Source organism: Streptomyces sp. NPDC056580 (assembly GCF_042793175.1).
Classification (GTDB): Bacteria; Actinomycetota; Actinomycetes; order Streptomycetales; family Streptomycetaceae; genus Streptomyces.
This window is the reverse complement of record NZ_JBHTVE010000021.1, coordinates 1-53,716: the sequence shown is the minus strand read 5'-3', so window position 1 is coordinate 53,716 and position 53,716 is coordinate 1. Positions and strand designations below refer to the sequence as shown.

The following is a 53,716-nucleotide window of genomic DNA, read 5'->3' as shown; positions in this document are numbered from 1 at the left end:
AGACCGCCGACGTCAGTCGGCGTCGGCCGGACGGCGGGTTGTCCGTGCGCTTTTCCTCTGTCTGTGCGCTTTACCCCTGTCCGTCGTGCGCCTTGCGTGAGGCCGACCTGGTTGTCGATGTCGCCCGGGACAGCGCCGGACGGTGGCGACACCCTGTCCGTTCACACCGCGTGCGCACAGACGTCGACGTGGCGCAGGTACACCTGTTCGGCGAGTGACCCGAACCGACCGACGCCGGGGTCAGAGGCCAGGTCGTGCTCAGCAACCGCCTGGGCGGGTTGCCCGTGGCCGGCTCGCGGCCGAACGCTGTCGCCGTCGCCCTATCGAGCCGAGGTCGCGCGGTCGGAGGGGGTGGCGCGGATGCGGTCGATGAGTGCTTCCATGCCGGTCAGCCCGGCGTCCAGGCCGAGTTGCCGCATCCAGTTGTCGACCTGTTCGCGGCGCTCGGATTCCACCCGCAGGTTCAGGGCGGGGTTCGCCATGAAGATCCCGCCGTGTGATCCGCTCGAGTCTTCCGGCACTGGGGCCAGCCCGTCGGGATGCAGGAGAGCGGCTACGGCGTCGCCAGTGACGAGGTGCAGCTGCTGGGGCTGGGCAACGAGGACCTCTTCGACGTCGGCGAGGTCGGCAAGGGCAGCGACGACGGAGGGGGCGACGACCGTGCCGAGGATGCCTTCCAGGAGGCCACACAGGTCCGGCACAGGGTAGAAGTAGTCAAACTTGTGAGCACCAAGGGCTGCGGCGAACCTGTGCAGGCGGGAGATGACGTCGATCTGTACCTGGGCGACGCCTTGGTTGGCGGCGTAACCGTCGGGCAGTGCGACCGTCACCACGGCCTCAACCGGGAATCCCGCCGGTTCCTTGCTGCCGGCATGCCAGGCGAGTCGGGCCCTGCGGGACCGGTTGTGCCCGGCTCGGCGGAAGTGATGGAAGCCGTCGACTGCGCCGTGGCAGATGCCCAGCAGGGCGCGCGGCAGCGGCGAGTCGTTCAGTGCCTTCGCAAGCGTCGCGACGGTGCGTTCTGACAGGGGGCGCCATGCCGCTGCCTCGCCGATCGGCACGTTGATGCCTGTGCGGAAGATGAAGTCAGCAGTCGGGGACCCGTCGTTGTCCTGCGGAATCTGCGGGGACATGACGTGCTGCCCCATGGGGACGGCTTCAGCCAGGCGGTCCTCGCGTGCGAGGGCCAGGAGGCGGTCGCGGTCGGCTGAGGCGTTGCGGCCGCTCAGCCGGATCGGCGCCTTCATGTCCATCAGGAGCGGGCGAGGGGCAGTATTGGGATCGATCTTGATGACGATCACGCTCCGGCCGGAGCCGTCGTCGAGCGGCACCGTGAGGAACTTGGGCTCCCATGGCGGGTCGAACTTCTCGTAGCAGCCACTGACGATCTGGTCGAGCGCGCTCTGTGCGTCGACGCCTACGACCCGGTCTTCGCCGTCGGCGACGCGGTCGTTGACGCCGACCAAAATCATGCCGCCGTAGGTGTTGGCCATGGCGGCGATCGACTTCAACAGGCTGGAGGAGTACTCGCGCTTGAACTCCAGCGTCTGGCTCTCAACCTGATCCGGGCGCGCGGCCAGCGCCCGGATGCGTTCAATCGTCAAATCCGCCATCGAAGCAGCGAACAGTGGGGTAACCATCACAACATCATCCCTATCTTCCTCTCTCCCTGCTGCGAGTTATGCGGTGCGGACGTGACACATTTGCAGATGACCGCAGGACGTCTCATCCGGATCCGGGTCGGAGACGCGAGAGCCAGGTGCCGCCGGTCTTCTGCCCAGGCACGGCCTGGTGGTGGCCGTGGTGCTCTCGCACGACTGGCTCAACTTGCTCGGCTTGGCGTTCGGCGGTGATGGCGCGCTGCTTGCAGTCGTCGCACAGGTACGGGTGAGTTTCGCGTGGGGCGCCCCACCCGGCGGGCTCGATGGCCTTCCACCGTTCGTCGGTGAACCGGGTGCCGCAATCGGCGCGCACCGGACGGCGGGCCTCCCGCTCGCCCTTGTGCTGGACGGCGATGCGGCGCAGTTCCTCTTGGTGCTCCCGTTGGCGGGCGGCGTACTCGGCCGGCTTGCGGGCGTTGTGGGCTTCGCGGCGCGGATTGCCGATCGCCTCGAGGAGCGTCTGGTTGGGCAGCTGGCCGAAGCGCCGGAAGACCGCTTCGGCCGGGCCGCGCTCCTTCATGTACTTCATGCTGGTGACCAGGATGGGTAGCTTGCCGTCGTACATGTGGAAGCCGCCCCCATACCAGGTGCCCTTCCAGTGCCGCTCGGTGAGCTCGGCCAGCTCATCCTTCCAGACCTTGGGCGGGGGCTCACGGGACGCCCCAGGCGACAAGCTGGTCCGCTTCCAATCGCCGGCGGGTGTACAGGCGGCCGGGACCTCTTCAGGCGAGGGAGGGTGGACCTGCTCAGCGACCGCTCATGAGGAACAGGGCCGACGCCGGGTTGGCGAGGCTCGGGAACAGCTGCGCGCTATCGGCCGTCACTGTTCCCAGGGGGCTTTGTGCCCCTCGGGATCCAGTGCTGCGGCTGCACGAAGATCCCGTTCATTTCCCTTGGCTCGCTCGCGATCCCAGTAGGCGGTCCGCGCGGGGTCAGCATCAAGTGGCCGTCCCAGCATCTGATACATCTCAGTCCGTGCGCGAGCATGCTCATCGCTGGCCCGCGCCTCGACGGCGGCTCGGAGCTGGCGAGCAGCTTCAGCCTCCCCAATATGGTGCATATGGGCAAATGCCTGCGCGACGAAGGCCGCGCAGTCGTTCCAGCCCTTGCGTTCTGTCATCTGATAGGTGGCAATCACCGCAAAGAGCAGTAGTTCCTGAATTCCACCCTGATCGCCCCATACTTTTGGAGCGATTGCCTGCATGACGTAGGCGGCGCCGTAGTCCGCCCTCTCTCTCGGGTTGGGATCACGGCGGGCTTCGACCAGCAGGCCGTAAGCGTGTCCCTCTGGGTCCTCGAGACCAGCGAGCCACTCCTCTACATAGGCGCGGAGGTCTCGGCCAGCAACAACGTATTCGTGGTCGTCTGTCACGGGCACTTCCTGTTCGTCTAGTCCCTGTCTCCCTGTGCACACCGCACCGCCATTGTGGCGCTCACCACCGACAACACGGTCGTCCAAGATGTGTGGTCTCAGCGGCGGGTCGTGTACATGTGCAGGATGTCGCCCATGGACTCTTCCGTGCCGTCCGGGTTCTTCCGGATGCCGGGGGCCGTGTTGAAGCGCAGCGTGGGCCCGCGCTTGGTGAGCTGAACCCTGTCGAGTGCTGTGGGCCGGTCCGGGTGTCCGACGACGACCTGTTCGCAGCTGTCCGCGAGGTCCTGGTTGCAGCTGATCACTCGGCTGAGCTTGACCTCTTCGACGGATGTCCCTTGGCCGGGGATGAGTACGAGCTGGGCAGTGGGGCTGACCGGGAGCCTGATCTCGTGAGCACCCTCGAGGCCGAACCCTTCGTAAGCGTCACTCGGGGTTTCCGGGCGCCAGAGGACGAGGGGAGCGTCGGAGGTGAGGAAGATCGGCTTGCGGCTGGTCTCAAGTCGCCAGTGCCGAGCACGGAGATGCGGGATGCACACCTGGGCGGAGCTGAGCGTCAGGGTGACCGCGTCGTCGTGGGTGGGGTCGTTGCCGCCGTTCATCGCTCGCGTGCCGTGGTAGAAGTCCAAGGCACCCTGGGCTTCGGCTGCCCGTGGCGGGTGGCCGAGATGCACGCGGGTGAGGTACTCGGTTATCAGCTCCAGGTCGACCTCCCTGCCGTTCGCGTACGCGGTGATGTTGCGCCCAAAGAGCGCGACAGTGCGCTGCCTGGGCGTCCTGGTCATCTGCACAGTCAGGTAGAGGGAGAGCAGCTCGCGGTCGTCGGTACCGACGACCGGAGGCATTCCTGTCTCGTCTATTCGGCGCAGGGCGGCAAGCCCCTGTCCTTCCAGGCCGCTGAGCTCGTGCTCGATAGCCGTCGAGGGCATGCCGTTGTCGTCCGTGATCGTGTAGAAGCCAGTTTCGGCGGCGACGTTCTTGACGTTGGCAAGGTGCGTTTTTGGTGGGCACCGGCGCCTCACCCTGACCATGTCGCCTCGCCCGAACCGTGCCAGGTAGCTCTGAGGCACGTAGTGGTGAAGCTTCGGGTCTGACATCTCAGCCCCCGTCCGACTCATGACGGCGGGCTTTGTAAGCGTGGACTTCAGCAAGTAGGCCTTGAGTGGCTTGGAGTGCCTCATGTGGGCTGTGACGGGCCTGTGCCAGGTGATCCACTCGTTCGCGCACCGCGTCGTCGGTCATCGTGGACAGCCAATCGCTGATCGTCTCGCTCATGCCGCTTCCTAGCAGTGGGACAAGCATTTCAGCAAGGCCAGCGCGGGCGACCGCAGCCTGGAGCCGCTGTCCGCCTCGTTCTGCAGCGGACGCGGTCCCTGCATTTGGCAGTTCACTGCGAAGATCGTCGTGCCCAGCGGAGATGTCCAACTGTGGCGGTAACGGTGCAACATCGCGAGTCCCAGTAATGATGATCGGGATAGCCGTGGTGCGGACCCAGTCCTCCAGAAACTCCAGCTCCTTAACCGCGATGTTCCAGACGTCGGTGTGCGGACGCTGCAGCGACACCGTCGTCATGATGGAGAAGGGAATGTATCTATCACGCGGACCCGTCGCGATGATGTCGTTGATATGCAGTGGTCGTCCGCTGCCCGGCTGCGGTCGCCGCTCAAGGGGTTGGGGTACGGCAAGCTCGGCGTTCGGCGTATCGGGATACACCGCTCCAAGGCGGGCTGCCGCTACGGCCGGTCGCCGGTGTTTCGCCAGGTTGGTGTACTCGACCAGGATCTTGAGCGGGTGTTGGTCGGGAGTCTGACGTTGGAAAGGCTGCAAGGCCCGGATGCGTTGGGCAAGGGGAGCGTTGGGCTGCAGCGGTGTAAGTCCCCGCCTGTGTTTGTGGGTGAGCCACGATTCGAAGTCGGAGGGGCTGGTACTGGCAGGCATTTCCAAGCTTCGTGATTCCTGAGCCGTCAGGGGCCGTGGGAGGAGGTGCTCTACCTCGGCGTACACGGCGTGCTCGAGCGCAGCACGCAGCTGAGTGAGCGCGTCCGCGACCAAGCGGGGGATCGCTTCAGGCAACGGCGCAATCGCAACCACGACCGCGTGCATGTGATCGCCGTCAACGACGTTTCTGAGAGTGAGGGGCTCTTGGGCGGTGTAGTCGTGCACCATCCGTATGACGCGGTCGAGCGTTTGATCGACATGAGCCAAGGTCGCCGCAACGTGCAGCTGGTGGTCTGGCAACCAAGCGTAGTCCGCAGGAGTGCGGCTCATAGCTGAATACCTAACTAATCGTGCGTGGAGCGGGGCTGCGTCGACGCTGGCAGGCAGCGCTAGACAAGGTCTTCCAGCCGGGCGAGAAGACCGGCGGCGGCGACGGCCGCGACGGCGTCGGCCCGGGTCCAGGTGAAATTCTCGGTCGTACCGGCGTCGTCGTGCGGGGCTCCGCTGAAGAGGGCGTAGGCGGTCTGGGTGAGCACCGCCCAGCGTTCGTCCTGGTCCCGGTCGCCAGCCCTCTTCTTCATCGCCTGGTCGTGGAGCTTCCTGCTGTTGCAGGCATCGCGTACGGGATCGAGGGCTGCTCGTGCGAGGGCTACGGCGTGCTCGTAGCGCTGGTCGCGGATCGCGGCCTTGGCCTCGCGGATGCGACGAGCGGCGGTGGCCCGGGTCTCCACGGTGGTGAGGGGGAGGAGGACGTCGACGAAGGCGCCAGCGTCGAGCTGGATGAGGGCATTGCTCCACGTCGCGTGCGGGATGCGGATGATCTCTTGGCTTCGGGCGACGGGCCAGTGCTTCGCTTCGGCCAGGGCGGTCAGGGTGAGGTCGGCGCGCAGGGGCAGGTCGGCACCCGCGCGCGTCTTCTCCAGGCCGCGCAGCTGCCGGTCCGTCACGGTCGTTTCCAGCGTGAGGTGATTCTTGTACGGCTTCAGCGCGACGGGTCCCGTGGGGGCGTGGAGGGGGCCGATGTAGCTGGCGGGGTTGGGCATGTCGTGTACCGAGAGGCTGCCGGAGACGAGGAAGAGAGCGTCCACGGTGTAGTTGCCGCGGGCGGTCACCTCGAAGGTCAGGGCGAGACGGTGGACGTCCCAGCCGGGGGTGAAGGTCACGTCGTGCTGCGCCTGGACGTCGACGCTGTAGTCATTCACACCGAAGGGAAAGTCGGTCATCATTCCTCGCCTGGTTGAGCCCTTGCCCGATGTTCGCAGGCCAGTCGGCGGTAGGGCATCGGTTTTCGCGGGGTCATGGCGGCGTGAGCCGACGTTGGCGCCGGGACGGGTCTCAGTCGACGGTCAGCCCGCCACGGAGGCAGGCGGTGGCTGAACGGTCGGCTGAGTCCCGCCTGTTGAGAGCCGACCCGCACGCGGACCGCGGCCGGGCCCAGCCGGCGTCACCTGGTTGGGGCGGGAGAAGGCCCCTCGCGCGCTCTGCGCCTCACGTCGTATCCGCTCGGCGTCGCACGATGGCTTAGGCCCAAACGCCCTCATAGGCGGGTGAAACGCGGATAGAGTCCCCCTGCATTTGCTCGACTTCAAGGGGGTCCCTTTTGCGTGCTCGTCTTGCCGCCTCAGCCATGGCTATCGCCGTCGCGGGCGTCTTCTTCAGCGCACCGGCCGCGTCCGCGGCGACGCTGCCGTCCACCAACACCGCGCACCACTGTGTCCACCACACCACCGGGGCGTGCGGCTGGACGCATAACAAGAAGCCCGCGAACAAGTACGAGACCGCGAAGTGCAAGGACGACTCGCTGTCCTACTCGCGGCACTCCCAGGGCACCTGCTCCCGCCACCACGGCGTCCGCTACTGGTTCAAGTAACCCGCCACAGCACCCCAGGGGCCTGCTCCAGATGCCGGAGCAGGCCCCTGGGGTGCGTGACCCGGTCACAGGAGCGCCGGGCAGGGTTGCGCACGCCCGCTCGGACGAAAGGGGGCTCCCGTCCCGGCTCGGGGGTAACACGGAACGGGAGCCCTACGTCCATCTTCCTCGCCGTGCGGCCGACCGCACGGCCAGCACGCGGGCCGGCAGACTGCAGCGGTACCCCTACCGATCGTCCCCGCGCACTGGGCGCTTTCCGGTGGCCCAGCGGGTCCACGGCGGCGCGAGCCCGGCCCACGCCGGGCCCTGAGCACCCACTCCCGTACCCCAAGCGCACATCTCGCGCACCAACCGCGTCCCCGACAGGTACCGGCGCCGTGCATGAGCGGGGGCTACCACGCGCTCCGTTTCTCTACCACCAGTAGAGGAGAGCGGTAGAGTAAGAAACATGGCAGCAGACGAGACGAGCATCAAGGTGAGCACGGCCGCGCGGGACCGGCTCGCCCAGCTGGCGGCCGAGCACGGCACCACCATCCGCAGCCTGGTCGAGGACCTCGCGCAGAGCACGCCCACACAGGCCGAGTACGCCGAGCGAGCCGAGATGGCCCGCGCCGAGCTCGCCTCCGCTCTTGGTAGCGCGCCGAGCCCGGAGGCCGAGGCCAAGGCCCGGGCGCTGCTGGAGCGCCTGGGCGGCGCCGCGCACGGTCCGCGGGCGGCCGCGTAGTGGCGCCGATCGCGGTCGTCCTGGACCACACGACCGCGGGGGCGCTGTTCGACCCGAAGGATCCGTTCAACGAGGCGGTCGCCGCGTTCTACGTGCAGGCTTCCGGCGGTCTCGGGCATCTGTACGCGCCGGTGCTGTCGCTGACGGCTGGGGACGCCGAGCGGCCCGGGCTGCTCGGCTACATCAAGGGGCTGCGGTTCATCCGGATCGAGGCCTTCGACACCGACGCCGCGGTCACCGCCACCGAACTCCTGCGCTTCGGGCACTCCTGGGCCGCCGTCCACGCCATCCACGCCGCCCGCCCCTCCCCCACCCACCCCACCGGCCGGTACCTCCTCACCCTCACCCCCAAGGCCTACGCCGACACCGGCGTCCAAGCCGTCCACCCCGACCAGTAACCCGCCAGCAGCCCGGCCACAGAAGACGGCCATGTGCGCTGCACCGGTCCTCCCCTGGGGAGACGGGATCAGCCACCCTGGTCGGGAGCGTGTGCCGGGGGTCATGTCCGTGGGCTGCCAGCGGCCGGGAGGGGGGTAGGTGCGGCGGCCATCGGGCTCCCGGGCCGATCTGGTGGGTGACGGCGTCGGCTGCTCTGTGCGGGCCGGGGAGCTGGAGGAGCGGCCCAAGACGAGGCTGGACGCGCCGGAGGCCGGGACGGTCTGGGAGCCGGGCGAGGAAGCGTGGGAGGCGAAGCTCGCCGCCCTCTGTGGCCAACCTCAAACGGCCCTGGGCAAGGACCAGGAGCGGGCCCCGGTCGCGCGACGCAGCTGACGGAGATCGATCCGGACTGGGACTGTCCGTGGCCGCTGGACTGGCAACTCCCGTCCCCGTCCCCGTCGCCGGCGAGACGGGCGGCGTGCTGTCCGGCATCGCCCCCGGCGTTCTCATGGACGGCGATGACATCGGACGATGGCTTCAACGACAGGAACAGCCAGCCACCTGGAGCCAGCTGTCCACCGAGCAGCAGGAGCGGTTGACCGTGTTGAGCGTCAAGCCGCTTGAGGCGCCGTCTGCCGCCACGGCGGCCGAGCGTGTGGCGGTGGGTGGAACGGGAAGGGACGGGCCGGTCGGTGCCGCGCGGTCGGCGGCGAGGCGGAACCGGTGACGGTGAAGCTGGGTGTGTGGTGGTGCTCACGGATTCTGCGGACCACGGCGCCCGACGCGGCTGTTCGCCGGTGGGCCGCGATGGTGCTCCGGCCCGGCCGACCGTGACCGGCCGAGCCGGGCTTATGTCAGCGGCGCCGCTGGTCGGCCCGCAGTTCGAAGTCGCCGTAGCTGTTGTCGACCGGGTTGACCGTGACGCCCGGGGCGACGATCTCGTCGATGGCGTCGAGGACGTCCGAGGACAAGGTGATGTCGGCGGCGGGCAGGAACGTCTCCAGTTGCTCCATAGTGCGCGGTCCGATGATCGCCGAGGTGACACCGGGGTGGTTGATGACGAAGGCGACGGCGAGTTCGATCAGGGAGAGGCCGGCCTTCTCCGCCAGGACGGTGAGCTGTTCGACGGCGTCGAGCTTGCGCTGGTTGGCGGGGGTGCTGATGTCGAAGCGGGCCTGGGGGCGGGCGGCCGAGGCCGGTCCCTCGGAGGCGTTCTTGCGGTAGCGGCCCGAGAGCCAGCCGCCGGCGAGTGGGCTGTAGGTGAGGGTGCCCATGCCGTGGCGGCGCACAGTCGGCAGCACGTCTTCCTCGATGCCGCGGACCAGAATCGAGTAGGGCGGCTGCTCGGTGACGAAGCGCTCCAGGTTCCGCTCGCGAGAGGTCCACTGGGCTTCGACGATCTGCGAGCCGGAGTAGGAAGAGGAGCCGATGTAGTGGACCTTGCCCTGGCGGACGAGGTCGGTGAGGGCGCCGAGGGTCTCGGAGACGTCTGTGTCGGGGCTGGGCCGGTGGACCTGGTAGAGGTCGATGTGGTCGGTGCCGAGCCGCCGCAGGGAGTTCTCGACCGCGCGGATGATCCAGCGGCGCGAACCGCCCCGGTGGTTGGGGTCGTTGGGGTCCATGGGCATGAAGAACTTGGTGGCCAGGAAGACGTCCTCGCGACGGCCCTTCAGCGCCTTACCGACGATCTCCTCCGAGACGCCGGCAGAGTAGACGTCCGCGGTGTCGACGAAGTTGATACCGGCGTCGAGGGCGCGGTGGATGATCCGGATGGAGTCGGTCTCGTCCTCGTTGCCCCAGGGGCCGAACATCATCGCACCCAGGCACAGCGGGCTGACCTGGACGCCGGTACGGCCCAGCGGTCGGTACTGCATGGAGTGGTTCTCCTCTTTCGTGTGTGGGGTCAGTCGTTGCCGAAGGGCACGACCGTGCCGGTGGTCGTCCAGCTCGCGAGCAGGTTCAGGGCCTGCTGTTCTGGTGAGTCCGGCTCGGGTGTGTAGAAGTTGAGGCGCAGGCCGGGGTCGGAGGGCAGCTCCATCGCCTCGTAGGGCAAGGCGAGATCGCCGACGAGCGGGTGGTGGAGGTTCTTCACGCCGGAGCGGTGGAACTTCACGTCGTGCCGTGCCCACCTGCGGGCGAAGTCGCTGCTGCGGGTGGTCAGTTCGCCGATCAGGTCGGTGAGGGCCTTGTCGTGTGGCGCGCGGCCCGTTTCGGTGCGCAGGAAGGCGACGGCATCGTCGGCGCCCTTGTCCCAGTCGACCCAGAAGTCCTGGCTGGCGGGGTCGAGGAAGAGGAAGCGGGCGCTGTTGACCGGACCGCGCTGCGCGAACAGCGGTGAGTCGAACAGCGGCGCGTACAGCGCCCGGCCCAGGGTGTTGGCGGCCATGATGTCGAAGCGGGCGTTGCGGACGAACGCCGGCACGCCGGTCATCGAGTCGAGCAGCCGCAGGATCGTCGGCCGGACGCGTGAGGAGGTCACCGCCGGCCGCCGGCTGGACGGGCTGGCGGCGCGGGCCAGATCGTAGAGGTGGGTGCGTTCGGCCTCGTTGAGCTGCAGGGCGTGAGCGAGGGCTTCGAGGACCGAGTCCGAGGCGCCGGCGAGGTTGCCGCGCTCCAGGCGGACGTAGTAGTCCACGCTCATGCCTGCCAGCAGGGCGACCTCTTCGCGCCGCAGCCCCGTGACACGGCGGTTTCCGCCGTAGACCGGCAGCCCGGCCTGCTCGGGGGTGATCCTGGCCCGCCGGGTGCTGAGGAACTCCCGCACCTCGGCGGCCACGTCCTTCTTGGTGTGGTCGGTCATGCTCATTTCCTGGTGTGGGTGCCCGGCTGGGACCGGGTGCCGGACGACTGTGACCGGACTGCGCGCACAGCCGCTGTCGCTGCTGCTCATGGCGGCCGACCTGGATCCCACTGTCTTCGACCTGTGTCGTCTCCTGCCCGACGTACCCCCGGCCGACCTCAGGCCCCCAGCCCCGTGAGCACCCCCAGTGCAGGGCTCTTCCCGGCCTTGGGGGGATAGCTGGTCGACGGGCACCGGTGGGGATGCGAGCGGCCCGTCAGACGTGCAGATCAAGGCCATGGCCGCACGGCGGTCGTGCCCCTGCTCGAGGGCGGGTAAGGCGGCGGGCATCAGCGTGATCACCGCCCAGGTGATCACACTCGCCGGGTCGCTGTACCCGGGACGTACAGGCCCCAGCCGGCGTCGCCGGCAGTGAGCCAGCTCTCCGGCCCACCGCCCGAGGCGGTCGACAGCCCACGGACACCGAGCGGGCCGCCCACGAATCGAACGATCACAGCAGTACCTCCCTCAATCACTAGCGGGGCTCTCCCGCCCTCACCCCTGACAGCACCGGAGCGCTCGGGGGAAGGGATCCGGTGTGACCTGGACGCCGCCGGAACCCATGCTGAGCGCTCCCCTGCCCGGGCCCGAGCTGCGGCCGGGCTGGGCGGCGGAGCCGAAGTGGGATGGCTTCCGGGCCCTGGTGTCGGTCGACGCAGGCCGGGTGGTGCTGCGCTCCAGGCGCGGCACCGAGATGCTTCCGGCGTTCCCGGAGATTGGGGCCGGTGCCTCGCGGCTGCCGGACGCGACCGCGCTGGACGGAGAGCTGGTCGTATGGGACGCCGCGGGACGGCTGGCCTTCGAGCAGCTGCAGAGCCGGCTTCAGCGGCGCGGCGCCGGGGCGGGCAGGGCGGCTTACGAGTGGCCGGCCCACTTCGTCGCGTTCGATCTGCTGCGACTGTCCGGGACCGACACGACCGGATGGCCGTACCGGCGGCGCAGGGCCGCGCTCGAGTCCGTGTTCACCGCGCGCCGACTGTCGGCCCCGTGGGTGCTGTGCCCGTCGACCACCGACCCCGACACCGTGCGCGAGTGGCTGACGTGGGCGTCGGTCGGAATAGAGGGCGTGCTGTTCAAACGGCTGGACAGCGTGTACGAGCCCGCGGTGCGCGGTTGGCGGAAGTACAAGGTGCGCGAGACCACCGAGGCGATCGTCAGCGCGGCCACCGGCACACTCGCCGCTCCGCGCACTCTGCTGCTCGGCAGGTTCGACGACCGCGGCCGCCTTCAGTACGTCGGCCGCACCACCACTCCCACCCTGAGGGCGAGCAGCACGGTCACCGGGCTACTCACCCCGGCGCGGCGCGGTCATCCATGGACGGGCTGGTCGTTCTCCGCCGGGTGGGGCAGCCGGGAAACACTGGACACCACGCTGGTGGAACCGGAGCTTGTGGCGGAAGTCGGCGTCGACGTCGCCCGCGACGCCTCCGGCCGCTGGCGCCACCCCGCACGCTGGCACCGTGCCCGCCCCGACCTCTCCCCCACCGAAGTTCCCCAGTTCGAAAGCTGACCCACATGGCCGTTGCGCTCCGCGGGCGAGCCGGACAACGGTGCTATCCCGGCCGATCTCCGCACTTTGTCGGGCATCTGGGGAACTTGGTTGCGTGATGTCGCCTGCCGCTACGCCTGGAGTTGTGGCGATGCCCGGACTGTCAGCGATTCCACTCAAAGAACACCTGCAGCTAAGGACGAAGCACGCGATCTTCGTTGATCAGTTCGATCTGTTCGAGAATGATTGCATTCATCTGTACTCGAGCAGCCCTGGCAAGCTCCAGGGCCTCCAGGGTCTCCTCGCGCACTGGGATCTCCTCACCCATTGAACGCCGTAGGACATCGGCACGGAGTGCCTCCGTCGCGTCGCGTAAGCGGCCCAGAATTTGAGAGGCAGCGGCGTCTGTTGACCCGTCAGCACCGACTGAAGATGCGGCAAGTGCGGCTATGCCGCGCGGTTCTGAACTTTCTGGCGGGTGGTGCAGGGTGTTGCCGTCCCGTGCATACCGGGGCTATGGTTGCCGGTCATCGATCTTGAGCTTGGCTCCGGTGTCGGAGACGAAGACGACCAGGAGCCTGGCTGGCTTAGTGTGGCTGGCGTTCTCAGTGAGGACATGGTGGGCACCGGGCTGCTCGACCCAGTTCTCGCCCTGGTGGTAGGTGATCACTGGCTTGTCGTCGAGCTTGCTGCGCACGGTGCCTTCCAGGACGTAGGCGTAGACGAACGCCTGGCCGTGCCGGTGCGGCAGCGCGCTCGCGTTGGGCGGGAAGGCGACGAGCGCTGAGGTGAACGTCTTGCCTTTCACATTCGCAAGGGCCTGCTGGAGCAGCGGCGTGAAGGTCTCGACAGGGCGCGTCGATGACATGGCAGCAGGCGATGCCGCGGCGGCGGTCGTCCCCTTGGTGTGGGTGGGCTGGTCCGAGGTTGAGCAGGCCGTGGCCGCAGTCAGCGTGGCAATGCCCAGGAGGCCGACGGCGATGCGCATTCCGATCACGATGGGTCTCCTGTTCAGTCTTCCGTGACGCGGATGATCGTCTTGCCTGGGGTGGGCTTGCCGGGAGCGAAGGCGGAGGGTGCTTCGGCGAGCGGCCGAACGGCACCGACGAACGGCTTGAGCCGGCCGTCCCTGAGCCGCGCGGCAAGGTCGGCGAGCCGAGCACGATCGGGTTCGACGACGAAGAAGACCGCCCGACCCTCCCTGGGCCGGACCTTGGGCGGCATGACGATGGTGACCAGCGTGCCACCGGGGCGGACCAGAGCGGCCGAGCGGTCGAGAGTGTCACCGCCGATGACATCGAACACGACGTCGACCTCACCGACGTCCTCCAGCCTGTCGGTCTGCAGGTCGACGAAGGCGTCGACGCCGAGGGCGAGTGCCCTGTCCCGGCCGGAGGCCCGACCGGTGCCGATGACGCGGGCGCCGGCCTCGCGGGCGAGCTGTACCGCGATCGAGCCGACGCCGCCCGCGGCGCCATGGATCAGGACGGTTTGGCCCGTGGCGAGGCGGCCGTGGTCGAACAGACCCTGCCAGGCGGTCAGCCCGGAGATCGGCAGTGCGGCGGCCACGGTGTGGTCGATGTCCGCCGGCAGCGGGGTGAGGTTGCGGGCCTCCACCGCGGTGTACTCGGCGAGCGTGCCGTTACGTGCCCAGTCGGCCAGGCCGAACACCCGCTGTCCGATACTCAGGCCGGTGGTGCCGAATCCCAGCTCGGCGACGACACCGGACAGCTCGTGCCCGGGCACGCTCGGCGTCCGGTCCCGGCCGGCGCGATCGGTCCACGTGGCGGGCCAGTCCAGCTCGCCAGGGGTGAAGCCGGCGGCGTGCACCCGGACGATGACGTCGTTCTCAGCCGCATGGGGGTAGGGCATGTCGGTCAGGGACATCCCGGCAAGGCCGGCGTCACGATCTCGCACAGTGATGGCTTGCATGTAGGTCCTTACTGCATAGGGGCCCCCCGAGCGCACAGCGCTTGCGCGCACGCTCGTCGCGGCTGCAGGTGGATGTATGCCGTGACGCTTGATCGATCTCACCTGCTCTGGCGTCTTCCTTACGGCGCCCGTTGGACGTTCTCATCAGGAAGACGAGGTGGCCCCTTCGGGTGTGACAGCTCAGATGCGCACGAGTTTGTCGGGATTGAGGACCCTGCGGTACGCGGTGATCAGCCCATCGGTGATCTGGACCGTGTCGACGGAGTAGACCCGGCCCTCCCGATGGAACACGAGAGCGAGCTCACCGCCGACCTCGGCGAGGTCGATGCGGTCCGGGCACCACTGCCGCCCTACGCGCACCATGACCTCGGCGACGCGCTCGCCGCCGTGAATGGGCTTGTGTGCCGCCGAGACCTTGCCGCCGCCGTCGGTGACGTAGACGGCGTCCGGGTGCAGGAGCCTGACCAGGCCGGCCAGGTCCCCGGCCTCGTAGGCGGCGCGGAAGACCACGAGGACGCGTTCGCGCTCGGCCTTCGACGCCTGAGGCGTGGACTGCTTCGCCTTGGCCACCCGCCGTCGTGCCCGCGAGGCCAGCTGCCGGGCTGCCGGCACGGAGACATCCAGCGCTTCGGCGATCCGGCCGAACTCAAGACCGAAGACATCGTGCAGGACGAAGGCCACTCGCTCCGGCGGGCTCAGCTCTTCCATGATCAGGAGCATGGCCGAGCTGACGGACTCGTCGACGAGTACCGGTTGCGACGCGTCCGGCCCTGTCAGCAGCGGCTCCGGCAGCCAGGGCCCGACATACGTCTCCCGACGGAAGCGGGCGCTCTTGAGGATGTCGTACGACCGTCGCGCGGCCACCGTCACCAGCCAGGCCCGCAGATCACTGATGTCCTGCAGATCCGCTCCGGCCGCCCGCACCCACACGTCCTGGGTGACGTCCTCGGCGTCAGCCACAGTCCCTAGCAGCCGGTAGGCGGCGCCGAAGACCGCGGGCCGGTGCCTCTCCCATTCGGATCCGAGTGGATCCTGCTGCCTGCACCGTCCGGGCCCGTGCCCGTCACCCGTGTGGATCGCAACCTCCTGGATGCAACGTAGCCATTTCGATCTCAGGAGCTTCATAGACGGCTCCGGAGAAGCGAGCCGACCTGCTCCGACACGGCAGCCGTAAGTCCTGACCAAGCTGTTTTGGTGGATGTGTCGGCGTAGGACGTGCGGTGGTCAGCAGCGGGAGCGTTCGCTGCGAGGTCCGCTTTCCCCGCCCGTGCGTACCGGATGGCCGGTGCGCCTGTGAGCACCTGATCGTCCGGGGTGCAGGGCCGCGTCCAAGGACAGCGCCCTGACGAAGCCGACGTACAGATTGGTCGCTCAGCGATCCGACCGTCGGCAGGACGCGAAGCAGACCCACGACCTACACGGCGAAGATCACTGTCAGCACGGTGACCGGCGGGCACCAACGCTCCCGATACAACGGATGGATGCGCTTGCCGTGGCCATCAGCACCACATGGGCGCAGACCAGCAGGGCGAAGGCCGCACCTCGTCTGAGACGACGCCCGTCGCGAGGGCCACTCATACGTTTCATGTCGTCGCCTGTCATGGCACCCCGGTCAGCTCGGCCAGGGTGCGCCCATGATGCGCTCGACCGTGGTGGTGCGCTGGAAACCGGGAAGGAAATGCTCCAGCACGTCCGCATTGACCGTTCCGTTCGTGGTCTCCGGGCGGTGCTTGAGCCCCTCGACGTAGACCTGCAAGAACTCGTTTTTGAAGTCGCCCCGCGGATGGACGGCGGTGATCTCGTCCACCTGGCTGTTATCCAGCTCGCTGAGGCCCAGGCCGAGCACGTCGGTCAGGACCCCCAGGTTCGTCATGGCGATCTCCGGGCCCATCCGCCCGGGAATCTCCGGGGTCGTGTGCAGCGCGATCGCCGTCCACACCACGTCGGAAGGGAGTAGGTCTGAGAACAACGGACCGCCCAGACCGATAGCCATATGAGTTGACGGCCATCGTCTGGCGACTGCGCTGACCGCGGTACCCAATCGGACGGTAGCGCCGAGAGCCGGTTCGCCGCGAGCGCCGCCTAAAATCCGCCCGCGACAAAAGCCCCCGAGGAGTTGATCATGCTAGAGCGATGCGCCGAAAAAGAACGCGCGAAGCTCGCGGGCCTGGCCGGCGAGGAGTACAACGCACGGTGGGCGCGTTGGCGTAAGGCATCCGAGGCCGCCCAGGCGGCCATCACCGCGCACGCCGAGGCGTCCAGGGAGAGTCTCTACGAGCTGGAGTAGGCCTTCAAGAAGGCGGTCCGGCATGCCCCGCAGGATCCAGCCGAGTAGCCCACTGCCAGAAGCTAGCTTCATGGGTCCAGGCCTTGAGTACGTCGCCGGTATTCTTGCTCATCAATCGGTCGATAGATGAGCGGATGCTTCTATCGATGCCTGCCTCCGCCAGTAGGCGAGTTGGTCCTTCGTTCTCCGGGTATTGCGATGATTGGGGCCGTCCTGTTGCTGCCGGTGGACCAGTAGTGCGGCCAGATCCTCCGCAGCCCCGGCCGCGTCTCCAGCCTTGCCCCGCCTATTGGCCATCCAGTAAGCAAGCTCGTTCTGCGCACGCAAGTTGTCTGGATGGTCGGGCCCCTGGATCCGCTGCCGGTCGGTGAGCAGTTCGGTCAGGGTCTCCACGGCTCTGGCCACGTCTCCAGCCTCTCCCTGCCACCGAGCCAGTCCTAGGCGGGCATCCAGGGTGTCTGAATGGTCGGGCCCCTGGATCCGCAGATGGTCGGTGAGTAGTTCGGCCATGGCCTCGGCGGCCCCAGCCGCGTCTCCGGCCTCTCCTCGCCAGTGGGCCAGCCAATAGCGAGCATCAAGGATGTCTGAATGGTCCGGGCCTTGGATACGCATCCGGTCGGTGAGTAGTTCGGCCATGGCCTCGGCAGCCCCGGCCGCGTCTCCGGCCTCTCCTCGCCAGTGGGCCAGCCAATCGCGGGCAACCAAGGTGTCTGGATGGTCCGGGCCTTGGGTGCGCATCCGGTCGGTGAGTAGTTCGGCGAATGCCTCGGCGGCTCCAGCCGCGTCTCCAGCCTCTCCCCGCCATAGAGCAAGATCTGTGCGAGCGCTGAGAGTGTCTGAATGGTCTGATCCTTGGATACGCAGTTGATCGGTGACGAGCTCAGTGAGGGCCTCCACGGCTCCGGCCGCGTCCCCCGCTCGCCCGCGCCACTTTGCCAAGCAGGTCCGATCGTTCAGAGTCCAGGGGTGGTCTGGGCCGAGAGTCCGGATCCGGTCTGGCAGGAGCTCGGCCAATTCTTGCGCAGCTCCGGTGGCATCCCCCGCCCGCCCGCGCCAGTCCGCAATGGTGTGGCGGGTTGCCAGAGTGTATGAATGGTCTGGTCCTTGGATGCGCAGTTGGTCGGAAAGCAGCTCAGTGAGGGCCTCCACGGCTCCGGCCGCGTCTCCAGTTGCTCCCCTGACTCTGGCCAACCAGTAGCGGGCATCCAAGGTGCCTGGATGGTCGGGCCCGTGCACCCGCAGGTAGTCCATGAGCAGTGCGTCTAGGGCCTTGGCAGCCCCTGCCGCATCTCCAGCCCTCTCCTGCCACCTAGCAAGCATGGTGCGAGTGCTGAGCGTGTCGGAATGATCTGGGCCTAGCTTCTGCAGCCGATCGGTCAGTAGTTCGCCTAGTACCTCTACCGCCCCGCGTGCATCGCCAGCCTGACCTAGGTTCTTGGCAAGGTGGTCCCGAGCATCAAGGGTGTCAGGGTGATCCGGACCTAGAGATGCCCGAGTCTTGCTCACCAAATCCTGAAAATAGTTTGCCGCAGCGGTGAACTGACCTGCTTCGCTCAAGCTAGCGCCTGCGTGCATCAGAAGATGGTGGGACTTGCCGCCACTGAACAGGGCGTCTCCAGCGCAGTGGATGACGGCTTGCGCATTGACTCTCAGGTTCTGAGCCAGCGGAGTATACGCAAGCTTGCCCTCGGGCCAGTCCGCAAGTAGGGCGTCACCGGCGGCACGGGCAGTCGTGCCCTGGTCCTGAGGACTGAGAGCATCGCGAGTGGCACGTTGGATCAGTTGGTGAACGCGCACTGATTGGTGTGGACGGTCGGGATCGTGGTCGATAAGGCTCAGACGGTGCAGGGCGCGGAGCGCGCCCCACGCGTCAACCTCCGTCACTTCGTCCGTGGCGCTCTGGTCGGCTATGGCCCGAGCCCGATGCACGGCAAGGAAGGCCCGGGCGGGGCCACTGGTCAGGACGCTCTGGGGAAAGCCGTTCGGGTCCAGCATGGCCATGAGTTGAAGCATGGGGCGGGCGAGGCCGGCGGGGTTGAGATTGTCAGCGCGTTCGACTGACAGCGACCAGGTAGCGCCCACGGGGGTGTTCTGGTCGTCTGGCAGCGTCCCGGGCTCGGGCAGCATGCTGGCGAGGCTGGTGGCGCGGTCGGCGAGCCGGCGGCGGTAGCTGGGGCACTGCCGGTTAGTACACCGCGAGCAGCCGACGGGAATGTCGGCATCGAGGATGTAGGCAGCAGCCTGCGAGAGGGCCAGCGGTAGGTATCCGAGGTCCTGGGCCAGCGCGCGGAGCTCGTCCGGGTCATCGTGCCGTCCGTGTTCGGCAAGGAAGTCAACCAGATACGCGACTGCCTGATCCGGAGTGAATACCCCGAGGGCGACCCGAAGTCCAGGTAGAGCGGCATCGCGGCGCCGCGTGGTGACCACCGTGCGGCCGTACGGATTCTTCGCCGGCCACAGCCCGTTCACGTCAGCGGGGTCTTCCACATCGTCCAGTACGACCAGCCACCGGCACACGGGCTGGGATCCTGGCGGCTTAGGTTCAAGCCATCTCAGGAACGCCTGTGCGGATCGCTCGGGGTCGCCAGGCTCTAGGGCGAGGAGTTCTTCGGCAGCCTGAGCGAAGGCGGAGACGATGGCGGGGCGGCTGCTAGCGCTGACCCAGACCAGCACATCCAATTCGTCCCCGGTCCACGCCTGCCGCGCGTAGTGGGCGGCGAGTTGGGTCTTGCCGACGCCGCCGGTTCCGCGTAGCACCTGGCACAGCACCGCGGTGCCGCTGTTGGTCACCGCGGCCCGCAGTTGGTCGGTCTCGTCTCGTCTCTGGAAGGCCTCAGCTTCGCGGGGAAGGACACCGACCTGGTGCGGCCATGGAACCGGCTCCCGCCCATGCACGTGCACAGTCGTGATGTCGCCGCTGTGATATCCGCTGATCGATACTCCTGCTGGCCCGGACGTCGCTTTACCTGTGTCCCGAACCTCGATACCCCGCCGTCCGGCCATGCCGCCCCCCTGCTGCCACGGACTACTTCTCGCTGTACCCGCTGATGGCGTCGCCATCTCCGGTCGCTTCGGCGTCACCTGTTCGCTCCACGGTGACGGAGCGCCCAGATCCGCTCCCTCGATAACCCGTGACCGCATTGCCCTCGCCCGCTGTCTTGGCGGTACTGGTTTCGCGAACGACAATGGCCGATTGGCTGGCGCCAGGCAGCGCTGCCCAGATTCCGATGCCCACCGCTGCCACACCTGCGAGAGCGGAGGCCACCGTAGCAATCCGGCTCGCTGTCTCCCACTGCGAGACGGCGAACATCCACCCCAGGACAGCGACCACCACGCACGTAACGACCAACACCACCCGCTTCAACGTCATCTCGTCATCGTCGCTCAGGCTGACTCGCGATGGGAGTGCTTTGACCGAGCCCCTCATCCTCCGATGCGCGGGGCCAGGCACAGTGACGGCAGTGAGTGAGGCGGGCACTCTGTCGAAGTTGACCTCGCCGTACGGGCGCGCGTGGGACCAGAACAGCGGGGTCAGGCCGCGCCGGTCGGTGGGTGTGAGGAGGTCGGCCCCTCCCTGTAACTGATCACGGCCGCACGTTGAGGGTGGCGACCAGGACGGTCGCCTGCACCCTCGGCGGCGGCCGGAGCCGTTGCGCATCAGGGTGAGGGCGCAGGGTGCACCTGCACCCAGCATCCGGCACCGACCGGCGGGGTGAGGCGGTAGGGGGAGGACGCGCCGAGCTTGTCCATCGCCGCCTGCAGCTCCGGAACACTCCCGCGTCCCTCCGCCTCGCCGGCTACGACAACATCGCCGCCGGCCTGCGCAAACACAGCCGCGACGCCACGCGACCCCTAACGACCCCCGACATCACCTGATCCGATCCGACAGCACTTTTGAACGACGCTGCCCCAGACTGGCACGATCCAGCCATGGGAAACATCTACGACTACTACGCGGCCACCGACGACCCACAAGCCCTCGCCCTGTTCGAAGACGACAGCATGGCCGACCCATTCGGCACGACTGGCCTCAAAGGGGCAGACCCCTACCTAATCCTCCTCACCGTCGAAGCCCACCTGACAGGAGTATCCGAGGAGCAAGTGGAAGCCGACCCCCGCTTCTGCGAACTGCTCAACGACCCCGAGCACGACGGACCCTGGCTCGTCGCGCTCACAGACACCCTCCGCGACGCCCTAGTAGCGGCCACCCCGGAGCGCCTGCTGGAAACCGCCACCGCATGGACCCACACGGAAGACGGTGGCGGGGAGGACCCAAGGCTCATGGCCGACTTCTTGGAACGCCTCGGCCAACTAGCCCGCGACGCCGGGCCACAACGACACCTGTACTGCGGCATGCACCTGTAGGGAGCCGCACATTGGAAACAGGTTGGGCGGCATCAAGCACCGCCACGGCGATCAGGGACTCGACGCCTCCTGATCACCCGGAGATTGCGCGTGCCTCCGTTCGATCCTGGTCCACGAACTCAAGAACCACACCAGCTATCTGAACCAATACCAAACCAGACAGATCCTCTGAACGACACCGCCCTGCCCCGGCGAGACGGGCGTCCAGGTCAGGTGGCGCCTGCTGATATAGCCCGACCCAGCCGGCGGGTTCCGTCTTACACGGCCGTCCCGCTTGCTGCGGACGTGAGCTCACGGAACTGACCGTCGCCAGTTCCCTGCCGCCATAATGGGTGCATGTCCTTCAGCCCAGAGCACCTCGCCTCCTCGCCGAGCGACCTCTCGGGTGCGGTCGCCGAGGACTTCGCGCTGTACCGGGAGAAGTTCCGGCTGCGTCTGCCGGAGTCGTTGGAGGAGCTGCGCGGCCCGATCGAGGGGGTCGTGGAGCTGCCGCTGCACGTGGCTTGGTCGGGGATGACCGTCTACGACCTGGGCAAGCCTCGTCAGCGCATGGGCCTGTACCGGACTGTTCTGCATGAGGGCCTGCGCGACGATCTGGAGCGATTTCTTAACCGGGATCTTCTTCTGCAGATGTGGCCGGTGCTGCGCACCCTCGTCGGTCGCACGGTGCGCTCGGTGTGGGGAGAGGTGTTCCCGCAGCTCGCTGCCCGCAGCCGGTCAGCGGCGTGATGGAGATGCCGGAGCTGCACACGCGGCTCCTGGCGGATGTGATCGCGCTCGGATCGCAGTATCCGCTGGTTCTCACCGGCGGCTACGCCGTACGAGCGCACCGTCTCGTGAACCGCCCGAGCCAGGATCTTGATGTCGCAACCGAGAACCCGGCGCCCATGGTCGACATCGCGGCCACGCTCCGCGCCGGTCTGGAGGCCCGCGGCTGGAAGGTGCACGCGCTGGAGACGGCTCCGCTGTCCGCCCGCTTCACCGTGACCGACCGTGATCCGCCCGAAACAGCTCGACGACGCCGCCACCACCCTGGTCTGCCTGGGCTTCTGCGGCGGCGGCACCGGGCCCTACCACCCGTGGGCCGAGGTCGTCGCACCGGACGTGGACCTCGCGCTGGTCTGCTACCCCGGCCGCGACGGCCGCTTCATGGAGGACTTCGCCACCACCTGGGACGAGCTCGCCGAGGACGCCACCCGCACCGTCGTCTCCGCCGTCGGAGACCACCCCTACGTCCTGTTCGGCCACAGCATGGGCGGTTGGATGGCCTTCGACGTCGCCACCCGGCTGGAGGCCCGGAACAGCTCCGTCCCCGACGCCCTGGTGGTGTCCTCGTGCAACGCCCCGGCCCGCGGCCTCACCCCGCGCGACATGTTCCCGGCCCGCCAGGACACCGACGAGGACCTGATGACCTGGATGCGCACCCACGGGTTGGTCGCCGAACACGTGCTCGGCGACCCAGACCTGCTGGAGATGGCGGTGGAGATCATGCGCGCCGACATCGCCGTGCGCGACACCTTCCACCACAACGGCGCCCTGGGGCGTCACCATGCCGGTGCAGTTCCTCGCCGGCGCCGACGACGTGGTGATCGAGGCCGACGCGCCCGCCCAGTGGAAGGAGCTGGCCCTCGGCTCCTACCGGCACGACCAGTTGCCCGGCGGGCACTTCTACACCCCCGAGGTGTGGCGGACCCTGCCCACCCGGATCAGTGCGATCAACCCGTAGAACGACCCAGGAAGGCTCCGGGAGTACCCAGCCCATGACCGATCAGTTCACCGTGAAGGCCACCTACGGCCAGGTCTTCGCGGTCGCCCAGTTCCGTGCCGTCTTCGCCGGCCGGCTGCTCGGCGTCATGTCCGACACCCTGCGGGCCGTGGCACTCGCGGTGTTGGTGTACGACCGGACCGGCTCGCCGCTGCTCACCGCGGTGACGATGACCATCAACTTCCTGCCGCAGGCCGCCGGCGGCCTGTTCCTCGCCGCGATGGCGGACCGGTTCACCCCGCGCACCCTTATCAGCACCGGCTACGCCCTCCAGTGCGCGGTCGGGCTGCTGCTCGCGTTCGGGCACCTCCCGGTCGCCGCCAGCCTGGTCCTGGTCGCCGGCGTGGCCTGCCTGACCCCGGTCACCACCGGGGCCACGGCCAGGGTCCTCGCGGAAGCACTCACCGGCGACACCTACGTCCTCGGGCGCTCGCTGTCCTACATCGTCGCGGTCTCCGCGCAGATGGTGGGCATGGCTGCCGGCGGGACGCTGGTGGTCTGGCTGGGCGTGGAGCGCACGATGCTGGTCACCGCCGGGGCGCACCTGGTCGCCGCGGCGACCAGCCGGCTGTTCCTGTCGCCCGCCCGGGCGCCCCGCGCGAGCGCGCCGGTGACGGGCGGCGGGTCGATCGTGCGCCGGACCCTGCGGGGCAACGCGGCGCTGGTCGCCAGCCCCGGCGTGCTCAAGCTGATCATGGTGCAGTGCCTGCCCGCCGCCTACCTGGCCGCGGCGGGCAGCCTGCTCATCCCGTACAGCGCGCACCGCGGGTTCAGCCCCCAGCAGACCGCCGTCCTGCTGGCCGCCACCTCGGTCGGCATGCTGATCGGCGACGTCGTCATCGGCCGGGCGTTCGCGCCCGCCACCCGGGAATGGCTGGTCCTGCCGCTGCTGCTGGTGATGGGCACCCCCTCGCTCACGCTCGCCCTGGACCTGCCCTATCCGGCGGTCGCCGCCGCCTACGTCGTCACCGGCACCGGCTCCGCCTACCTGCTCGGCCTGCAGCGGCGCTTCCTGGAAGCCGTTCCCGTCGAACTCCAAGGCCAGGGCTTCGCGTTGCTGAACACCACCACCATGAGCATCCAGGGCGTCGGCCCCCTGGTGTTCGGCGTGTTCGCCGAGTTCGTGCCGGTCGGCGTCGCGATCGCGCTGACCGGAGTGGGCAGCGTGGCCACCACCCTGCTGCTGCGCGAAGCGGCCCGACCGAGGCTGGTTTCGGCCGAGGCCGCCTGAGCACCCGCGACGCGGCGAAGGGAGAACAGCAGTCCGCCGACCGCTACGAATGGATTTGACTATGGAGGCTCGGTCGATCGTTCCGCGTCGCTACCTCAACGTGCTGGTGGACCTGTCGGCCGTCGCGCACAACACACGCGTCGTCCGACAAGCCGTCAGCCGGCCCGCCACCGCCGTGATGGCCGTCGTCAAGGCCGACGCCTACGGGCACGCGATCGACATCGCCCGCGCGGCGCTCGACGCCGGGGCGACCTGGCTCGGCGTGTGCACCGCGAGGGGCCCGTGTGGCTCCCCCTTTTCGCGCTCTGACGTGGGAAGAGTCGACCATGCAGCGGGACCAGTCCAGCCGGGAGACTGCGTTCAGTTCGGCCAGCAGGACCTCATGGAGCCGTTGCCACACGCCGGCCTCGTTCCAGTACCGCAGACGTCGCCAGCAGGTCATGCCCGAGCCGAAGCCCAACTCCTTCGGGAGGTACTCCAACTGGATGCCGGGGACGATCGACTGCGGATGAACTCCGACATGGGCCACGGCTCCAGCGGCGGTGCCGGCGCGTTCGAGAGCGCCCGCTGGTCGGCGCCAGAACGTCGGACGGCGCAGGAACGTCTTCCGCCACCGGATCTGCCCGAATAAAGAGCGGGGCCCAGTCTCACTGGTCCCCGCTCTCTCCTGCTTGCGGTCACCAGTACATGACCGACGCGTTCGCAGAACCCCACGTGGAGTACATCCGGACGCGCAGGACATATCGGCGCCCCTTGAAGAGTTTGACCTCGAAGCGGCCGTTGCGGTCCTCGCCGCTGTCGTCCTCGCCGGTGACGTAGCGCAGGTTCTCGTCATCGGCCTGCTCAAAGAGGACCATCTTCACGTCGGCGTCTCCGAACGTGCCGAACTGGTACTTCTGGCTTTTCTCCGGGATGACCTCGTAGTCGGCCTGTTCTCCTGAAGCGAGGGTAAGGACCGACGACTCGAACGGCTTCAGCTCGTCCATGTGAGGGGCCAGCGGCGGATACCACGAGCGCGCGTACTCCCTGTCCTGCTCAGACAGTTTGAGCGGAGAAGGAATGCCGTTCCGGTATTCCTCCGGCCGATTGATCAGACCGGGTCCGAAGCCATATTCCATGATGGACTGCACGTCCCAGCGCGAACCGGTCACCTGGTCCGTGGAGAGTTTGCGGATGATGTTGTTGTAGGTTGTCTCATGGGGCCAGAAATTGGGCGGGCCTGCCATGTAGTTGTAGACGTTGTCTACGTTCCATTCGATGCCGGCGAACGGATTCTGGTGCTCATGGCAGTAGCCGATCGCATGCCCTATCTCGTGCCGGACCGTGGCCTTGCCGTAGGGCGAGGTCGGGTCCCAGCCGAAGTTCATCGTGGCCTCTTCGACGCCGATGCCGAGACAGTCCGTGCCGACGTATGACCAGGATCCGTCATCGGCAAAAGTGATCCGGATCTCCGATTCCGCAGGGTTGTCCTCGGGGCGGAACCTCAGTCCGATGCCAAGGCCTTCCCACTCCTCGAAACCGTTGTGGACCTCGGTCAACCACGCTTTTGCCGCGCCGTCGTCGGCACCGTTGAGGAAGCTGTACCGCAACTGGGTGCCGTTCACCCACTTCGAGTGCATGGCCAGTATCGCCCTGGTCCGCGGAAGGCTGAGGTCCGAGGGCAGTGTGGGGATTCTCTCCGGGGGCTGGGCGCAGTACCGCAGAGCTTCCTTTTCCTGTTGAGCGGTCATGGTGATGCTCCTGACTTCGTGCACGTGGCGGGCTCAGATGTCCACGTTCACGCCACCGGGATAGGCGTACTGGTCGTGCGGACGCATCGTCACCGTCTTCCACGCTCCGGTTGAGCCGATCTGAAGGCAGGAGTCGAATGGGTACAGATAGGTGTAGACGGGCCCGTAGCGGCCCTCCCACTTGTAGCCGTCGTCGGACTCGGCGTACCAGTAGAAGAACTGCTGATTGTTGGGTGCGAGGAGGATTCGCTCGTAGGGCTTGATGCGCCACCAGCCCATGGTCCGGTAGTTTCCATACTGCCCGCATCTCTGCGGATCCCAGTACATTCCCACCACCTGGATCGTCGAGGAATGACTATTGCGGACATACGGCATGATCATGCTCCTCGCTGCTGAGACGCCTCTATGTGCTTGCGCCACCGCTCTACGAGAGTGGTCTGCGGCACTTCTTCCGCCGACACGATGGGAGGTGGCTGTGCCTCTGCAACTTTGGCGTCACCGGCCGCCTGCACCTCGGCTTCATGGAGCGTCGAGTCGAGCCCACTCCTGACGTCTTCTTCTGGTGCCTCCTGGAGCAGTTCGACAGCAGGCTCGAAACTCTGGAGCGGTGCAGGAAAACCCGTCGGTTGATTGTTGGACATAGCGAATCACCCCATCGCTTTCTACTGATGGCGGGATTCCCAGGACATGCCTGGGCGGTGAGCGATTGACCATTGAAGGGCCTGCTTGGTCTCGCTTATGATCTTGGAGTGCTCGACGGGTGATTGTTGACTACAGTCGGCGAATCCCGGTCGAACCGATGCCCCTGCATTCGATGCTGCGCTAGCTTTGGCCGTCGTGCATCTCGGAAACCGCCTTCACCCCAGCGATGTTCATCGGTTGACGGCTAAACGGACCAGGCAAGATGCCTGCTGTGACCAGAAGTCTGCGTGGATCGCGGTGAAGGCGCCTTGGAGCGGGCTTAGGGCTTGCCGGGAAACAAGTCGTGGCATCCGGCTCTGAGTCTGGTATGGGGAGACCGGAGGGGATCGAGGCCGTCCTGGCTGCGAAGTTCCAGGTGTTGTTGCCGCACCTGGACGAGCGTCAGCGTCGGCTGGCCATAGGGGCGGAAGCGCGGTCGCTGGGGCATGGCGGGATCAGGCTCGTTGCTGCTGCGGCCGGGGTTCGGGAGGGCACGGTATCGCGCGGAGTGGCTGAACTAGAGTTTGGACAGGCCCCGTTGGGGCGAGTCCGTCGTCCTGGCGGGGGCCGGAAGAAAGCGACCGAGCTGGATGCGGGGCTGCGGCCAGCGCTGCTTGCGTTGGTCGAACCCGACGAGCGGGGGCGATCCGATGTCGCCGCTGCGCTGGACGACGAAGTCGACCCGGAAGCTGGCAGCGGCGCTGACCCGGCAGGGCCACCGGGTCTTGCCAAGAAGGACAGCACCACACCGGCCGAAGAAACGGACCAGTGGCCATCGGTAGCCGGATCCTGGAAATACGTCGCCACCATCGTCATCGGTATGGCCGCCCTGGCCTGGGCCATGTGGGGCGCCCTTGTCAACGTCCCACGCTGGTACATCCTGCTCTTCGGCACACTGCTGGTCTTCGGCGGCGTGACGCTCCGTGTCGCCTACAAGCTCCGCCGGAACCGCCCCGCCTCCAGGTGATGCGTTCGCCAGATCGACCGCCACCACCCGGGCCGAGCAGCTCGCCGGGATTGACGAGGACTGGAACTGCCCCTGGGCGCTGGACTGGCAGCGCCACCAGCCCCACCAGCGCCACCTCGCAGACCTCGCCGCCGACGAGCCGGACGGCCGGCTCCCCGACATTGCACCCGGCGTCCTCCTCGACGGCGACGACCTCGGACGATGGCTCCAGCAGCAGCGCAAGCCGGCCACGTGGAAGCAGCTCTCCACCGAGCAGCAGCAACGGCTCTCCAAGCTGGGTGTGACGCCGGTGGAGGCGCCCTCCCCGGCCTCCGCCGCCACGAGCGCGACGAAGGGCCCGGGCAAGGCCAGGAGCAAGGCTCAGGCGGCGTTCCAGCGCGGTTCGGCGGCCTTCACGCAGTGGGTCGAACGGGAAGGCCGGCGGCCCGTACCCCCGGACGGTGGTGGAGATCTTGCCCGACGGGACGGAGGCCAAGCTCGGCATCTGGTACAGCAACATCAAGACCCGGCGCGACAAACTCAACGCCGAACAACGCGACGCACTCCGAGAACTCGGCATCGCATGGGCCTAGCCGCCTGGGCGCCCGGGCCGCGCCTCTGCAATCCGGCAAAACCGCTACGCGGAGGGACTATCCGTGGCCGGGGACGGAACCGCTTCCGTCGTGGGCGCTGAAACCTGCCCGGTGGAGATGCGCGCCTGTCGCCAGGGCAGGAGCAGCGCGCTCGCCATGCAGAGCAGGCCGGCGATGAGCAGTGCGCCGCGGACTCCCGCCGCAGCGGCGATGAGGCCGCCGGCGATCATGAAGGCGGCCTGGCACGTCTTCGCGCCGACCGACCAGGAGATGCCGACGCGGGACATGAACGCGTCCGGCGTGGCCTCCATGCGATACGTGGTGAACGACGGATTGAAGACCCCGGCGGAGAAGAGCAGGCCGAAGTCGGCAGCCACGATGACGAACACGCCCAGAGCACCGGACGGCGTCAACGGCACCAGGATCGTCCAGAGCGTGCGTGCGGCACCGGACAGCAGCAGAATCCGGCGCTGTCCGAATCGCCGGGTGAGCAGTGGGGTCAGGCGTGAGCCCAGCACGCCGCCCAGGCACGGCAGCCCCAGGGCGAGTCCGTACTGCCACGGTGCCAGACCGAGGTCATCCAGCATGAGCACCGCCATCAGCGGCGATGCCATCATGACGGACCCGCCGAAGAGCAGAGCGTTGAAGAACAGCGGCCGCAGTACCGGGTGGTGGAGGAGGTAGTGCCAGCCGGCGGCGATGTCCCGGCCCAGGTGAGAGGTGGCGGCGCGTGCCGGTGGCACGGGTTCGGGCTGCCTGATGCGGCCGATGCCCAGGGCCGAGGCGAGGAAGGACAGGGCGTCGACCACCAGCGTGGCGGCCGCGCCCAGCGCCCCGACCAGGAGCCCGCCGACAGGCGGGCCGGCGCTGACACTGATCCAGTTGGTGGTCTCGAACACACTGTTGGCACGCAAGCGATGCTCGGGCAGGACCAGTGCCTTGAGGTGCGCGCCGCTTGCCGCGTCGAACGCGACGGACGCCGCCGTCTGGAGAATGCCGACGACACACAGCTGGGCGAAGGTGAGCCGGCCGAAAGCCATGGCGACGGGAATGCTCGCCAGCACCGCGCAGCGGGCCAGATCGGCGGTAATCATGACCGGCCGCTTGTACTGGTGCTCGATCCGCACACCGAGCGGCAGAGCGATTACCGCGCTCGCCACGGCAGACATCGCGGCCAGCAGGGACACCTGGAACGCCGAGGAATCCAGCACCAGCAGAGCAACCAGCGGCAACGCCCCCATGCCGACGGCGCTCCCCGCCGCGCTGACCGCGTAGGCGCCCCACAACCGTCGGAAGTCCCGCCCCAGCGTGACCCGCTGTCCCAACCGAACCCTCCCCAGGGTGCGAAGGCGCTCAACGTAGCGACGGCGCCCACCCACCACCCCGCGATCAAGCCACCACCGGACGCACCACAGAGCCGAGAGAAGGAAGACGTTATCAGCTGGGCGGGGTGTACCAGGGCACCAGGCGTAGCAGGAGGTCGAGGGTGGTGCGGGTGGTGGCGGTGGGGGCGAAGGCCGCGGCGAGGGCGAGCATGGCAGTGAGAACCCCCAGCACGGCCGCGAAGACGGCCAGGAGGCGCACCAGGTGGCCGGGGTGGTACAGGCCGGCCGTGATGGTGTGGAACGTCGCGTATTCCCCAGGGCTGAGTTCACGTAATACCCCAGGTCGGGACGCGCCGTAGCATGGCCGGGAAGCAGGCACCGACTATGGGAACAAGGGCATTCCGGTGGTCCGTGACAGTCCGGCAGCATCGCCGGAGCGGATCGAAGAGATTGACGAGGTCATCGATCGCATCACCCGCTGGGCGAAGAATCGCGAAGACGTCGTCGGTCTGCTCCTGGTCGGCTCTTGCGCCCGCGACGCTGCCCGACCCGACTCCGACGTCGACCTCGTCCTGCTCACCACCGACGAATCCCGTTATCTCAACAGCGACACCTGGGCCACCGAGCTCGGGCTGGGCCAGCTGATCCGTGCCCAGTCGTGGGGAGCGATCACAGAGCGACGCTATTCCACGGCCTCCGGCCTAGAAGTCGAGATGGGCATCGGCTCGCCTAGCTGGGCAAAGGTAGACCCCGTCGATCATGGAACACATCGCGTCGTTACTGATGGTGCCCGCCCGCTTCACGACCCAGCAGGCGCCCTCGCCGTCCTCCTCGCCGCGTGCTAGGCGATTGCTCTGTCGGGCTTGCCGACGGGGTTCTTCGGGCGCCTGTTCGGACGATAGCTAGGGCCGTTCAACCGGCCGCAAAGGTGGGCGAACCGGTCAAGCGCGGACACGCTCGCACTTCTCCGCGGCCAACTCCATGAACAGCCGCTGGCGCCGGCGAGGTCCTCCGTCACGGTGAACGCCGTCCGCAGCGCGACAACGAGGTTGCCCAGGTAGCTGTACCGCCGCGTCGCCGAGGACGGCCGGGGCGATCCGTGTCTTCTTCCGCCCGTCGTCTGACCGCCGTCGTCGACGTGGCCGCTGCGGTAGTGAGTTCCTCACGGCACAGTTGGCGGCGCGTTCGATTGGCGGCCTTGTGGCCGGCGTCGGCGGAGAAGCTCTTGCGTCCGTCGGGCCGGGCGTCCGGGCAGGGCCGGTAGATCAGCCGCGAGGGTTCGCCGGGTTTGTAGCAGGCCAGGGCGGCCACCGATAAGCGGCGGCGGGAGCGGCCCCGCACGCGGATCACCGGGGTGTGGCCGCGGCGGGACCAGGTGCGGGTGGTCGGCGGCGTCATCGAGAATCCGGCCTCGTCCTCGAAGACGAGCCAGGCGTCGAGCGCCGCCACGGTCCTTCCACGCTCGGCCAGGTCTCCTTCACCCAGCCGGCCACAAGGTTCTCGTCCCGCTCGATCGCCCGCCGGGCGGGGACCTGGCAGCTCCATCCGTGCCGCTTGAGCAGGGCGGCCACCCCTTGCACGGTGTAGCTCTTGCGGAACCGTCGCCCGATCAGCGTCTTGATCCGCGACAAGGTCTAGGTCTGGTCCGGCCAGCCGTGTGCCACCGGTCCCCTGGCCAGCTCCCGGTCGAGCACGGCGAACAGTTCGTCACCGAGCAGCGGCAGCGATGCCGGTCCCTTGGAGGCCAGGGCCCTGGACCCGTTCTGCGACCAGGCCCTGCGCCACCGCTGAACCGATCGGACGCTGACCCGCAGGTCGTGCGCGATGACCGCGCTCTCGTCGCCCAGGGCGAACCGCGCAGCCGCCTCCACCCTCAACTTTTCGCGGAAGGCCCGCCGTTCGTCGGTCAGTCCGCCCCCTTGCGCATACCTCATGCAGTCGGCATACCGCAGGGATCATGAGACGTCAGCCCCTACGACACCACGCTTTGAAGGTCAGTAGGTGTTCGGGGCCCGTACCCGGGCGACGCCCGATGTCGGTGGGCGGTTTACGAACAGCCGGGAGCTACGACGAGGGATTTTATATCGGCTGCACTTACCGTGGTAACGTCACCGTTTGGTCGTTTGATACGCAGCTGCGCGGGTGTTGCGGTGTTAATAAGCGTTCCGCACACTCCGCCACCCCCGACCCGGGTGACTTGAACCGCAAGTCCTCGCGGCCAGAGCACATTACAGCCCACAATCACCATGAGGGAAACCAGGGACAGCAGAGAAAGACGGACTGCAGTGCGGAGTCGTTGTGCCGCCTTTTCGACGATGGTTCGCTGGTTGACGTACCAGCGTTCCAGTGCCTCATCGTTGCTGATATCGACCACCGTCGGCCACCCGTAGGCTGCGCGGTTGGCCAGAATGATGGCTCCGGCAGCAGCGAGCACGGCCATACATCCAGCTCCAGCGACCGTATACAGTGCTGTGTTGGGTAGGCCCGAGAAACTATTTTTGCCGGCGACGAGTCCTGCCAGCCCGAAGAGTCCGATCAATGCGGTGATCGCCGCAATCCATTTCTCCGACGCAGAGCGAATATGCGTTTCGTCGTTTGCCATCGCCTTCCGTGCCGCCTGGGCAGCCTCCAGCATCGAATCGTCCAAGGCGGCACACACGGGTTGTCCATCGCTATCGGGACTGAGCCTGATGGTGACCAGCCACCACCTTCCGCAGCTCTGCCAGTGACTGGGTGGCTCTGCTCCGTCGGTATGGCTAAGATCGCAGGCGCATTCACACACCACGGTTAGCCGGTCCTTCTTCGGCAGGGCTCGTCCTGCTGCGCCAGACTGCCCCGTGGCCAGAGCCGTTTGCTCTACTTTTTGGCGAGTTGGGTGTCCGCAGCCCGGGCATGGTCCTGCAACAGCCGCGACGATGTCTTCAACGCGATCCACTTCCCAGTCGACGAGTTGCTCATCCGTCACGATGTGCTTGCCTGGTAGATAGGGCACGTCTGTCATGAGTGAGAGCCTGGGGCGGCGCCGTTCTGTCAGGCAACCGCTACTCGGCCAGCTGGTCGAGCGAATGGGTCTCTATGAGGTGCCAGCGTGCCGCGGCACCAGGGAGGCAACCATGTGCGATGCCAGCGCCGCTTACTCCACAGTAGTCGGGCCACGGTGGGCAATGAAACAAATGCTAGAAGTATGGGAGCGACTGAATGCGCCACGCACATTCGAAGTGAGCCGTCCCATTCCTATCGAATTCGGGCACATGAGCGAAGACGTCGACCGCATATTCGGCAATCCGGACGTACCAGAGGTCGCTGTTACTTTCCATCAGCAAAACTTGGGTGTCCATATCACGGCAGCCCTGCAGGCAGAGTTGACAGCGGGTAACAGGCAACAGGCAATTCCGGCGCTTCCGCAACTCATGTGGGAGCCCGGATACCCCTTCAGCGCGGCCATCAAAATCAAAAGCAACCATGATCTTCCCGAAAAGCGCCCCCACCGTCCCTGGATCAAGGGTCTCAACAAGCGGGCTCCTGAGGAGCGAAAGCCGGCGCTTCGTTGGAATAACGTTTTTCCACCTACGGCCAGGACGAGTAATCTCGAGTTCGAACCGAAGAAACTTCAGTGGCTCGTCAGGAGTACTTCGGACCTTCCCGTTGACGGGAAGGCCAGTGGATCACGCGTCGCGGTGCTGGACACCGGACTACTTGACCATGAGGCTGACATGATCGATTTCGTTGGCTGCGACAGGAAGGGTCCGGTGACCGCGCCGTCGGACGACCTGCACGGTCATGGAACCGCAGTCGCTCACGCAATCCGAGCCGTGAACAGTAATGCGGACATTCGTCCCATCCGGGTACTGAACCGACGCTGCGAAGGGCATTCTTACGAGGTGATCTCCGCTCTGATCTGGGCTCTGTTCTCCGGAAAGTATGACCTGATCAATGCCAGCCTTTCGAGTCCGGTGTCAGGCTCGTGCGACTCCGCCCTAGGCAGGAGCATCGACTACGTGCTGGCATGCGGTCGCGAAACACGAGGCACCCTACCGGTTCTTGTCGCTGCAGCGGGCAACAACAAGGACAAACCAAGCGGCTATCCGGCTCGACTCCACGGTGCCATTGTTGCCCTTGCTTTGGACGGAAACTCGCAGCACGCGGAATATAATTCCACGCCCCCGCCTGGGTCAATCAGCGCAATGGCCTACGGGGGAGAGGAGTCCGACCCGCTGGGCGATCTGACGCACCTACAGATACCGAACGGCCCCACCGGTGCCGAGGCAAAAATCTGGGGCACCTCTTTCGCAGCCGCTGCCGTCTCAGGCGCGTACCTCCAGTGAGAGTCTCGTCGGCACGTCGATTCCGGCGAGTTTGAGGAGTGCGGCGCAACGGTCGAGGGTGAGGCCGGCGGTGTCGCCTTGGGGGTCGGGGCCGCCGGTGAACACGGCGGTGCCGTAGTAGTGCTGGTGGAGGGGGCGGTGATGGCGTAGAGCTCGCCACCGACGCACCAGGCGGCCGACTCCCCGACATCGCACCCGGCGTCCACCTCGACGGCGACGACCTCGGACGATGGCTCCAACAGCAGAAACGGCCCAGCACCTGGAAGCAGCTCTCCCGAACAGCAGCAACGGCTGACCCAGCTGAGCGTGACACCGGAGGAGACGCCGTCCCCCGCCCCAGCCGCCACGAGCACGGAAAGGCCCAGGGAAGGCCGGGAGCAAGGCACGGGCGGCCTTCCAACGCGGACTCGCCGCCCTGGCACAGTGGGTCGAACGCGAAGGAAGGCGGCCCGTACCCCGCAGCACCATGGTGGTGGAGAGCCGGTGCCGGTCCGACTAAGGGCTGTCCCGCAATTGATCTCTGGGACGGGGGATGCCCAGGTCCGGGCCGGGGTGGGACGGGCTACGCGGCCTGGAGCAGGTTGTGCAGGCGTGCTACGCCGAGCAGGGCGGTGTGGACGCCGTCGCCCTTCAGGCGGCAGTCGCGCAGGATCTTCACGGCCACCTTGTCGAACGTCCTGGGGCTGCAGCGGCGTGATCAACTTCAAAAGGCTTGTGAATCATGCAGGTTGATAGGTTCAGTTCGACTTGAGTGATCACGACTGAGGGAGTGGAACGTGACCGGTGTGACCAACCTGCGTCAGACGCTGCGGGACATTGAGGTCTTCGCCGGCGAGCTTCCCGGGTTCGACCCATCGATTACACCGGACACACCGGTCGAGCTGTTCACCGAGTGGTTGCTCAAGGCGTTGAGCGCTGGGGTGAAGGAGCCGCATGCCATGACGCTGTCCACGGCGGACGCCAGCGGTGATCCGACCGCCCGCGTACTCATCCTCAAAGACGTGAGCCCCCAGGGCTGGCAGTTCGCCTCGGACGCAAGCAGCCTCAAGGGCCGCGAGCTCGCTGCCCGCCCCTATGCGGCGCTGACCTTCTACTGGGCACCGCTCGCCCGACAGGTCCGGGTGCGCGGACCGGTTGTGCGAGAGACCCCTGAACTGTGCGCTGCGGACTTCCTCGCCCGCGGTGCTGGGGCACGGGCGGAAGCCCTGCTCGGTCGGCAATCGCAACCGCTCGCGGACCTGGCCGAGAGGGATGCGCAAGTGGAGGCATCGCTCACGCGGATCAAGAGTCAGCCGGACCTCGTGGCGCCAGCTTGGACGCTGTACTCAGTGCGCCCGGAGTCGGTGGAGTTCTGGCAGGGCGACAAGCAGCGCCGCCACACCCGGCTCGTCTACCTGTCTTCACCAGACGGGTGGACCAAGCAACTGCTGTGGCCTTAATTCCACCTGATCCACAAGTGTTGACAATTGCTCCTCCTGAAGCGGTGATCTGCCCTAAAGGGTGTTGCACAAGGCTGTGATCAAGCAGCCTGAAGCGGGCTGCCGGGCTCGTCGGTTCATGCGGCGAGGGCGAGGTTGTGCATGCGGGCCACCGCCTGGACTGCGTGATGGAGGCCGTCGCCGCGCTGCCGGCAGTCGCGGAGGATCTTGTAATTCTTCATCCGCGAGAAGACGTGCTCGACGCGTGCGCGGACCTTGCGGTGGGCGGCGTTGTCCTCTTCTTCGCCCTTCAGCAGTGCCCGTCCCGGGCGTTTGCGATGCGGGATGATCAGGCCGGTGTTGATGTAGACGCCGTCGCCGAGCACGGTCACGCCCTGGCAGTGCTCGGCCAGACCGGAGCCCCGCCATGCCCTGGCATCGGCGGTGTTGCCGGGTACCGGCCGGGCCGCCGCCACTACGAGGCGGGTCTCCGCGTCCACGATGACCTGCACATTTGCCGAGAACCGGTAGTTTCGGGAGGAGGCGCCTACACCGCGGTCGCGAACCGGGACGAGGGTGCCGTCCACGATCCAGACCCGATCCGGGGCGTCGGCTGCGCGGGTAACCGGCTCGAGCGCCAGCAGCGGTCCCAGCCGCTGGATCACACGGCATACGGTGGACGAGGAGACACCGAAGAGCGGGCCCAGCTGCCGCATGGTCAAGTTTGTGCGGTAGTACACCGCGACCATCAGGACCCGCTCGGCCAGCGGCAACGACCACGGCCGGCCCCGCAGGGTGCCGTTGCCGCCCCGCTCCCGCACCACCTTCAAGAGACCCGAAAACTGCGTCATCCGCAGCCCCGTGAACGTCTCCACCCACACCCGTTCAGCACGTAACACCGCGGCCATACCTAGGAGATGCCCAGCTCACAGCCTTGTGCAACACCCTTTACTGATCTTTTCTTTAGTTCGGTGGGGTTGGTGGGTGGATGGTCAGGCCTGTGTGGGTGAGGAAGGACCAGGGCGGCTGCCGGTTGTGTGTGACGCGGTGGATGCCTTGTTCGGTGGCATCGGCGACGTCGGCGAGGTGGTCGCCGGCGAGGTTGGCGAGTTCGCGCTTCTTGAGTGACAACCACAGCAGTTCCACTGGATTGAGCTCGGGCGCGTAAGCGGGTAATCGTTCCAGGGTCAGCCAGTCCTGTTCGTCGACCCAGGCACGCATGGCCCGGCTCCAGTGGGCGGACAGTCCGTCCCAGACCAGTACCACCCGCTCTCCTTGGTAGAACACCTTGAGTTGTTCCAGGACCTCGATGAGGGCGGTGGTGTCGTAGCTGCCGGGCTTGAGATGGAAGCACAGGCGTGGTCCGCGGTCGGGGTCGGTGGCGTGGTAGCCGAGAGCCGCGGCCATCGAGGCGCGTTTCCAGTTCAGCCGATGCCGCAGGAGCGGGGTGCGGCCGCGGGGCGCGTAAGTGCGGCGGACCTGGGGCAGCAAAGAGACACCTGATTCGTCGAGGAAGACGATCCAGGCACGTGTGTTCACCGCCCTTTTTTGATGCGCGGCCATTCGTGCGAGATCCACCGGGCGATCTCGGACTCGTCCCGTTCCACCGCCCGACGCTCGGGGCGCTGCAGACTCCATCCCAGCCGGCCCGTCAGCAGGCGCCAGATCGACGCCCGGGACAATGACACCCCCGTAACCCGCTCGACGACCAAGCCGACACGCTCCAGTGTCCACAGATCGGCCTCGAACCCATGGACCTGGGCCCCTTGCGCCAGCGCCGTCCGCACCTGCTCGACCTGGGCGTCACCCAGCTTGGGCGGACGACCGGTGGCCGGACGCCGACGCAAGGCATCAGTACCGCCCTCCTCCCAAACCCGTCTCCACCGCCGCACGCTCTCAGCACTGACTCCCAGCATCCGCGCGATCTCAGCACTCGTGCGTCCTTGCCCAAACAACTCAGCCGCTCGTACGCGCCGGGCCTCGGCCAACTGCGGCCGCGTCAACGGAGGAACGACAGATCTGGACGCAACACGCGAAGACGTGAAAGACACAACATTAGGGTCCCACCAACAAGCCCACCACACCCACAGAACAAACGAGAAAGTCAGTAAGGGCTTCGGCCTCGTCGAGCGGGGTCAGTGTGGCGGTGACGGGCTGGATCCGGATGGGGTGGCGGGCGTGGTCGGGGATGTCGGTGAAGTCGCCGAAGCCGGTAACGACCGGGACCAGGGCCGGCGTCGGCGTCCTGGGGAAGGGGGCGACGGCGGTGAGGGTCGCGGTCAGCTGCAGCGCACTGTCCACCCGCAGCCGACGGGCCAGTTCCCAGGCGACGGTGGTCAGGTCGCGGCAGCAGCCGCCGATGAAGTCCTCGGACACCGCGACGCCCGTATCGGGCAAGTCATCGGCGGCGAGGTTGCGCGCGGCGTTCCGGGAGACGCTGGCGGCCAGCAGCACGGTCCCGTCGTGGTGCAGTTCGGCGTGGACCTCGCGGGCGCCGGACAGCAGAAGGGTGCTGAGGACCCAGCGACGCAGGCCCGGCCGGGGGTTGCCGGTGACGGGCTCCAGGCTGGCCAGGGGGCCGGGCCTCATCGGATCACGGCCCCGGCGGCGGGCGGCCTGGGCGACGGCGGTGGTCTCTTCGCGGGTCAGGCGGGGGGCGGTGCGCGGCAGCGGGCGCTCGGGGCGGGCCAGGGCGAAGAAGTAGGCGGCCGGTTCGTTCTGCTGGGCGGCCACGGTCTCCTGAGCGTGGGCGAGCAGGTGGTGTGCTTCGTCTTCGGCGCGCTGGGCGCGGGTGAAGCGGTCGCGGTAGGCGCGTTCGAGTTGGTGTTCGGTCATCCAGGCGGTGTGGTCGCGGTCGCGGTAGGGGGCGACGGCGGCCTGCTGGTCCTTGTCCTTGGCGGCGGTGCCGTAGACGAGGTGGGGTGCCATGGGGCTGGCCGGGACATCGGCCACCAGTACGCTGGTGGCGCCGTCGGCCGACGTGAGGACCGTGAAGGTGAGGTCGGGCAGGTAGGGGTGGACGTGGTTGCGGACCCACTGGGCGTACTGCTCGATATTCGCCTTCTCCGGGTCGATGCCGACCAGCTCGCACGTGGTGTCCCGCACGCCGAAGATGATCAGGCCGCCGCGGGTGTTGGCCATCGCGGCGACATCCTTGGCCAGTTCGTTCCAGCGGCCCTCGATCGGGGGCCGCGGGAGCTGTTCCTTCCAGTCCAGGTCGTCGGACTCCGCCAGCCGGTCGGCAGCAGCCTTGGCGACCATGTCGAAGTCCAGGGGACCGGGCGCAGCCCCGAGGTGCTCATGCAGTCGTGTCCAGGAACGGGCCATGCCCGGCACCTTAGGGCGTGGCCGGCGACCCGGCCCCGTTAGTGTCGCCGGGCCGTCCATGTCTGAGTCCGACGAGCCGGGGCGGAGGGGTAGCGTGCAGCCTCAAGCTGTTCGCGGAGCGGGGGCTTCTGGCCGTGGAGGGTCGAGCCGGGCGATGAGGATGCGGCCGACCCGCTGGAGTTCCTCGTCGTGCTCGATGCTCTGGAACCTGCCGCCGCGCCGGGGCTGGGCCAGTTGCTCGCGGAGCAGGGGCAGGGCGGGTGCCGCGAGGGGGCCCATGCGGTCCAGGCAGGCCACGACGTGGTTGGACGTCGCGGGGTTCTTGGCCATGGCCTGCAGCAGGGCGTCCAGGACGGCCGCCGCCTCCGTCTCGCCACTGATCTCCCAGAGTGCGGCCGCGCAATGCACCCGGACCCATTCGTAGTCGTGCGTCAGAAGGTCCCGCAGGCGCGGCAGTGCGGCGGCGGCGGGCGGGCCTATCTCGCCGAGCAGGTCAGCCGCGTCGCTGATCCGGAAGGTGATGCGGTCGTCGAGGAGATCGAGCAGGAGCGGCATGACCTCGGCCAGGTCACTGCCGACGGCCCACAGCGCGGCGACGGCGGCAGGCCGTACATGCGCGTCGGTGGCGGTGGTCAGCGATCGGATCGTGTCCTTGGCGCCGGCCGCGGCTGGGCCGAACGCCCGCAGTGCCTTCAGGGCTGATTTCGTGACGCGGTGCTGCTCATGACGCATCGCGGCGCCGAGCGTGTCCACGACCTCCGGAACCGCGGCCGGATCGCCCAGCGCGGCCAGGGCGGAGAGGATCGCGTTGGCGCTCATCTCGGTCCACTGCTGGGAGAGGTCGATCCGGCGCAGTTGATCACAGAGCCGTGGCACCAACTGGTCCGCTGCCTGCGGCAGATGCCCTGCGACCTGGATCGCACGCCATGCGTCGATGTCGCTGTCCAGCGCGGCCAGCAGACTCGGCAGCGCTCGCCTGTCGCCGAGGCGTGCCAGGGCCCGGACGGCTTCCTGGTGGGTTCTGCGCAGCGGCGTCTGCGGTGCGGCCCATACGTGTGGGCCGTGCGCCGCGCGGTGGGTGTCGATGTGCGCGGCGAGGGCCTCCCGGGCTGGGGCGGCGATCGGGTGGCAGGAGGCCAGGACGGTCGCGGCCTCGGCGGCGACCTCCTGGTCGGCCGTGGTGAGCTGGTCGGCGACCAGCATCAGGAGCCGGGTGTGGTCCCCGCGCCAGGTGCGCATCAGCTCCCCGCTCATGCGGACCGCGTCAAGGCGCGAGCCGGGGTCGGGGCTGCTCAACTGCTCCGCCAGCACCGTGGTGCGCCCGGCCACCCGGGCGCCCAGGGCGTCGTGGAACGTCCGCAGCAGGGCCGTGGTCGGTGCGTACACGCGCGTGTGCCGGTCGAGATCCTCGAAGGCGGCGACGATCTGTGGCGCAACGCCGTCCGTGGGTGCCGCCGGGCGGCTCGGGCCCGATGCAATGGGCCGCACGGGTAGGGCACGGGCGGTCTCGCGCAGCAAGCCGACGGCGGCCGGTACGACGCCCTCGCCGATCTCGTCGGGCGCACAGCGGGCCCGCTGGACAAGGGCGCCGAGCCGGGTCGCCGGACCCTGGACCGGGTCGGCGGCGAGATCAGCGAGCCAGTCCCTCACCTGCTGCGACGCGGTCGGCAGGCGCAGTGCCAGGGTGGCCGCCGCCTCCACGATCCGAAGCCGCGCCGCGATACCTTTCTCGGCGGCCAGCCGCCCGCGCAGCATGGCGATGGCTCGGTCGGCGTCGTCGAGGAAGAGCCCGAGCCCGGCAATCGCGGCCAGGCGAACGTCCGGGTCGGGATCGAAGGCGAGTTCGGCGAACTGCGCACCCCGCTCGCGCAGGAAGGCAACGGCCTGCGCGCAGCCCGTCGGGGGGTAGTACTCGATCTCGGTGCCGTCGTCCTCAAAGCCCCGGTCGAGGGACTCCCGGCCTATGCTGACCATCAGCGCGACGACGGCGGCCCGATCGGGCGTGGCGCTGTCGTTGGCCAACTCGAACAGGAAGGGCAGGCTGGCTGCCGTGGGCGGGTAGACACTGCCCTGGTGGTGGACCGCGCTGTAGAAGCGGTCGAGGGCCTTGCGGCGTTCCTCGGCGTCCGGGGAGCGCAGCGCCGTGAGCAGCGCCGGTACCTCCTCGGCCGAGCCGTACGCGTGCTCCATCGACGCCCAGTCGATGTCATGAAGTCCGTCGAACATGATCAGAACCATGCCAGGCGGCACTGACAAGGCCTGCGTGCTCATGCCCGCCCACGGTAGAGCGTCTACACCAGGACGGCCGGCACGGCGTCCTCGGCCGTCCAGTCCCCCTCGAACAGGGCGGCGATCAGGCGTACGTGGTGGTCGGGGAGCTGGCGAGCGCGGTGCTTGGTGCGGGCCTTGGCCAGCCAGGCGCCGATCCGGACGCTCTCGCCGTCGACGCGGATGCTCTCGCGGGCGGCGGGGACGCGGCCCTCGCGGTGCAGGAAGAGCTCCAGCAGTTGCACGGTCTGCTCGAAGGTACGGCGGGTACGGCGGACGGAGGCGAGCGGATTCGCCTCGGGGGTGAGGCCCAGGGCGGTCATCAGCTGCTGCTGGCCATCGGCGAGGGCTTGCCAGGCGGTGAGCTGGCGGGCCAGCCAGGAACCGATCTTCACGCCGCCGAGCTGGGTGTCGCGGGTGAGGATGGCGGGGTCGGCGCCGCCTGCGAGGTGGGCGCGCAGCAGGTGGTATTTGCGGTGCCAGTCCGCACCGTGCGGCAGGCGCCAGTCGGGGGCGAGGGCGGTGAGGGCCTCCACACGGGCGGGGTCGAGTTCGTGTCTGGTGGCAAGGTGGCGTTGTTCGGCCAGCCAGGCGCCGACCGGGGTGGTCGCGGGAGCGGCGAGGTGACCGTGCACCCGGTGGTAGTCGGCGGCCGCGGCGAGACGGGAGCGCCAGGCGGCGTCGTGCTTATCCCAGATCATGCCCAGCGCGTCGAGCTCGGCAATCCAGTCGGCGTCGGCATCGGCGTCGAGGCGGCCGGCTTTCGCCGCGTCGCGCATGGTGGTGATGAAGGTGCCGAGCCGGTATCCGGTGGGGTCGGTGTAGTCGGCGGGGACGTCGAGGTGGCCGTGCTCGTCGCGGTAGGAGCGGGCGGCGGCGAGGCCGAGGCGGCGGGAGCGGGAGACGGCCGGGTCGCGGGGGTCGAAGGAGACCAGGTCCATCGCCTGGGCGATGCGTTCGGGGTGGACGGTGAAGTCGAAGTGCCAGCGCCGGGCGATGACGTCGCTGGTCTCGCGTGGGAGGCGGTTGGCCTTGTCGGGGAGGCGTTCGAGGATGCGGTGGTCGTGGCTGGCCAGCGCGCAGGCGATCGCCCACACCGGCTCGTACGCGCTGCCCAGGATGTTCTCGCCGTCGGCGCCCGGCGGGATGTAGACGGGGACGACGAGGCTGGCGGTCTTGCCGGAGACGTCTAGGCGCAGGGCGCGGCCGAGGGCCTGGACGCAGCGGACGACGCTGCGGGTGGGGTCGGCGAAGACGATCGCGTCGACGGAGGGGATGTCAACGCCTTCGGCGATCAGCTTCGAGTTGGCGAGGATCGCGATGTCGGCGGCGGCGAAGGAAGCGAAGATGCCGGCGCGCTGGGCGGGGGTGTGCTCGCCGTGGGCGAAGAAGAGCTCCGGGTCGATCTCGGGCGCGAGTCCGGGGTCGGTCTTGGCCAGCAGGCGCAGGGTGTGCGGGAGTTCGCGGGCGAAACGGCGGGCGTCGGAGACCAGATGGAAGTAGACCAGCACCTTCTTCAGGTTGTGCTCGGTCATGGCGCGCAGGACCGCCAGGTGCAGGGCGGTGGTGCGCAGCGCACCGTCGTCACTCGTCTCCCGAGCGGCGGTGCCCGTGGGCGTGGTACCGGGGGCGGGCAGGTTCAGGCGGCGGCGCAGGTCGGTGTCGGTGAGGGTGGGCACCACGATCCGGTAATCGGCAGCGCGGCCATCCGCCACGGCCCTCGCGAGGGGGTATTCGACCACCTTCTTGCCGTACACCTGTTCGTTGTCCATCGAGTTGGCGAACGCGTCCACCTGCTCCCCCTGCGGGCGGCGGCGGCGTGGGCGGGTGAGGTCGGCGGACTCCGCCAGCTCCGGCGCGGCGAAAATCCTCGGCGTGGCGGTCATGTAGAGGCGGCGGTCGGCGCGGATCCGCTTCGCGTCGTTGACGATCGCCCACTTCTTGTCGGCCCGGCCCGCGATCCGGTGCGCTTCGTCCATGACCGCCAGGTCGAACGGCGGGACGTCGTATCCGGTGTTCTGGGTCTGTTCGATCTTGTTCAGGGAGTCGTAGGTGCAGATCACCGTCAACGCACGGATGTAGGCGGGCCCCTCCCCCACTACCGACATCGCCGCTGCCAGCGCGAGCGGGTCGCTGGTCGAGCCAACGCGCGCGGCAACGAGGTCATCGCGGCCGGCGGCGTCTAGAGAGGAGACGATCACCATCACCATGGGCTCGTCGTGGCCGTCGCGGCGCCAGGCCAGTGCGGTCTGCGCGGCCAGGTCGAGGGTGGGCACCACGAACAGGAGTCGACGGCGAGACGGAGCCTGTGCCGGTGAAACTGGGGGTGTGGGTATCGAACACTCGCGCAAGGCGAGACAAGCTCTCCCAGGAGCAACTGGCCGCACTGCGGGAACTGGGCATGGAGTGGGCGTAGGGGTGTCGCTACCTTCGATCAGAGATCCGCAGGTACTGGCCGTGCAAGAGGAGTCCCCTCTTTGAGGAACTGGCCTACTTGATCCATCCGGTCTGAGAAGCCCACCGGTGCATGGTCAGCGAGGAGGTCAAGGTGATCCGCTGGCCATCCGGTGGGGTTCCCCTTGAGCAGTACCAACCGTTGATCGAACGCATAGTTAGCACGCTCGATGCGTTGGACCAGCGAGAGCGCATGCTCAAGGGCTTGCTCAGTGCCGCCTACGGCTTGGACGAGTACGGAACGCTCTGGGGTGTTCACGCGGACGGTTGGGCGGACTTTGGCGCCTCTGGGGAGCTCGATGGTTGGCCGCCTGTCGTAGGCGAAACGGGCTCCATCGAGGAACTGATAGAACTGACGTACTGGATCAACCAGGCCGGGGACGCGGGGCGACGTTCCTCCCAAGGCGGCGCTCAGCCTCCCGTCGCTCCTCGTCGGCTACTAAACCGCTCGACACCGACGCCGTCCACACCGGGGACTGCTGGGCGGCGGCCAAGAGCGGCCGGAGCCGCCCGGCCACCCGGGCCCAAGCCGTGGACGCCCTGGGGCAGAACATCCCGCCGTGCATGCACTGCCGGCCGGACACGGCACTGGGCGTGCTCTACTGACCAGGACACCCCCTGCGACGTCAGCCGCCTGCCGGGGCGTCCCTCCTTGCGGTGACATTCTTGCGCGGACCGGCGACCAGGGCGTGCGATGCACGGTCGAGAGGGCCCCGCCAGTGAGTCAGCGTCGCTTTCCGAGGCTGGGCAGCCCGCCTGGAACTGTGCGCACGCTGGTCGAGGGCTCATCCGCGACAGGCCGTGTCGGCTGTTGTGGTGGGGTTGACACCGACCTCAACGGTGGGAGTTGAGGCGGTTCCCCGCGCCGACGATTCGTCACGACGCTGTCTGATGCTGGGCAAACAGCGATCTTCCCAGGAAGCTGGTGAGAGTACAGACGACCGGTCCTCGTGTTGACTTTAGTGATGGCGCCGCAGTTGACGCACTCGTGCTTGACCGCGTCTGGATTACGCATGCCGCCCCTCCCCGCTGCCAAGCCCGGGGGTGGGGCCACGGCATCACCGCACTGCTGCCGTGGCCCACCCCCGCTGGGCTAGAAGTTCATCGGACCGGAATGCCGCGGCGAGGATCGCGGAGCTGCCCGAGCAAGACTGCGAGTTCCGCCGGTGTTGTAGACCAGCTCCACCCCGACGGCGGTGACCTCGCACAGGTGCCTGGCCGGCTGGCAGGGCCTGCCTGCGGCGGCTCACTCCGCTCCCTCCGTCGGTGTAGCGGCGGGAGCGGAGTGGCGGGCTTTGACCACCTCGTCCCAGGCAGCACTGTCGCGGTCGGGGGCGGCGCGCAGGGCCTTGGCGCGGGCTCGGTCGGCGGCGAGGTTCTGGTGGATGAAATCGGGCACAAGGTCGCCGCCGCGTTCACTCTCGCGGAGCATCCGCTCCTGCAGGTCGGCGCTGAGGTCCCACAGGTCGGCCTCCGCCTTCAGATCAGGCACCAGTTGGTCCCTCCGGATGCGGTCGGCGGCACTGTTGACTCGCAGCACCATCTCGATGGTGGAGTGCCGGGGCAGGCCTGCGCTGACGGGGTGTTCCTGGTCGGCCCGGCCGTCGTGCTGGCGCAGCCACTGATCCAGGAGGCGGGCGGTCTTCTCCGCGCTGCCGTTTGCAGGGGCGGCGCTGCCTGGGGCGTAGCGGGCGCCGTAGGGAATTCGCCTGTCGTCGGGGGTGCCGTCGGGGTGCAGCCGTTCGGGCTTGTCGAGCGGCTCGCGCCACGCCTTGACGTGTTCGGCGAACCGGGTGTGGGCGGACTGACGGGTCGTGCCCAGGGCTTCGCCGATCTCCTCCCAGCTGGCGCCGCGCTCGCGCTCGTAGATGACGGCTCGACGCTGGGCTGCCTCGGCGAGACGCATCAACTCGGCGGCCTCGCGTACGAAGTCGCCCGGCGCAATAGTGTCGGAGGAGTCGCCTTCGGTGCCGATGCGGTTAAGCGAAGACTCGGCGAGTTCGCGGTAGGCGTCGGAGAGCATGAGGCGTGCGAGCGCCGCCGGGGTGTACGGGTGCGGCGGCTCGGGAGTCGGATCGGCGAGCGGGCTCATCTCATTCATGCCGTCACCATAGGGCTGACGCGATATCGCTGTCAGTCTCGCGATGACAAATATTATGTGTCAGCCCGAAACTGACAGATTGGGATTGTCGCCTAGGGTTGACGGCTCGACTTTGTCTCATAGAGGTTGACTCAGACCCGTTGTCAGGCAGGAAGTGACGACCGGAGCGCTCTCCTGAACGCACAGGATAATTACGGTTATCCTGTGCTTAGACGCCCTCGGCCGGTACGCGAACGCCCCGGCCGGGTGGCCGGGGCGTCAGGGGAGGGAGTCGCAGTGGATCAGCCGAGCAGGGCGGCCAGGACCCCCATCACGCTCAGCGCGCCGGTGAAGGCGCCGCCGGCGGCGAACACCTGGACGGGGGCGGCTCCTGCCGGGGCGGTGCCGCCTCCCGCGGTCGCGAGGGTCGGCGCGTTCACGGTGTACGCGAACACCGCGGCAGCCGCCGCGCATAGCACCCCGAAGACGGTCCAGGCGATCCGGACCGCACCCGGCCTGCCGTCCGGCAGCCCCAGCGTGCTCATCACGGCGGCGACGTCGAGGGCGAAGGCCACCACGGTCGCGCCCGCCGCGGCCCAGCACCGACCGACCGTCGGTGCGGACTGGGCGGCCACCCGGAAGGCCGCGAAGGCGAGCACCATGGCGACTACGGTGCCGCTCGCCACAAGTGCGGACTGGAGACTCGACATGGGACTTCCCCTCCCGGTGCGGTCCATGGGATCGGCTTCGGGTACGCCGAAGCACGGCCACCGAGGGGGCCGACGCCGCCCCGATGCATGTTCCGCAGTCTATGAAAGAATGAAACAATCGGCCAATGTGCGAGGTGAGCGGTGATGGCGGCAGGGCGGCCGGCGCGAACGGAAGATCTCCCGGCGGACGGCGGCGACCCTCCGGTGCGGCGGCGGCGGTCGGTGGGCCGGCCGCCGGGACCCCTGGACGTGAGCGCGCCCCGCGACGCGCAGGACTTGGTCATGCGGTTGCGCGCCCTGCGGGAGGACTCGGGGCTGACGCTGCGGCAACTCTCCAGCCGTACCGGACTCAGCCCCGCCACCCTGTCCCGCACCCTGAACGCGACCACGCCGCCCTCGGAGACGACCCTGAACGCCTTCCTGGAGGCGCTGGGCGTTTCTCCCGACCAACGCAGCAGCTGGCTGGCGGCCCTCCACCGGGTCCGATCCGCAACCCCGGCCGACAGCGGCTGGGTCGACGACCAACTGCCCGTGGCCATGGCCGAGCTGCATGAGCGGGCCGGCGCCCAGAGCCTGCGAGGGATCCAAGAGCGACTCGCCAAGTCGGGCCAGTTCGTGGGGGTGTCGACGCTCCACCGCCTGCTGCGCGACCCGCTGAGCAATCCGGAGCGCGCCCTGACGGTGGCCGAGCTGCTGGCCGATCAGCTCAAGCCGCACGAACGCAGACGCGCCGAGACGACCGTTCTCGCCCCCCTCCGGACTCTGCGGCACTCCTCCACGCACCGCTCACCGACCCGTCACAGAAGCGAGGCAGCAGGAACCGGGTGGGACAGCGCCAACGGCAGCGGGTTCACCCGCGTGCCGCCGCAGGACCTTGACGCCGAGCAGTCCGTCCTGGGCGGCATGCTGCTCTCTAAGGACGCCATCACCCACGTCACCAAGGTCCTCAAGGAGGGGCGCGACTTCTACCGGCCCGCGCACGAGACGATCTACCAGGCCATCCTCGACCTTTACACGCGTGACGAGCCGGCCGACCCCATTTCCGTCGGCGCCGAACTCGAAGGGCGCGGTGACCTCGACCGCGTCGGCGGTGCGCGGTACCTGTACACGCTCGTCCAGGTAGTGCCCACCGCTGCCAATGCCGACTACTACGCGGAGATCGTCCATGAGAAGGCCGTCTGCCGCCGCCTCATCGAGGCCAGCGCCAGCATCGCGCAGATGGCGTACACCAGTGACCTTCCGCTGGACGCCATGATCCGCGCGGCCCATGACGCCATCAGCGCCGCCGCGCAGCCCGGGCAGGCCGACACCCCGGAGGCGCCGCGGTGACCACCACGGTGGACCACCGGCGCCGCGGGGCACTGACCACCCAGCGCCGCGACCCACGCGATCACTGGCCGGAACATGCGCGGAAGCTGTACGACTTCCTCGTCACTATCTACGGCGAGGACGATCCGCTGCCCACCCTGGCCGCGGGCTGGGTCGCGCATCAGCGCAGCACGAACACCCAGAAGACGTACGCGCGCGGCTTCAAGGTGTTCGAGGAGTTCGCCCGGGACCACGGCGTGCACCCGATGCGCGTGACGTTCATGCTGGCCGACACCTTTTCGCAGTACCTGGAGGTCACCCCCACCTGGCAGCGGATCAAGGGCGGCCGGCGCGGCGAGATGGCCCGCACCGGCACGCCGTACTCGGACGCCTCCCGTGCCAACGCCCTGTCGGCGGCGTCCTCCTTCTTCGGCTACCTGGACACCGTCAGCGACGAGCCGGTGCGCAACCCCTTCACCGCGGTGCGCCGGCCGGTGATCGACCCCAACTACTCGGCGACCGAGGGGCTGACCGAGGCGGAGACCGTGCGGCTGCTGCTCGCCGCCCGCGACCTGCACCAGCCCGCGGCGTACCGGCCGCGGGCGTACGCCCTGCTTTTGATGATCTACACCGTGTGCCTGCGGATCGACTCCGTGCTCGCCGCCGACGTCGAGGACCTCGGCTACGACCGCGGCCACCACGTCCTCAACGCCCGCATCAAGGGCGGGGCGCGGAAGAAGAAGGCGATCCCGCCGCACACCTGGGACGCCCTGCAGGACCACCTCGGTGGCCGGACCAGCGGGCCGCTGTTCACCACCGCCTCCGGCGGCCGGCTTGACGAGCCCGCCGTGTGGCGGCTGGTCCGCTCCCTCGCCCGTCGGGCCGGGCTGCCGCAGGCCGACTCCATCCACCCGCACGTGATGAAGCACAACGCCATCACGCACGCCCTGGCCAAGCCCCACGCCCGGATCGACCGGGTGCAGGAGTGGGCCGACCACAAGGACGCCCGCACCACCGGCCGGTACAACCGGCGGCGCGGTCTGCTCGACGACAGCCCCGGCTACGACCTCGCCGCTGGCCTGGCCTACGCACTCGACCCAGTGGGGACGGACCGGGGCGCCGAGGAAGGCTCGGGGTGACCGTGAGGACGACGAAGACGGACGACACCGCGATGACTCAGCTCAGCAGCGGCTTACCAGGGCGATGACCACGTACGTGCCGGTGACGGCCGCCGCCGCGAACGCCGTCCGCCTGGGCTGGCTCAGCCCAGGACCCGGAAGGCCGCCGACGGGCGCCGCGGGGGCGAGCCGCTCGCCCACCCGGTGACGCGGTTCCTGGCCAACCACGCCTGACGTGCCGTCCCTAGACGTTCCGGCTCGAGGCGTGCCTGCGGGTGCCCTCCCGGACCGTGGCCGACCTGCTCGCCGACGCGCTCGCCCTGGACGACGCCGAGCGGGCCCGGCTGCTCGAGGTCTCCGTCACCGACGCCGGCCGCGACTGGCCCGGCCGGAAGGCTGCCTGAGCCTGACTACCAACAAAGGCCGGAGGAGCCACTAGACAGCCCTCCCGCGGCGCCGAGGGACCCATCGACGGCTGCGGGGGGTGGGAGGCGCCAGAGCAGGGCGCAGGGCTGCTTGGAACGCATCCACGGCCTGCGTCATCCGTTCATCGTCTCCGTGGTTGTCCACGGCTGCTGTGAACACCGCGTTCGCCGCGTCGGCGAGCCCGGGCTCCCCCCGCCACATGAGCGGCGCGACGGCTGCCCCGAGCCGACTCAGCGGCGCGGTCAGTCCTGCCGCCGACACCGCGGTCTCCTGCTCCCAGCGGTCCACGATCCGCCACGCTTCCTTGAAGAGGGCGGGAAGGCCGGATGTCATCCCACCCGGCGCGCCAAGGGCAGCGGCCCCTCCCTTGCTCAGCGCACCCAGGAAGACCCGGGCCTTAGCACCCCCGCCTGCAAAGAGCTGATCGTGCATGTCCCCCGCGACCTTGAGCGCAAGGACGGCAGCCAGCAGTTCATTGGCCTGAGCCTCGAGGGCGGCGCGGTCTGCGGCGGCATCCTTACGCTCTTCCGCCCTCCGGGTCCGCCGACTGTTCTCCCAGCCACCGATGAACACCAGGGCGACGGCACCGGCAGCGCTGAGCGCCGTCTTGAGTAGTTCGCTGTCCACAAGGACCACGACACGACCGCGGCCCGGAAGGTTCCCGCCTGACCCGTGCTGTGCTCCCGGCCCGAGAGCGAGCTAGCAGAAGCGGGGCCCCGGGCTCGATCACTGGGCCGGAGCCGCGCCGGCGAGTTGTTTGTCGCCGCCCGCGCGGGTGACCCGGTCGCTGTCACCACTGAAAGGACATGCGATGAGCGCGCAGTTCCCCGAGATGGACGACGAACCTCGACGTGAGAAGGCGGGGGAATTGCCCGACGACGATGTCGTCGGGATTCTCCTGCGGCAGCATGCCCGCATCAGGGCTTTGTTCGGAGAGGTACGAGGGGCTGAGGGGGCCCACAAGCAGGATGTCTTCAACGAGCTACGGGCGCTGCTGGCCGTCCATGAGACGGCCGAAGAGATGATCGTGCGTCCTGCCGCGAAGGACACCGCGGGCGAGGACGAGGCCCACGCCCGTAACGCGGAGGAACGTGAGGCGAACAAGGTGCTCGCCGAGTTGGAGAAGATGGATCTCTCCAGTCAGGAGTTCGACGTTCAGTTCGCGCAGTTCCAGCAGGATGTGCTTGCCCACGCCGGACACGAGGAGGCGATGGAGTTCCCGGCACTGGAATCCGGTTGCACCCCGGAGCAGCGGCAGACCATGGGCAGGCGCCTGCTGACGGCCGAAAAGGCGGCTCCCACACACCCGCACCCCACCGCTGCCGGTTCGCCCGTGCTGCAGTGGACGCTGGGCCCTTTCGCCTCCTTGCTGGACCGGGCCCGCGACGCGCTCGGCACGAATCCGTGATCCTTCCGGGAGGCGCGACCATGCCGGCGAGCGTCAGGGACGGACACCTGGACAGTCGGTCGGTCAGAACAGCGTGCTTGCGCGGCAGGACCGAGATCACGCGGAGACCGACCGCCCTATGACCCGTCACCGCAGCGTTATCGGTCGGGAACACATCTCAGCAAGAACTCGCCGTGGTGTGGGCATGACGTGCAGGGGAGTCGATGCGCGTGGTGACGTACGGGCCGGAACATCGTGTGCGCATGCCAGCGCTGCGGGCCAGCTGGCTGACACAGACTTTCCTGCACTGGGCATACGCTCCAGAACTCATCCAACGCCTGCTGCCCGACGGGCTTACAGTCGACACCTATGACGGGCACGCCTGGGTGGGTCTCACACCGTTCGTCATGGCCGACGTTCGCCCTTCCGGCTCCCCTGTGGCGCTGACCGCCTTTCCGGAGACCAATCTGCGCACCTACGTGCGTGGACCGGGCGGCCTGGAAGGATTGTGGTTCCTGTCGATCGAGGTGGCCAGCCCGGTGATGCTGGCGGCTCGCGCCATCGGGGTGCCGTACCACCTCGGGCGACTGCGGCTAGCGCGCAGCGGTGAAAGCGTGACGTACACCGGATCGAGGTGGGGCGGTGGATCGGCTTACCGCATCACCGTACGTCCGGGCCCGCCGATCCGCCCTACACGCCGGGATGTGTGGCTTGCGTCACGATGGCGGGCGTTCACGCACAGAGCGGGCGCTTTGTGGGAGACGCCCGCCGAGCACGAGCCCTGGCCGCTGCGCGCGGCCCATCTCGGCGACCTCGCCGAGAGCGTGACCCGGGCGGCAGGGCTGTCCACGCCCGACGAGGAGCCGCTGGTGCACTTCTCCGACGGGGTGCACAAGGTGCGCCTCGGTCTCTCACGGCCGGTGCGGCCGCAGTCAAGGAGGCAGGGGTAAACCCCATCTGGGTGGCCCGGTCACAAGGGCTGTTCAACCTCCGGGAAGCCGGTCTCCCGCAGGTGGGCCTGGAGCCAGCGAGCCGAACGGGTCACGTTCCGCTCGTGTGCCGGGTCGGCGGACACCGACGGGATGCGCACCCAGGCGGCCAGATCATCCTGCAGCGCGCCGACGCGGTCGTGCAGATACTGTAACCGCGGACGGCGGGGTCGGGTTTCTGCATCACATGTTTCCTTCGCTGCCGACGGGTGGGGCGGTGTGAGCTAGCACCGGCGGGAACAGCACCGCAAGGCGGTCCCGCAGCGCCTTGCGGAGGTCATCCAGTCCCTCACCCGTGCGGGCGGACACGACGACGGCGCCCGGGTGGAGCTGTCGCAATGTGGTCATCTGCTCAGGCTCCGCGAGGTCCGCTTGCCCGAGCCGATGCTGTGGGGCCGGCCGCGGCGGCCGGGGTGATCTGCCGGCGCAGGTCCAGGTGGCAGCAGCCGTACACCGGCTGGGCCCCGGTGAAGAAGACGACGGGCCGGAAGGTCGCCGAGAAGGCCATCGCCGGGACCACCTCGAAGAAGGCGTCCGCGAAGAAGACGTCCGCCGAGCCGGCGAAGGAGACCGCCGCGAAGAAGGCGTCGACCGAGGAGGTCCCGGCCCAGCAGACCGCCTCCGCGCAGGCGCCGGCGGGAAGGGCCGCGGCCAGGGAGAAATCGGGGCCGCCGCTGTGGCAGCTCATCCTGGACATCCTGCGCAAGACCCCAGGACAGCCGTACGTGCCCGCGAGGTCCACGACCAGCTCGCGCAGGACCACCCCAGTCGGAGGACATCCGCCCAGACGGTGCGCAACAACCTGCAGACCCTCGTCCAGAAGGGCCTCGCCGAGAAGACGCGCCAGCAGGGAAACGTGATGTACACCGCCTACGCAGACGCCGGCGCAAATGCGACGCCCGCCGCGGACGGCACCGCTGACGGGGAGGTCGGGCAGGATCCCGAGAAGGTTCCGGCGGAGGTCTGATCTCGGCTGCGCCCGCCCGGGCACCGCGACGGCCGGCGGGCCGAGCGCCGCAGGTGCCCGGGCACCAACACGGCGCGCGACGATTGCCCCCAGCGCCAGACCGGCGGTCACGTCGCTCAGCTCGGCGCGTACTCCCAGGACAGCGGCGGCTTGCACGTAGACCGCCGCGGCGATGGCCAGCGCGGCGAAGGCGTTTCCGGGGGTGCCGCCCCGTCCGCCGGCGGTCACTGGCTGTCGGAGGTACGCGGACGCGGGGGGGTGCCCCTATGGGTTTCGTCAACCTGTTGGGGCGGGTTGGGGTTTGTAGAAGGTTCCGTCGCGGAGCATCGCGAAGAGCACGTCGGCTCGGCGTCTTGCGAGGCAGAGGAGGGCTTGGGTGTGGTGTTTGCCCTGGCTGATCTTCTTGTCGTAGTAGGCCCGGGAGACCGGGTCGGCCAGGGCCGCGAACGCGGAGAGGAAGAAGGCTCGCTTGAGCTGCTTGTTTCCGCGCCTGGAGGGTTGTTCGCCTCGGATCGAGGTGCCCGAACTGCGGGTCGTCGGGGCGAGGCCGGCATAGGCAGCGAGGTGGGCGGCGGACGGGAAGCTGGATCCGTCGCCGACGTCGATGAGGATGCGTGCTCCGGTCCTGACGCCGATCCCCGGCATGGACGTCAGGACCTTGGAAAGAGGGTGGGACTCCAGCAGTTCCTCGATCCTCGTGGCGAGGAGCTTCCGCTGGTCAAGCACTGCTTGGAGCGATCCGGCGAGGCTGGGAACGATCAGTGCGGCCGCGTCCGTGCCCGGGACGACGACGGTCTGTTCGTCCAGTGCGGTGAAGATGTCCTCGACGAGCCGTTCGGCCATCCGCGGTGCCTTCGGACGTATCAACGCAACGAGCCGCCGGCGTCCGGCTTTGCGGATCTAGGCCGGGGAGCCGAACTGGTCGAGGAGCTTGAGCACTGCCGGGTGTTGGACGCGCGGGCCCAGGACCCGTTCCAGCGACGGGTGGATCTGCGTGAGCAGGCCCCGCAGGCGGTTGCTGATGCGGGTGGCCTCCCCGGCCAGGTCGTCGTCGAAGCCGACGATCATCTCCAGCTCGGCGATGGTCTCGTCCTCGAGGTCGACCGAGCGGAGCGTGTGAGGCATGACGCGGGCCGCGTCCGCGATGACGAACGCGTCTCGGGCATCTGTTTTGGCCTCGCCGGGATAGAGGTCGGCGATCCGCCTCATCGTCAGGCCGGGCAGGTAGGCGACCGGGCAGCCCATGTCGCGGGCCACCGCCAGCGGCAGAGCCCCGATCGAGGCCGGCTGGTCGACAACCACGAACACGGTCCCGTGCTTGGCCTGCAGTTTGCCGAAGACCTCGCGGAGCTTCGGCTCGCTGTTGGGCAGCCGCTTGTCGAAGGCCTTCTTCCCGGCCGGGGTGACGGCGGTGGCGTGATGTTCGCCCTTGCCGACGTCCAGGCCGAGGAAGGCACCGATGTCACTGACGTCGATCACGTGCGTCCTTCGGTCGTCCTCGCCCGGCTGTCCCACGGCACCGATCGCCACATCCACATTACGAAGAGCCTCCCGACCTGCGAAGAAGCCGGTGGTCATGCCCCTAATTAGCGGTCTGTCGATGCCTTCGGAGCCGGTGACACCACCCCCCAAGACATGCGATCGACAGGGGGAGAAAGTCATGCCCACTCCGAAGGCCGGGCGCCCCATTGCGGGGCCACCAAGAAGGTAATGGGGGGGGTGACGAACGCCGGGTGGCTCAGTACGCGGAGTTGACGTTGTCGATGGAGCCGTAGCGGTGGGCGGCGTAGTTGGCGGCGGCGGTGATGTTGGC

General features: G+C 68.2%; 54 protein-coding genes and 13 pseudogenes. 30 read left to right on the top strand and 37 right to left on the bottom strand.

The window, feature by feature from the left end; all coding sequences use genetic code 11:
• Window positions 1–320 precede the first annotated feature (320 nt).
• The 6 genes from ACFQ9Z_RS35015 to ACFQ9Z_RS34990 form a co-directional block, all read right to left on the bottom strand.
• On the bottom strand, window positions 321–1,640 hold the full coding sequence (locus ACFQ9Z_RS35015; RefSeq protein WP_383029550.1) for a helix-turn-helix domain-containing protein: 1,320 nt from the start codon (window positions 1,638–1,640) through the stop codon (window positions 321–323).
• 85 nt (window positions 1,641–1,725) lie between these two features.
• Window positions 1,726–2,226 (bottom strand): hypothetical protein, encoded by a 501-nt coding sequence (locus ACFQ9Z_RS35010; RefSeq protein WP_383029548.1) that lies wholly within the window; start codon window positions 2,224–2,226, stop codon window positions 1,726–1,728.
• 255 nt (window positions 2,227–2,481) lie between these two features.
• Window positions 2,482–3,033 (bottom strand): hypothetical protein, encoded by a 552-nt coding sequence (locus tag ACFQ9Z_RS35005; RefSeq protein WP_383029546.1) that lies wholly within the window; start codon window positions 3,031–3,033, stop codon window positions 2,482–2,484.
• Window positions 3,034–3,131: 98 nt separating this feature from the next.
• Window positions 3,132–4,214 carry a DUF4238 domain-containing protein gene (locus ACFQ9Z_RS35000; protein ID WP_383029544.1) on the bottom strand — a complete coding sequence of 361 codons (1,083 nt, stop codon included), beginning with the start codon at window positions 4,212–4,214 and terminating at the stop codon, window positions 3,132–3,134.
• A complete protein-coding gene (locus tag ACFQ9Z_RS34995; RefSeq protein ID WP_383029542.1) occupies window positions 4,132–5,301 on the bottom strand; it encodes a hypothetical protein in 1,170 nt (389 codons plus the stop codon). The genes ACFQ9Z_RS35000 and ACFQ9Z_RS34995 overlap by 83 nt, the downstream gene beginning before the upstream one ends.
• Before the next feature lie 59 nt (window positions 5,302–5,360).
• Entirely contained in the window at window positions 5,361–6,194 is an 834-nt protein-coding gene (locus tag ACFQ9Z_RS34990; protein ID WP_383029540.1) for a hypothetical protein, read from the bottom strand.
• Window positions 6,195–6,598: 404 nt separating this feature from the next.
• On the opposite strand from ACFQ9Z_RS34990, the gene ACFQ9Z_RS34985 reads away from it, so the two are divergent.
• The 5 genes from ACFQ9Z_RS34985 to ACFQ9Z_RS34965 all read left to right on the top strand — a co-directional run bounded on the left by ACFQ9Z_RS34985 (window position 6,599) and on the right by ACFQ9Z_RS34965 (window position 8,670).
• Window positions 6,599–6,841, top strand: a complete 243-nt coding sequence (locus tag ACFQ9Z_RS34985) for a DUF3761 domain-containing protein (protein WP_383029537.1) — start codon at window positions 6,599–6,601, stop codon at window positions 6,839–6,841.
• 448 nt (window positions 6,842–7,289) lie between these two features.
• Window positions 7,290–7,565 carry a hypothetical protein gene (locus tag ACFQ9Z_RS34980; RefSeq protein WP_383029535.1) on the top strand — a complete coding sequence of 92 codons (276 nt, stop codon included), beginning with the start codon at window positions 7,290–7,292 and terminating at the stop codon, window positions 7,563–7,565.
• Window positions 7,565–7,963 carry a hypothetical protein gene (locus ACFQ9Z_RS34975; RefSeq protein WP_383029532.1) on the top strand — a complete coding sequence of 133 codons (399 nt, stop codon included), beginning with the start codon at window positions 7,565–7,567 and terminating at the stop codon, window positions 7,961–7,963. The genes ACFQ9Z_RS34980 and ACFQ9Z_RS34975 overlap by 1 nt, the downstream gene beginning before the upstream one ends.
• A gap of 139 nt (window positions 7,964–8,102) precedes the next feature.
• Window positions 8,103–8,336 (top strand): hypothetical protein, encoded by a 234-nt coding sequence (locus ACFQ9Z_RS34970; RefSeq protein ID WP_383029530.1) that lies wholly within the window; start codon window positions 8,103–8,105, stop codon window positions 8,334–8,336.
• Between the two features lie 28 nt (window positions 8,337–8,364).
• Window positions 8,365–8,670, top strand: a complete 306-nt coding sequence (locus tag ACFQ9Z_RS34965) for a helicase associated domain-containing protein (protein ID WP_383029528.1) — start codon at window positions 8,365–8,367, stop codon at window positions 8,668–8,670.
• A 127-nt stretch (window positions 8,671–8,797) separates the two neighbouring features.
• Here ACFQ9Z_RS34965 and ACFQ9Z_RS34960 read toward each other — a convergent pair whose 3' ends face one another.
• On the bottom strand, window positions 8,798–9,817 hold the full coding sequence (locus ACFQ9Z_RS34960) for an aldo/keto reductase (protein ID WP_383029525.1): 1,020 nt from the start codon (window positions 9,815–9,817) through the stop codon (window positions 8,798–8,800).
• A 29-nt stretch (window positions 9,818–9,846) separates the two neighbouring features.
• The gene (locus tag ACFQ9Z_RS34955) at window positions 9,847–10,743 is read right to left on the bottom strand and encodes a helix-turn-helix transcriptional regulator (protein WP_383029523.1); all 897 of its coding nucleotides are present in this window, start codon (window positions 10,741–10,743) and stop codon (window positions 9,847–9,849) included.
• A gap of 49 nt (window positions 10,744–10,792) precedes the next feature.
• On the opposite strand from ACFQ9Z_RS34955, the gene ACFQ9Z_RS34950 reads away from it, so the two are divergent.
• On the top strand, window positions 10,793–10,921 hold the full coding sequence (locus tag ACFQ9Z_RS34950; RefSeq protein WP_383029521.1) for a hypothetical protein: 129 nt from the start codon (window positions 10,793–10,795) through the stop codon (window positions 10,919–10,921).
• Between the two features lie 399 nt (window positions 10,922–11,320).
• Window positions 11,321–12,292, top strand: coding sequence for an ATP-dependent DNA ligase (locus tag ACFQ9Z_RS34945; protein WP_383029518.1), 972 nt, complete (start codon window positions 11,321–11,323; stop codon window positions 12,290–12,292).
• A 493-nt stretch (window positions 12,293–12,785) separates the two neighbouring features.
• On the opposite strand, the gene ACFQ9Z_RS34940 is transcribed toward ACFQ9Z_RS34945, so the two are convergent.
• The 4 genes and pseudogenes from ACFQ9Z_RS34940 to ACFQ9Z_RS34925 all read right to left on the bottom strand — a co-directional run.
• Complete coding sequence (locus ACFQ9Z_RS34940; protein WP_383029690.1) at window positions 12,786–13,259, bottom strand: cupin domain-containing protein; 474 nt, start codon at window positions 13,257–13,259, stop codon at window positions 12,786–12,788.
• A gap of 23 nt (window positions 13,260–13,282) precedes the next feature.
• The gene (locus ACFQ9Z_RS34935) at window positions 13,283–14,203 is read right to left on the bottom strand and encodes an NADP-dependent oxidoreductase (protein ID WP_383029688.1); all 921 of its coding nucleotides are present in this window, start codon (window positions 14,201–14,203) and stop codon (window positions 13,283–13,285) included.
• Window positions 14,204–14,383: 180 nt separating this feature from the next.
• A complete protein-coding gene (sigJ, locus tag ACFQ9Z_RS34930; RefSeq protein WP_383029516.1) occupies window positions 14,384–15,328 on the bottom strand; it encodes an RNA polymerase sigma factor SigJ in 945 nt (314 codons plus the stop codon).
• Between the two features lie 487 nt (window positions 15,329–15,815).
• Window positions 15,816–16,151 (bottom strand): annotated as a pseudogene (locus tag ACFQ9Z_RS34925) (diguanylate cyclase); the annotation flags it as partial.
• A 174-nt stretch (window positions 16,152–16,325) separates the two neighbouring features.
• On the opposite strand from ACFQ9Z_RS34925, the gene ACFQ9Z_RS34920 reads away from it, so the two are divergent.
• On the top strand, window positions 16,326–16,490 hold the full coding sequence (locus ACFQ9Z_RS34920) for a hypothetical protein (RefSeq protein ID WP_383029514.1): 165 nt from the start codon (window positions 16,326–16,328) through the stop codon (window positions 16,488–16,490).
• Between the two features lie 111 nt (window positions 16,491–16,601).
• Here ACFQ9Z_RS34920 and ACFQ9Z_RS34915 read toward each other — a convergent pair whose 3' ends face one another.
• Both ACFQ9Z_RS34915 and ACFQ9Z_RS34910 read right to left on the bottom strand, forming a co-directional pair.
• The gene (locus tag ACFQ9Z_RS34915; protein ID WP_383029511.1) at window positions 16,602–19,493 is read right to left on the bottom strand and encodes a tetratricopeptide repeat protein; all 2,892 of its coding nucleotides are present in this window, start codon (window positions 19,491–19,493) and stop codon (window positions 16,602–16,604) included.
• A 22-nt stretch (window positions 19,494–19,515) separates the two neighbouring features.
• On the bottom strand, window positions 19,516–19,860 hold the full coding sequence (locus ACFQ9Z_RS34910) for a hypothetical protein (protein WP_383029509.1): 345 nt from the start codon (window positions 19,858–19,860) through the stop codon (window positions 19,516–19,518).
• Window positions 19,861–20,420: 560 nt separating this feature from the next.
• Between ACFQ9Z_RS34910 and ACFQ9Z_RS34905 the strand changes: the two genes are divergently transcribed.
• From ACFQ9Z_RS34905 to ACFQ9Z_RS34880, 6 genes and pseudogenes are all read left to right on the top strand, one after another.
• Window positions 20,421–20,855 (top strand): hypothetical protein, encoded by a 435-nt coding sequence (locus ACFQ9Z_RS34905; RefSeq protein WP_383029507.1) that lies wholly within the window; start codon window positions 20,421–20,423, stop codon window positions 20,853–20,855.
• 336 nt (window positions 20,856–21,191) lie between these two features.
• On the top strand, window positions 21,192–21,584 hold the full coding sequence (locus ACFQ9Z_RS34900) for a hypothetical protein (RefSeq protein WP_383029505.1): 393 nt from the start codon (window positions 21,192–21,194) through the stop codon (window positions 21,582–21,584).
• Window positions 21,584–21,847: pseudogene (locus tag ACFQ9Z_RS34895) on the top strand (nucleotidyl transferase AbiEii/AbiGii toxin family protein); the annotation flags it as partial. The gene ACFQ9Z_RS34900 and the pseudogene ACFQ9Z_RS34895, both read left to right, overlap by 1 nt.
• Window position 21,848: 1 nt before the next feature.
• Window positions 21,849–22,619 (top strand): thioesterase II family protein, encoded by a 771-nt coding sequence (locus ACFQ9Z_RS34890; protein ID WP_383029502.1) that lies wholly within the window; start codon window positions 21,849–21,851, stop codon window positions 22,617–22,619.
• The gene (locus ACFQ9Z_RS34885) at window positions 22,616–23,851 is read left to right on the top strand and encodes an MFS transporter (protein ID WP_383029500.1); all 1,236 of its coding nucleotides are present in this window, start codon (window positions 22,616–22,618) and stop codon (window positions 23,849–23,851) included. The genes ACFQ9Z_RS34890 and ACFQ9Z_RS34885 overlap by 4 nt, the downstream gene beginning before the upstream one ends.
• Window positions 23,852–23,900: 49 nt before the next feature.
• Window positions 23,901–24,122, top strand: a pseudogene (locus tag ACFQ9Z_RS34880) (alanine racemase); the annotation flags it as partial.
• Here the strand turns inward: ACFQ9Z_RS34880 and ACFQ9Z_RS34875 are convergent.
• From ACFQ9Z_RS34875 to ACFQ9Z_RS34860, 4 genes and pseudogenes are all read right to left on the bottom strand, one after another.
• A pseudogene (locus ACFQ9Z_RS34875) lies at window positions 24,112–24,341 on the bottom strand (IS5/IS1182 family transposase); the annotation flags it as partial. The pseudogenes ACFQ9Z_RS34880 and ACFQ9Z_RS34875 overlap by 11 nt on opposite strands.
• 187 nt (window positions 24,342–24,528) lie before the next feature.
• Window positions 24,529–25,581, bottom strand: coding sequence for a M12 family metallopeptidase (locus ACFQ9Z_RS34870; protein WP_383029496.1), 1,053 nt, complete (start codon window positions 25,579–25,581; stop codon window positions 24,529–24,531).
• Between the two features lie 33 nt (window positions 25,582–25,614).
• A complete protein-coding gene (locus tag ACFQ9Z_RS34865; RefSeq protein ID WP_383029494.1) occupies window positions 25,615–25,908 on the bottom strand; it encodes a hypothetical protein in 294 nt (97 codons plus the stop codon).
• A gap of 50 nt (window positions 25,909–25,958) precedes the next feature.
• Window positions 25,959–26,222 carry a hypothetical protein gene (locus ACFQ9Z_RS34860; protein WP_383029492.1) on the bottom strand — a complete coding sequence of 88 codons (264 nt, stop codon included), beginning with the start codon at window positions 26,220–26,222 and terminating at the stop codon, window positions 25,959–25,961.
• Between the two features lie 368 nt (window positions 26,223–26,590).
• Here ACFQ9Z_RS34860 and ACFQ9Z_RS34855 point away from each other — a divergent pair.
• The 4 genes and pseudogenes from ACFQ9Z_RS34855 to ACFQ9Z_RS34840 form a co-directional block, all read left to right on the top strand.
• Window positions 26,591–26,987, top strand: a pseudogene (locus ACFQ9Z_RS34855) (ISAzo13 family transposase); the annotation flags it as partial.
• 95 nt (window positions 26,988–27,082) lie between these two features.
• On the top strand, window positions 27,083–27,229 hold the full coding sequence (locus ACFQ9Z_RS34850; RefSeq protein WP_383029490.1) for a hypothetical protein: 147 nt from the start codon (window positions 27,083–27,085) through the stop codon (window positions 27,227–27,229).
• Window positions 27,186–27,458: pseudogene (locus ACFQ9Z_RS34845) on the top strand (hypothetical protein); the annotation flags it as partial. The gene ACFQ9Z_RS34850 and the pseudogene ACFQ9Z_RS34845, both read left to right, overlap by 44 nt.
• Before the next feature lie 211 nt (window positions 27,459–27,669).
• Window positions 27,670–27,801, top strand: coding sequence for a hypothetical protein (locus ACFQ9Z_RS34840; RefSeq protein WP_383029692.1), 132 nt, complete (start codon window positions 27,670–27,672; stop codon window positions 27,799–27,801).
• 44 nt (window positions 27,802–27,845) lie between these two features.
• On the opposite strand, the gene ACFQ9Z_RS34835 is transcribed toward ACFQ9Z_RS34840, so the two are convergent.
• Both ACFQ9Z_RS34835 and ACFQ9Z_RS34830 read right to left on the bottom strand, forming a co-directional pair.
• Entirely contained in the window at window positions 27,846–29,126 is a 1,281-nt protein-coding gene (locus ACFQ9Z_RS34835; RefSeq protein ID WP_383029487.1) for an MFS transporter, read from the bottom strand.
• 112 nt (window positions 29,127–29,238) lie between these two features.
• Window positions 29,239–29,385, bottom strand: coding sequence for a hypothetical protein (locus ACFQ9Z_RS34830; protein ID WP_383029484.1), 147 nt, complete (start codon window positions 29,383–29,385; stop codon window positions 29,239–29,241).
• Window positions 29,386–29,530: 145 nt separating this feature from the next.
• On the opposite strand from ACFQ9Z_RS34830, the gene ACFQ9Z_RS34825 reads away from it, so the two are divergent.
• On the top strand, window positions 29,531–29,971 hold the full coding sequence (locus tag ACFQ9Z_RS34825; RefSeq protein ID WP_383029482.1) for an aminoglycoside 6-adenylyltransferase: 441 nt from the start codon (window positions 29,531–29,533) through the stop codon (window positions 29,969–29,971).
• A gap of 370 nt (window positions 29,972–30,341) precedes the next feature.
• Here the strand turns inward: ACFQ9Z_RS34825 and ACFQ9Z_RS34820 are convergent.
• From ACFQ9Z_RS34820 to ACFQ9Z_RS34810, 3 genes and pseudogenes are all read right to left on the bottom strand, one after another.
• Window positions 30,342–30,524, bottom strand: a pseudogene (locus ACFQ9Z_RS34820) (DDE endonuclease); the annotation flags it as partial.
• A pseudogene (locus ACFQ9Z_RS34815) lies at window positions 30,521–31,060 on the bottom strand (winged helix-turn-helix domain-containing protein). The pseudogenes ACFQ9Z_RS34815 and ACFQ9Z_RS34820, both read right to left, overlap by 4 nt.
• 113 nt (window positions 31,061–31,173) lie before the next feature.
• On the bottom strand, window positions 31,174–32,127 hold the full coding sequence (locus tag ACFQ9Z_RS34810; protein WP_383029479.1) for a hypothetical protein: 954 nt from the start codon (window positions 32,125–32,127) through the stop codon (window positions 31,174–31,176).
• A gap of 250 nt (window positions 32,128–32,377) precedes the next feature.
• Here ACFQ9Z_RS34810 and ACFQ9Z_RS34805 point away from each other — a divergent pair, with 250 nt between their 5' ends.
• A complete protein-coding gene (locus ACFQ9Z_RS34805) occupies window positions 32,378–33,451 on the top strand; it encodes a S8 family serine peptidase (RefSeq protein WP_383029476.1) in 1,074 nt (357 codons plus the stop codon).
• Here the strand turns inward: ACFQ9Z_RS34805 and ACFQ9Z_RS34800 are convergent.
• Window positions 33,431–33,619: a hypothetical protein gene (locus ACFQ9Z_RS34800; RefSeq protein ID WP_383029473.1), complete on the bottom strand. Its 189-nt coding sequence runs from the start codon at window positions 33,617–33,619 to the stop codon at window positions 33,431–33,433. The two genes, ACFQ9Z_RS34805 and ACFQ9Z_RS34800, sit on opposite strands and share 21 nt — an antisense overlap.
• Window positions 33,620–33,624: 5 nt before the next feature.
• Here ACFQ9Z_RS34800 and ACFQ9Z_RS34795 point away from each other — a divergent pair.
• Window positions 33,625–33,911: pseudogene (locus ACFQ9Z_RS34795) on the top strand (helicase associated domain-containing protein); the annotation flags it as partial.
• Window positions 33,912–34,013: 102 nt separating this feature from the next.
• Here ACFQ9Z_RS34795 and ACFQ9Z_RS34790 read toward each other — a convergent pair.
• Window positions 34,014–34,106, bottom strand: a pseudogene (locus ACFQ9Z_RS34790) (IS5/IS1182 family transposase); the annotation flags it as partial.
• A gap of 130 nt (window positions 34,107–34,236) precedes the next feature.
• On the opposite strand from ACFQ9Z_RS34790, the gene ACFQ9Z_RS34785 reads away from it, so the two are divergent.
• Window positions 34,237–34,890 (top strand): pyridoxal 5'-phosphate synthase, encoded by a 654-nt coding sequence (locus ACFQ9Z_RS34785; RefSeq protein WP_383029685.1) that lies wholly within the window; start codon window positions 34,237–34,239, stop codon window positions 34,888–34,890.
• A gap of 116 nt (window positions 34,891–35,006) precedes the next feature.
• Here the strand turns inward: ACFQ9Z_RS34785 and ACFQ9Z_RS34780 are convergent, their stop codons facing one another.
• The 6 genes from ACFQ9Z_RS34780 to ACFQ9Z_RS34755 all read right to left on the bottom strand — a co-directional run bounded on the left by ACFQ9Z_RS34780 (window position 35,007) and on the right by ACFQ9Z_RS34755 (window position 42,743).
• Window positions 35,007–35,777 carry a transposase family protein gene (locus ACFQ9Z_RS34780; RefSeq protein ID WP_383029471.1) on the bottom strand — a complete coding sequence of 257 codons (771 nt, stop codon included), beginning with the start codon at window positions 35,775–35,777 and terminating at the stop codon, window positions 35,007–35,009.
• A gap of 55 nt (window positions 35,778–35,832) precedes the next feature.
• Window positions 35,833–36,408, bottom strand: a complete 576-nt coding sequence (locus ACFQ9Z_RS34775) for a transposase (protein WP_383029468.1) — start codon at window positions 36,406–36,408, stop codon at window positions 35,833–35,835.
• Window positions 36,405–36,920, bottom strand: coding sequence for a winged helix-turn-helix domain-containing protein (locus ACFQ9Z_RS34770; RefSeq protein WP_383029466.1), 516 nt, complete (start codon window positions 36,918–36,920; stop codon window positions 36,405–36,407). Before ACFQ9Z_RS34770 ends, ACFQ9Z_RS34775 begins: the two co-directional genes overlap by 4 nt.
• Window positions 36,921–36,924: 4 nt before the next feature.
• Window positions 36,925–38,196 (bottom strand): helix-turn-helix domain-containing protein, encoded by a 1,272-nt coding sequence (locus tag ACFQ9Z_RS34765; RefSeq protein ID WP_383029463.1) that lies wholly within the window; start codon window positions 38,194–38,196, stop codon window positions 36,925–36,927.
• Window positions 38,197–38,298: 102 nt separating this feature from the next.
• Window positions 38,299–40,422, bottom strand: coding sequence for a HEAT repeat domain-containing protein (locus ACFQ9Z_RS34760; RefSeq protein ID WP_383029461.1), 2,124 nt, complete (start codon window positions 40,420–40,422; stop codon window positions 38,299–38,301).
• A gap of 65 nt (window positions 40,423–40,487) precedes the next feature.
• Window positions 40,488–42,743 carry a Helicase associated domain protein gene (locus tag ACFQ9Z_RS34755; protein ID WP_383029459.1) on the bottom strand — a complete coding sequence of 752 codons (2,256 nt, stop codon included), beginning with the start codon at window positions 42,741–42,743 and terminating at the stop codon, window positions 40,488–40,490.
• A 442-nt stretch (window positions 42,744–43,185) separates the two neighbouring features.
• On the opposite strand from ACFQ9Z_RS34755, the gene ACFQ9Z_RS34750 reads away from it, so the two are divergent.
• Entirely contained in the window at window positions 43,186–43,524 is a 339-nt protein-coding gene (locus tag ACFQ9Z_RS34750; protein ID WP_383029456.1) for a DUF6233 domain-containing protein, read from the top strand.
• 640 nt (window positions 43,525–44,164) lie between these two features.
• Here the strand turns inward: ACFQ9Z_RS34750 and ACFQ9Z_RS34745 are convergent.
• Both ACFQ9Z_RS34745 and ACFQ9Z_RS34740 read right to left on the bottom strand, forming a co-directional pair.
• Window positions 44,165–45,019, bottom strand: a complete 855-nt coding sequence (locus tag ACFQ9Z_RS34745; RefSeq protein WP_383029453.1) for a hypothetical protein — start codon at window positions 45,017–45,019, stop codon at window positions 44,165–44,167.
• 281 nt (window positions 45,020–45,300) lie between these two features.
• Window positions 45,301–45,708 (bottom strand): hypothetical protein, encoded by a 408-nt coding sequence (locus ACFQ9Z_RS34740; protein WP_383029451.1) that lies wholly within the window; start codon window positions 45,706–45,708, stop codon window positions 45,301–45,303.
• 144 nt (window positions 45,709–45,852) lie between these two features.
• Here ACFQ9Z_RS34740 and ACFQ9Z_RS34735 point away from each other — a divergent pair.
• From ACFQ9Z_RS34735 to ACFQ9Z_RS34720, 4 genes and pseudogenes are all read left to right on the top strand, one after another.
• Window positions 45,853–46,155, top strand: a pseudogene (locus tag ACFQ9Z_RS34735) (helix-turn-helix domain-containing protein); the annotation flags it as partial.
• Window positions 46,156–46,470: 315 nt separating this feature from the next.
• A pseudogene (locus ACFQ9Z_RS34730) lies at window positions 46,471–47,001 on the top strand (replicative DNA helicase); the annotation flags it as partial.
• Window positions 47,002–47,033: 32 nt separating this feature from the next.
• The gene (locus ACFQ9Z_RS34725) at window positions 47,034–48,155 is read left to right on the top strand and encodes a tyrosine-type recombinase/integrase (protein ID WP_383029449.1); all 1,122 of its coding nucleotides are present in this window, start codon (window positions 47,034–47,036) and stop codon (window positions 48,153–48,155) included.
• 254 nt (window positions 48,156–48,409) lie between these two features.
• Window positions 48,410–48,538, top strand: coding sequence for a hypothetical protein (locus tag ACFQ9Z_RS34720; protein WP_383029446.1), 129 nt, complete (start codon window positions 48,410–48,412; stop codon window positions 48,536–48,538).
• A 31-nt stretch (window positions 48,539–48,569) separates the two neighbouring features.
• On the opposite strand, the gene ACFQ9Z_RS34715 is transcribed toward ACFQ9Z_RS34720, so the two are convergent.
• Window positions 48,570–49,187 (bottom strand): hypothetical protein, encoded by a 618-nt coding sequence (locus ACFQ9Z_RS34715; RefSeq protein ID WP_383029444.1) that lies wholly within the window; start codon window positions 49,185–49,187, stop codon window positions 48,570–48,572.
• Window positions 49,188–49,371: 184 nt separating this feature from the next.
• Between ACFQ9Z_RS34715 and ACFQ9Z_RS34710 the strand changes: the two genes are divergently transcribed.
• Window positions 49,372–49,968 (top strand): hemerythrin domain-containing protein, encoded by a 597-nt coding sequence (locus ACFQ9Z_RS34710; RefSeq protein WP_383029441.1) that lies wholly within the window; start codon window positions 49,372–49,374, stop codon window positions 49,966–49,968.
• A 242-nt stretch (window positions 49,969–50,210) separates the two neighbouring features.
• Complete coding sequence (locus ACFQ9Z_RS34705) at window positions 50,211–50,897, top strand: YqjF family protein (protein WP_383029437.1); 687 nt, start codon at window positions 50,211–50,213, stop codon at window positions 50,895–50,897.
• A gap of 222 nt (window positions 50,898–51,119) precedes the next feature.
• On the opposite strand, the gene ACFQ9Z_RS34700 is transcribed toward ACFQ9Z_RS34705, so the two are convergent.
• The gene (locus ACFQ9Z_RS34700) at window positions 51,120–51,284 is read right to left on the bottom strand and encodes a hypothetical protein (protein WP_383029432.1); all 165 of its coding nucleotides are present in this window, start codon (window positions 51,282–51,284) and stop codon (window positions 51,120–51,122) included.
• A 4-nt stretch (window positions 51,285–51,288) separates the two neighbouring features.
• Window positions 51,289–51,624, bottom strand: a complete 336-nt coding sequence (locus tag ACFQ9Z_RS34695; protein ID WP_383029430.1) for a hypothetical protein — start codon at window positions 51,622–51,624, stop codon at window positions 51,289–51,291.
• Window positions 51,625–51,726: 102 nt separating this feature from the next.
• Here ACFQ9Z_RS34695 and ACFQ9Z_RS34690 point away from each other — a divergent pair, with 102 nt between their 5' ends.
• Window positions 51,727–51,903, top strand: coding sequence for a hypothetical protein (locus tag ACFQ9Z_RS34690; protein ID WP_383029428.1), 177 nt, complete (start codon window positions 51,727–51,729; stop codon window positions 51,901–51,903).
• Between the two features lie 276 nt (window positions 51,904–52,179).
• Here ACFQ9Z_RS34690 and ACFQ9Z_RS34685 read toward each other — a convergent pair.
• Window positions 52,180–53,382, bottom strand: a pseudogene (locus ACFQ9Z_RS34685) (IS110 family transposase).
• Window positions 53,383–53,716: the final 334 nt, after the last annotated feature.

Bases quoted from the DNA above. Each gene is read 5' to 3' on its own strand.
- ACFQ9Z_RS35015 (WP_383029550.1), bottom strand. From the start codon at position 1,640: ATGGTTACCCCACTGTTCGCTGCTTCGATGGCGGATTTGACGATTGAA.
- ACFQ9Z_RS35010 (WP_383029548.1), bottom strand. From the start codon at position 2,226: ATGTACGACGGCAAGCTACCCATCCTGGTCACCAGCATGAAGTACATG.
- ACFQ9Z_RS35000 (WP_383029544.1), bottom strand. From the start codon at position 4,214: ATGAGGCACTCCAAGCCACTCAAGGCCTACTTGCTGAAGTCCACGCTT.
- ACFQ9Z_RS34995 (WP_383029542.1), bottom strand. From the start codon at position 5,301: ATGAGCCGCACTCCTGCGGACTACGCTTGGTTGCCAGACCACCAGCTG.
- ACFQ9Z_RS34990 (WP_383029540.1), bottom strand. From the start codon at position 6,194: ATGACCGACTTTCCCTTCGGTGTGAATGACTACAGCGTCGACGTCCAG.
- ACFQ9Z_RS34985 (WP_383029537.1), top strand. From the start codon at position 6,599: ATGGCTATCGCCGTCGCGGGCGTCTTCTTCAGCGCACCGGCCGCGTCC.
- ACFQ9Z_RS34980 (WP_383029535.1), top strand. From the start codon at position 7,290: ATGGCAGCAGACGAGACGAGCATCAAGGTGAGCACGGCCGCGCGGGAC.
- ACFQ9Z_RS34960 (WP_383029525.1), bottom strand. From the start codon at position 9,817: ATGCAGTACCGACCGCTGGGCCGTACCGGCGTCCAGGTCAGCCCGCTG.
- ACFQ9Z_RS34955 (WP_383029523.1), bottom strand. From the start codon at position 10,743: ATGACCGACCACACCAAGAAGGACGTGGCCGCCGAGGTGCGGGAGTTC.
- ACFQ9Z_RS34940 (WP_383029690.1), bottom strand. From the start codon at position 13,259: ATGCGCATCGCCGTCGGCCTCCTGGGCATTGCCACGCTGACTGCGGCC.
- ACFQ9Z_RS34935 (WP_383029688.1), bottom strand. From the start codon at position 14,203: ATGCAAGCCATCACTGTGCGAGATCGTGACGCCGGCCTTGCCGGGATG.
- sigJ (WP_383029516.1), bottom strand. From the start codon at position 15,328: ATGAAGCTCCTGAGATCGAAATGGCTACGTTGCATCCAGGAGGTTGCG.
- ACFQ9Z_RS34920 (WP_383029514.1), top strand. From the start codon at position 16,326: ATGCTAGAGCGATGCGCCGAAAAAGAACGCGCGAAGCTCGCGGGCCTG.
- ACFQ9Z_RS34915 (WP_383029511.1), bottom strand. From the start codon at position 19,493: ATGGCCGGACGGCGGGGTATCGAGGTTCGGGACACAGGTAAAGCGACG.
- ACFQ9Z_RS34910 (WP_383029509.1), bottom strand. From the start codon at position 19,860: ATGACGTTGAAGCGGGTGGTGTTGGTCGTTACGTGCGTGGTGGTCGCT.
- ACFQ9Z_RS34905 (WP_383029507.1), top strand. From the start codon at position 20,421: ATGGGAAACATCTACGACTACTACGCGGCCACCGACGACCCACAAGCC.
- ACFQ9Z_RS34900 (WP_383029505.1), top strand. From the start codon at position 21,192: ATGTCCTTCAGCCCAGAGCACCTCGCCTCCTCGCCGAGCGACCTCTCG.
- ACFQ9Z_RS34885 (WP_383029500.1), top strand. From the start codon at position 22,616: ATGACCGATCAGTTCACCGTGAAGGCCACCTACGGCCAGGTCTTCGCG.
- ACFQ9Z_RS34870 (WP_383029496.1), bottom strand. From the start codon at position 25,581: ATGACCGCTCAACAGGAAAAGGAAGCTCTGCGGTACTGCGCCCAGCCC.
- ACFQ9Z_RS34865 (WP_383029494.1), bottom strand. From the start codon at position 25,908: ATGTACTGGGATCCGCAGAGATGCGGGCAGTATGGAAACTACCGGACC.
- ACFQ9Z_RS34860 (WP_383029492.1), bottom strand. From the start codon at position 26,222: ATGTCCAACAATCAACCGACGGGTTTTCCTGCACCGCTCCAGAGTTTC.
- ACFQ9Z_RS34850 (WP_383029490.1), top strand. From the start codon at position 27,083: ATGGCCGCCCTGGCCTGGGCCATGTGGGGCGCCCTTGTCAACGTCCCA.
- ACFQ9Z_RS34810 (WP_383029479.1), bottom strand. From the start codon at position 32,127: ATGACAGACGTGCCCTATCTACCAGGCAAGCACATCGTGACGGATGAG.
- ACFQ9Z_RS34805 (WP_383029476.1), top strand. From the start codon at position 32,378: ATGAGCGAAGACGTCGACCGCATATTCGGCAATCCGGACGTACCAGAG.
- ACFQ9Z_RS34780 (WP_383029471.1), bottom strand. From the start codon at position 35,777: ATGGCCGCGGTGTTACGTGCTGAACGGGTGTGGGTGGAGACGTTCACG.
- ACFQ9Z_RS34765 (WP_383029463.1), bottom strand. From the start codon at position 38,196: ATGGCCCGTTCCTGGACACGACTGCATGAGCACCTCGGGGCTGCGCCC.
- ACFQ9Z_RS34760 (WP_383029461.1), bottom strand. From the start codon at position 40,422: ATGTTCGACGGACTTCATGACATCGACTGGGCGTCGATGGAGCACGCG.
- ACFQ9Z_RS34745 (WP_383029453.1), bottom strand. From the start codon at position 45,019: ATGAATGAGATGAGCCCGCTCGCCGATCCGACTCCCGAGCCGCCGCAC.
- ACFQ9Z_RS34740 (WP_383029451.1), bottom strand. From the start codon at position 45,708: ATGTCGAGTCTCCAGTCCGCACTTGTGGCGAGCGGCACCGTAGTCGCC.
- ACFQ9Z_RS34710 (WP_383029441.1), top strand. From the start codon at position 49,372: ATGAGCGCGCAGTTCCCCGAGATGGACGACGAACCTCGACGTGAGAAG.
- ACFQ9Z_RS34705 (WP_383029437.1), top strand. From the start codon at position 50,211: ATGCCAGCGCTGCGGGCCAGCTGGCTGACACAGACTTTCCTGCACTGG.
- ACFQ9Z_RS34700 (WP_383029432.1), bottom strand. From the start codon at position 51,284: ATGACCACATTGCGACAGCTCCACCCGGGCGCCGTCGTCGTGTCCGCC.
- ACFQ9Z_RS34695 (WP_383029430.1), bottom strand. From the start codon at position 51,624: ATGAGCTGCCACAGCGGCGGCCCCGATTTCTCCCTGGCCGCGGCCCTT.